The 53,533-nt window shown below is 68.4% G+C and carries 44 protein-coding genes and 6 pseudogenes; 23 read left to right on the top strand and 27 right to left on the bottom strand.

The window, feature by feature from the left end:
• The coding region (locus K377_RS42100) for a hypothetical protein (protein ID WP_220093194.1) at nucleotides 1-315 on the top strand (315 nt) is incomplete at its 5' end.
• Nucleotides 316-812: 497 nt separating this feature from the next.
• On the opposite strand, the gene K377_RS39120 is transcribed toward K377_RS42100, so the two are convergent.
• The 3 genes and pseudogenes from K377_RS39120 to K377_RS39110 form a co-directional block, all read right to left on the bottom strand.
• Nucleotides 813-1,190 carry a DUF6009 family protein gene (locus K377_RS39120; protein ID WP_111668416.1) on the bottom strand — a complete coding sequence of 126 codons (378 nt, stop codon included), beginning with the start codon at nucleotides 1,188-1,190 and terminating at the stop codon, nucleotides 813-815.
• A gap of 151 nt (nucleotides 1,191-1,341) precedes the next feature.
• Nucleotides 1,342-2,852 (bottom strand): annotated as a pseudogene (locus K377_RS39115) (phage/plasmid primase, P4 family).
• 1,704 nt (nucleotides 2,853-4,556) lie between these two features.
• The gene (locus K377_RS39110) at nucleotides 4,557-5,063 is read right to left on the bottom strand and encodes a hypothetical protein (RefSeq protein ID WP_111668415.1); all 507 of its coding nucleotides are present in this window, start codon (nucleotides 5,061-5,063) and stop codon (nucleotides 4,557-4,559) included.
• Nucleotides 5,064-5,432: 369 nt separating this feature from the next.
• Here K377_RS39110 and K377_RS39105 point away from each other — a divergent pair.
• Nucleotides 5,433-5,813 (top strand): annotated as a pseudogene (locus tag K377_RS39105) (IS110 family transposase); the annotation flags it as partial.
• Between the two features lie 82 nt (nucleotides 5,814-5,895).
• Here the strand turns inward: K377_RS39105 and K377_RS39100 are convergent.
• The 3 genes and pseudogenes from K377_RS39100 to K377_RS39090 form a co-directional block, all read right to left on the bottom strand.
• Nucleotides 5,896-6,108: pseudogene (locus tag K377_RS39100) on the bottom strand (transcriptional regulator); the annotation flags it as partial.
• Between the two features lie 8 nt (nucleotides 6,109-6,116).
• Nucleotides 6,117-6,632 carry a Mov34/MPN/PAD-1 family protein gene (locus K377_RS39095; protein ID WP_237551443.1) on the bottom strand — a complete coding sequence of 172 codons (516 nt, stop codon included), beginning with the start codon at nucleotides 6,630-6,632 and terminating at the stop codon, nucleotides 6,117-6,119.
• Nucleotides 6,617-7,237: a ThiF family adenylyltransferase gene (locus tag K377_RS39090; protein ID WP_237551442.1), complete on the bottom strand. Its 621-nt coding sequence runs from the start codon at nucleotides 7,235-7,237 to the stop codon at nucleotides 6,617-6,619. Before K377_RS39090 ends, K377_RS39095 begins: the two co-directional genes overlap by 16 nt.
• 348 nt (nucleotides 7,238-7,585) lie before the next feature.
• Here K377_RS39090 and K377_RS39080 point away from each other — a divergent pair, with 348 nt between their 5' ends.
• Nucleotides 7,586-8,005, top strand: a complete 420-nt coding sequence (locus tag K377_RS39080) for an ankyrin repeat domain-containing protein (protein ID WP_111668412.1) — start codon at nucleotides 7,586-7,588, stop codon at nucleotides 8,003-8,005.
• A gap of 134 nt (nucleotides 8,006-8,139) precedes the next feature.
• Nucleotides 8,140-8,799, top strand: coding sequence for a zinc ribbon domain-containing protein (locus K377_RS39075; protein ID WP_181512758.1), 660 nt, complete (start codon nucleotides 8,140-8,142; stop codon nucleotides 8,797-8,799).
• A 656-nt stretch (nucleotides 8,800-9,455) separates the two neighbouring features.
• Here the strand turns inward: K377_RS39075 and K377_RS39070 are convergent.
• Entirely contained in the window at nucleotides 9,456-10,286 is an 831-nt protein-coding gene (locus K377_RS39070) for a hypothetical protein (RefSeq protein ID WP_309252267.1), read from the bottom strand.
• A 136-nt stretch (nucleotides 10,287-10,422) separates the two neighbouring features.
• Between K377_RS39070 and K377_RS39065 the strand changes: the two genes are divergently transcribed.
• A complete protein-coding gene (locus K377_RS39065) occupies nucleotides 10,423-10,863 on the top strand; it encodes a glutaredoxin domain-containing protein (RefSeq protein ID WP_111668411.1) in 441 nt (146 codons plus the stop codon).
• A gap of 38 nt (nucleotides 10,864-10,901) precedes the next feature.
• A pseudogene (locus K377_RS42590) lies at nucleotides 10,902-11,054 on the top strand (IS5/IS1182 family transposase); the annotation flags it as partial.
• 15 nt (nucleotides 11,055-11,069) lie between these two features.
• Here the strand turns inward: K377_RS42590 and K377_RS39060 are convergent.
• Nucleotides 11,070-11,600, bottom strand: a complete 531-nt coding sequence (locus K377_RS39060) for an SMI1/KNR4 family protein (protein ID WP_111668410.1) — start codon at nucleotides 11,598-11,600, stop codon at nucleotides 11,070-11,072.
• A 752-nt stretch (nucleotides 11,601-12,352) separates the two neighbouring features.
• Here K377_RS39060 and K377_RS39055 point away from each other — a divergent pair.
• Nucleotides 12,353-13,069, top strand: a complete 717-nt coding sequence (locus K377_RS39055) for a hypothetical protein (protein ID WP_111668409.1) — start codon at nucleotides 12,353-12,355, stop codon at nucleotides 13,067-13,069.
• A gap of 312 nt (nucleotides 13,070-13,381) precedes the next feature.
• The gene (locus K377_RS39050; RefSeq protein ID WP_111668408.1) at nucleotides 13,382-13,852 is read left to right on the top strand and encodes a peroxiredoxin; all 471 of its coding nucleotides are present in this window, start codon (nucleotides 13,382-13,384) and stop codon (nucleotides 13,850-13,852) included.
• An 84-nt stretch (nucleotides 13,853-13,936) separates the two neighbouring features.
• Here K377_RS39050 and K377_RS39045 read toward each other — a convergent pair.
• Nucleotides 13,937-14,755, bottom strand: a pseudogene (locus K377_RS39045) (short-chain fatty acyl-CoA regulator family protein); the annotation flags it as partial.
• A gap of 267 nt (nucleotides 14,756-15,022) precedes the next feature.
• On the opposite strand from K377_RS39045, the gene K377_RS39040 reads away from it, so the two are divergent.
• The gene (locus tag K377_RS39040) at nucleotides 15,023-16,129 is read left to right on the top strand and encodes a hypothetical protein (protein ID WP_258395304.1); all 1,107 of its coding nucleotides are present in this window, start codon (nucleotides 15,023-15,025) and stop codon (nucleotides 16,127-16,129) included.
• Between the two features lie 112 nt (nucleotides 16,130-16,241).
• On the opposite strand, the gene K377_RS39035 is transcribed toward K377_RS39040, so the two are convergent.
• Nucleotides 16,242-18,020, bottom strand: a complete 1,779-nt coding sequence (locus K377_RS39035; protein WP_181512757.1) for a cytochrome c biogenesis protein CcdA — start codon at nucleotides 18,018-18,020, stop codon at nucleotides 16,242-16,244.
• 508 nt (nucleotides 18,021-18,528) lie between these two features.
• On the opposite strand from K377_RS39035, the gene K377_RS39030 reads away from it, so the two are divergent.
• The gene (locus K377_RS39030) at nucleotides 18,529-21,048 is read left to right on the top strand and encodes an NACHT domain-containing NTPase (RefSeq protein ID WP_111668405.1); all 2,520 of its coding nucleotides are present in this window, start codon (nucleotides 18,529-18,531) and stop codon (nucleotides 21,046-21,048) included.
• Between the two features lie 85 nt (nucleotides 21,049-21,133).
• Here the strand turns inward: K377_RS39030 and K377_RS42780 are convergent.
• Nucleotides 21,134-21,370: pseudogene (locus tag K377_RS42780) on the bottom strand (SAM-dependent methyltransferase); the annotation flags it as partial.
• Between the two features lie 130 nt (nucleotides 21,371-21,500).
• Between K377_RS42780 and K377_RS41910 the strand changes: the two are divergent.
• Nucleotides 21,501-22,064, top strand: coding sequence for a hypothetical protein (locus K377_RS41910; protein ID WP_161195015.1), 564 nt, complete (start codon nucleotides 21,501-21,503; stop codon nucleotides 22,062-22,064).
• On the opposite strand, the gene K377_RS39015 is transcribed toward K377_RS41910, so the two are convergent.
• On the bottom strand, nucleotides 21,981-22,853 hold the full coding sequence (locus K377_RS39015; protein WP_111668403.1) for a metallophosphoesterase: 873 nt from the start codon (nucleotides 22,851-22,853) through the stop codon (nucleotides 21,981-21,983). The genes K377_RS41910 and K377_RS39015 overlap by 84 nt on opposite strands.
• Nucleotides 22,854-23,385: 532 nt before the next feature.
• On the opposite strand from K377_RS39015, the gene K377_RS39010 reads away from it, so the two are divergent.
• Nucleotides 23,386-24,267, top strand: coding sequence for an NmrA/HSCARG family protein (locus tag K377_RS39010; protein WP_111668402.1), 882 nt, complete (start codon nucleotides 23,386-23,388; stop codon nucleotides 24,265-24,267).
• A 130-nt stretch (nucleotides 24,268-24,397) separates the two neighbouring features.
• On the opposite strand, the gene K377_RS39005 is transcribed toward K377_RS39010, so the two are convergent.
• Nucleotides 24,398-24,604, bottom strand: a complete 207-nt coding sequence (locus K377_RS39005) for a hypothetical protein (RefSeq protein ID WP_111668401.1) — start codon at nucleotides 24,602-24,604, stop codon at nucleotides 24,398-24,400.
• Nucleotides 24,605-24,769: 165 nt separating this feature from the next.
• Here K377_RS39005 and K377_RS39000 point away from each other — a divergent pair, with 165 nt between their 5' ends.
• The gene (locus K377_RS39000) at nucleotides 24,770-25,504 is read left to right on the top strand and encodes a phosphotransferase (protein ID WP_111668400.1); all 735 of its coding nucleotides are present in this window, start codon (nucleotides 24,770-24,772) and stop codon (nucleotides 25,502-25,504) included.
• Between the two features lie 489 nt (nucleotides 25,505-25,993).
• Entirely contained in the window at nucleotides 25,994-26,992 is a 999-nt protein-coding gene (locus K377_RS38995) for an AraC family transcriptional regulator (protein WP_111668399.1), read from the top strand.
• Nucleotides 26,993-27,867: 875 nt separating this feature from the next.
• Here K377_RS38995 and K377_RS38985 read toward each other — a convergent pair.
• Nucleotides 27,868-28,737 carry an alpha/beta fold hydrolase gene (locus K377_RS38985; protein WP_111668397.1) on the bottom strand — a complete coding sequence of 290 codons (870 nt, stop codon included), beginning with the start codon at nucleotides 28,735-28,737 and terminating at the stop codon, nucleotides 27,868-27,870.
• A gap of 103 nt (nucleotides 28,738-28,840) precedes the next feature.
• On the opposite strand from K377_RS38985, the gene K377_RS38980 reads away from it, so the two are divergent.
• Nucleotides 28,841-29,239 carry an NAD(+)--rifampin ADP-ribosyltransferase gene (locus K377_RS38980; RefSeq protein ID WP_111668396.1) on the top strand — a complete coding sequence of 133 codons (399 nt, stop codon included), beginning with the start codon at nucleotides 28,841-28,843 and terminating at the stop codon, nucleotides 29,237-29,239.
• 32 nt (nucleotides 29,240-29,271) lie between these two features.
• Here the strand turns inward: K377_RS38980 and K377_RS38975 are convergent, their stop codons facing one another.
• From K377_RS38975 to K377_RS38960, 4 genes are all read right to left on the bottom strand, one after another.
• Nucleotides 29,272-31,152 carry a S9 family peptidase gene (locus tag K377_RS38975; protein WP_111668395.1) on the bottom strand — a complete coding sequence of 627 codons (1,881 nt, stop codon included), beginning with the start codon at nucleotides 31,150-31,152 and terminating at the stop codon, nucleotides 29,272-29,274.
• A 90-nt stretch (nucleotides 31,153-31,242) separates the two neighbouring features.
• A complete protein-coding gene (locus K377_RS38970; protein WP_111668394.1) occupies nucleotides 31,243-31,983 on the bottom strand; it encodes a DUF3159 domain-containing protein in 741 nt (246 codons plus the stop codon).
• Nucleotides 31,984-32,156: 173 nt separating this feature from the next.
• A complete protein-coding gene (locus K377_RS38965) occupies nucleotides 32,157-32,807 on the bottom strand; it encodes a TetR/AcrR family transcriptional regulator (RefSeq protein WP_202454849.1) in 651 nt (216 codons plus the stop codon).
• A 141-nt stretch (nucleotides 32,808-32,948) separates the two neighbouring features.
• Nucleotides 32,949-33,662: a TetR/AcrR family transcriptional regulator gene (locus tag K377_RS38960; RefSeq protein WP_237551441.1), complete on the bottom strand. Its 714-nt coding sequence runs from the start codon at nucleotides 33,660-33,662 to the stop codon at nucleotides 32,949-32,951.
• Between the two features lie 382 nt (nucleotides 33,663-34,044).
• Between K377_RS38960 and K377_RS38950 the strand changes: the two genes are divergently transcribed.
• Both K377_RS38950 and K377_RS38945 read left to right on the top strand, forming a co-directional pair.
• The gene (locus K377_RS38950; RefSeq protein ID WP_258395303.1) at nucleotides 34,045-35,478 is read left to right on the top strand and encodes a DUF1800 family protein; all 1,434 of its coding nucleotides are present in this window, start codon (nucleotides 34,045-34,047) and stop codon (nucleotides 35,476-35,478) included.
• 14 nt (nucleotides 35,479-35,492) lie between these two features.
• On the top strand, nucleotides 35,493-36,740 hold the full coding sequence (locus K377_RS38945; protein ID WP_111668390.1) for a DUF1501 domain-containing protein: 1,248 nt from the start codon (nucleotides 35,493-35,495) through the stop codon (nucleotides 36,738-36,740).
• A gap of 68 nt (nucleotides 36,741-36,808) precedes the next feature.
• Here K377_RS38945 and K377_RS38940 read toward each other — a convergent pair whose 3' ends face one another.
• Both K377_RS38940 and K377_RS38935 read right to left on the bottom strand, forming a co-directional pair.
• Nucleotides 36,809-37,132: an N-acetyltransferase gene (locus K377_RS38940; RefSeq protein WP_111668389.1), complete on the bottom strand. Its 324-nt coding sequence runs from the start codon at nucleotides 37,130-37,132 to the stop codon at nucleotides 36,809-36,811.
• Between the two features lie 315 nt (nucleotides 37,133-37,447).
• Nucleotides 37,448-37,888 carry a hypothetical protein gene (locus K377_RS38935; RefSeq protein WP_111668388.1) on the bottom strand — a complete coding sequence of 147 codons (441 nt, stop codon included), beginning with the start codon at nucleotides 37,886-37,888 and terminating at the stop codon, nucleotides 37,448-37,450.
• Nucleotides 37,889-38,636: 748 nt separating this feature from the next.
• Here K377_RS38935 and K377_RS38930 point away from each other — a divergent pair.
• Nucleotides 38,637-40,151, top strand: coding sequence for an FMN-binding glutamate synthase family protein (locus tag K377_RS38930; RefSeq protein ID WP_111668387.1), 1,515 nt, complete (start codon nucleotides 38,637-38,639; stop codon nucleotides 40,149-40,151).
• Between the two features lie 182 nt (nucleotides 40,152-40,333).
• Here K377_RS38930 and K377_RS38925 read toward each other — a convergent pair whose 3' ends face one another.
• On the bottom strand, nucleotides 40,334-42,019 hold the full coding sequence (locus K377_RS38925) for an acetolactate synthase large subunit (protein ID WP_111668386.1): 1,686 nt from the start codon (nucleotides 42,017-42,019) through the stop codon (nucleotides 40,334-40,336).
• Nucleotides 42,020-42,962: 943 nt separating this feature from the next.
• Nucleotides 42,963-43,907: an SDR family oxidoreductase gene (locus K377_RS38920; RefSeq protein WP_111668385.1), complete on the bottom strand. Its 945-nt coding sequence runs from the start codon at nucleotides 43,905-43,907 to the stop codon at nucleotides 42,963-42,965.
• Between the two features lie 101 nt (nucleotides 43,908-44,008).
• On the opposite strand from K377_RS38920, the gene K377_RS38915 reads away from it, so the two are divergent.
• Nucleotides 44,009-44,602 (top strand): TetR/AcrR family transcriptional regulator, encoded by a 594-nt coding sequence (locus K377_RS38915; RefSeq protein ID WP_111668421.1) that lies wholly within the window; start codon nucleotides 44,009-44,011, stop codon nucleotides 44,600-44,602.
• Nucleotides 44,603-44,878: 276 nt separating this feature from the next.
• Here the strand turns inward: K377_RS38915 and K377_RS38905 are convergent, their stop codons facing one another.
• Together K377_RS38905 and K377_RS38900 are read right to left on the bottom strand one after the other, a co-directional pair.
• Nucleotides 44,879-45,439, bottom strand: a complete 561-nt coding sequence (locus K377_RS38905) for a nitroreductase family protein (RefSeq protein ID WP_111668420.1) — start codon at nucleotides 45,437-45,439, stop codon at nucleotides 44,879-44,881.
• Between the two features lie 133 nt (nucleotides 45,440-45,572).
• Nucleotides 45,573-46,106, bottom strand: a complete 534-nt coding sequence (locus tag K377_RS38900) for a DinB family protein (protein ID WP_111668384.1) — start codon at nucleotides 46,104-46,106, stop codon at nucleotides 45,573-45,575.
• 368 nt (nucleotides 46,107-46,474) lie between these two features.
• Between K377_RS38900 and K377_RS38895 the strand changes: the two genes are divergently transcribed.
• Together K377_RS38895 and K377_RS42575 are read left to right on the top strand one after the other, a co-directional pair.
• Nucleotides 46,475-47,410, top strand: a complete 936-nt coding sequence (locus K377_RS38895; protein WP_146614828.1) for a hypothetical protein — start codon at nucleotides 46,475-46,477, stop codon at nucleotides 47,408-47,410.
• A gap of 69 nt (nucleotides 47,411-47,479) precedes the next feature.
• A complete protein-coding gene (locus K377_RS42575; protein WP_237551440.1) occupies nucleotides 47,480-48,202 on the top strand; it encodes a hypothetical protein in 723 nt (240 codons plus the stop codon).
• Between the two features lie 51 nt (nucleotides 48,203-48,253).
• Here the strand turns inward: K377_RS42575 and K377_RS38885 are convergent, their stop codons facing one another.
• Together K377_RS38885 and K377_RS38880 are read right to left on the bottom strand one after the other, a co-directional pair.
• Nucleotides 48,254-48,967, bottom strand: a complete 714-nt coding sequence (locus K377_RS38885; RefSeq protein WP_111668418.1) for a hypothetical protein — start codon at nucleotides 48,965-48,967, stop codon at nucleotides 48,254-48,256.
• A gap of 166 nt (nucleotides 48,968-49,133) precedes the next feature.
• On the bottom strand, nucleotides 49,134-49,799 hold the full coding sequence (locus K377_RS38880) for a DUF1772 domain-containing protein (protein WP_111668382.1): 666 nt from the start codon (nucleotides 49,797-49,799) through the stop codon (nucleotides 49,134-49,136).
• 184 nt (nucleotides 49,800-49,983) lie between these two features.
• On the opposite strand from K377_RS38880, the gene K377_RS38875 reads away from it, so the two are divergent.
• Nucleotides 49,984-50,898: a LysR family transcriptional regulator gene (locus tag K377_RS38875; protein ID WP_111668381.1), complete on the top strand. Its 915-nt coding sequence runs from the start codon at nucleotides 49,984-49,986 to the stop codon at nucleotides 50,896-50,898.
• A gap of 127 nt (nucleotides 50,899-51,025) precedes the next feature.
• Here K377_RS38875 and K377_RS38870 read toward each other — a convergent pair whose 3' ends face one another.
• Nucleotides 51,026-51,589, bottom strand: coding sequence for a TetR/AcrR family transcriptional regulator (locus tag K377_RS38870; protein WP_111668380.1), 564 nt, complete (start codon nucleotides 51,587-51,589; stop codon nucleotides 51,026-51,028).
• Between the two features lie 101 nt (nucleotides 51,590-51,690).
• On the opposite strand from K377_RS38870, the gene K377_RS38865 reads away from it, so the two are divergent.
• Complete coding sequence (locus K377_RS38865; RefSeq protein WP_111668379.1) at nucleotides 51,691-52,617, top strand: NmrA/HSCARG family protein; 927 nt, start codon at nucleotides 51,691-51,693, stop codon at nucleotides 52,615-52,617.
• Nucleotides 52,618-53,533: the final 916 nt, after the last annotated feature.

Below are 53,533 nucleotides of genomic sequence, written 5' to 3'. Positions count from 1 at the left end.
CGGGTCGTCAGCGAACTGCCGAGCGCCCGCCAGTCGGTCAGGGAGTCGTCCGGGCGGTGCAGGCGCCTGCTGCCGATGTTCTTCAGCCTCGGCAGCAGGCGGAAGTTGAGCAGCTCGGTGGCGTTTTTGGCGCACTGCCAGCGTGATGACGAGCTGCCCCTCTCCGATCCGGTGAGCTCCCCCTCAGTGCGTATGGGGCAGCCGAGCGATCTGAGCACGCACCAACACGTTCAGGGAATCGCGAACATCCCGAGCGGACTTTTGATGATCGTCGACGGACGATCCGTAGACGCCGTGATCGCACCGGCCACGTGAAGATCATTCCAGGCCGGTTAGGGTGCCTCCGTCGAGCCGGAGGACTGGAGACGGATGATGGAGCAGGACGAAGCCCTGCAACTCGCGGTGGCGTTTCTCGCGCACAGCCAGCGCGATGACGAACTGCCTCTCGCCATCGACTCCGAGCGAGTCCGCGAGAGCAACGGGCTCCAGACAGCAACTGTTGGACTGCTGGCCCGTCCTCGTCGACCTCGACCGCGGAAGCGTGCGGTTCGGAACTTTGGACGAGCGGCATTTGTGGAGGACTCCGAGCGCTTGACGCGGCTGTGGGTTGGCCTGCGACCGCAGTTACGGGCCAGTCCTCTCGTCAGAAAGACGGCAGGGCCGTCTCGGACCTGCCCGCCGGGCTCCCTGCAACCGTGCGGTGCACGGCCGGCCAGCGGTGGTGATGCCAACCTGAAGATCCAGCCCCTTCAGCCCCTCGTCGCACGTTTGCATGCCTCTGAGCTGCAGGTTCTGGAGAGGGGCTGGAGGGCCTACGCGCCCGCGGGCGTTATGGCCCGCCTCTGCGAGCGCTCGGTCTTCTCCCCTATCTGGCCCATGTCGACAGTCTGCGGGTCGACGGCTTCACCAGGTGAGCCGGTGCGGTAGTCGCCGTCAGGCTCGCTGTCCCGGTCGTGCGGGACGAGATAGAAGACCCTGCGGTGGAAGAGGCTGGTGTGGGGGTCTCGCTCGACGGAGGGTGCGAGTTCTGCATAGCCCACCAGGCGGCCAAGGCCGCCGAAGTTGGGCTTGCCCTTGCGGTACGGGGTGCCGTGGACGGCCTGACGCACGGACTCCAGCCCGGCGATGTCTTCGAGCCAAACGATTTTGGATTCCCCGATGACGTCGGTGTCGGCGAGTAGCGAGCTCATGGTGTCCGCTCCCCTTCCTATCGTGTTCCGAGGGCTCATCCGGCGCGGCTGTGGTGGGGCCGCGTCCGGTCTGCCCTCTCTTTGAGTCTAGAGCGCTCCGCGAGTGCTGCGCAGGGTGCCGTCGGCCGCTTGTGGTGGATCTGTACCCGCGTTATTCGTCGTCGAGCAGCCCGAGTCCGGGGTAGTAGCGGGTTCCGTTCGACTTGATCATCTCGTCGGGGGACTTGAGTCCGAGCTCGTTGCGCATCCGGGTGGCGAAGCTTCTCGAGCCGGTCGGGCGGACGCCTTCGTCCTGGCACCAGCGGCCGTAGACCTGGTAGAGGGCGGTCTGCTGCACCTTCGCGCCTTCCTGGCGCAGGCACATGTCGGTGAGGAAACGGCCGACGTGGTCTTCGGTGGCGGCGTAGTTCGTGGTGGCCATGCGGACCCGGGCGGGGCCGGCGAGGTTGTCGCGTTTGCTGCTGGGGTCTCGGGTGGCGAGGAAGCGGCGGGCGCCTTCGATCAGCCAGGCGAGGATGCCGGGGCCTTCCTCGGCAACGAGGATGCGCGCCAGGTTGTCGATCTTTTTGGCGTCCGGGATCTTCCGCTCGAAGGGGATCAGGCGCAGGCGGCGCCAGAAGGCGTGGCCTCCTGTGGCGACTTCGGGGTGGTGGTTACCAAGGAGCCACAGGTGGTGGGTGGGCGCGAAGCTGAAGAAGTCCTGCCGCATGCGGCGGGCCGTCACCTTGTCGCCGCCGGTGAGGAGCTTGACGCGCACCTCGTCGAACTTGTCGGTGGGCTTGAGCTCACTGCACACCACCAGGCGGCGGCCGTAGAGCTCGGTGAGCTCGGTGGAGTGCTCGGTGTAGCCGCCGCGGTCCATGAGGAAGCCGGGCGGGGCGGCGTGGGCGTAGTCGCCCAGGATCTGCACGGTGGTGTCGAGGAGGACGCTTTTGCCGTTGGCGCCGTCGCCGTAGCAGAACGGCAGGATCTGCGCGCCGACGTCGCCGGTGATGGAGTAGCCCAGCAGGACGTGGAGATATTCGATCATCTCCTTGCCGTCGCCGTCGTCGCCGAAGGTGTCGGTGAGGAAGCGGAAGAAGCGGGGGGGGTGGGCATGGCCTGCGGGCTGATGCTGGTGCAGCAGGAGTTGAAGTCACGCAGCGGGTCGGCCGCGCGCGCCTCGCCGGTGCGCAGGTCGATGATCCCGTCCGGGGTGCACAGCGTGTAAGGGTCGCCGTCCAGTTCCTCAGCGTCGAGGGACAGGGCTGGGGCAGCTTTGGCCTGGTGCAGCATTGCCTTCAGCCCGGCGGTGGAAGACGAGTAGCGCCGGTGGCGGGTGACGTCCTGCTGGGAGAAGTGACCGGCAGGGTCGTGGGTGGGCATCTGGTCGGCCATGTCGCCGGCGGCCCAGGTCGCGGCGGCCTCTCCCCCGCGCAGCTTCCACCAGGGGGAATCCCAGGTGTACCAGCCGTTCCCTTCAACGTAGCGGAATCGTCCTGAGTAGAGGGACGCGAAGAGTTCTACGTCTGCGCGGTCTTCGTCGCGAATAGTCCGGAGGTTCTTGGCGTGCTGGACGGGGCGGGTGGCCTGTGCTGCCTGAACGAGACGGTCGAGAGTCTGGGCGTGCGAGAGGCGGCCGGCAGCGACGGGACCGCCGACCGTGAAGGCAGCCCGGTTCAGCTTCTCGGTGAAGGCCGTTCCTTACGGTGTTGCGGCACAGGCCTGGCTTCAGGGGGCGATGCAAGTCCAGCCCAAAACCTCGCCCCGCTCCTCAGGCCGTCTTTCCCTAGCCCATGCCGGAGCAGAGGATGACTTGCTGATGGGAGCGGCCAGCTCGCTTCCGGGCGGAGCCGACTCCCAGGGCAGGAGGGAGCGAGCCCCGGCGTTGAGCAGACATGCACTTCTGTTGTAGTGGCTAGCCCTGAGGCTCGGCGTCTACCCATCGGTGCCGTGAAGCGGGTTCAGTTCTAGTGCCCATCTGGATTACGGCAGCGTGAGCTTGGGCTTGGTGTGGTGGTGAAGCACCGTTGTGCCGCAGCTGACCTCTAGCGGATCGCAGCATGGGGGCGGAAGAGTCGGCAGTTGGAGCAGTGTGAAGGAGAGACTGCGGGAGTCGACCGTTCTTGTCTTGCTCAGCACCCCACAGGACCCTGTTGTGCGGTGCTAGAGGTTGTTCGTGCCCTATGACAGGCAATGTTGGTTCGTCTTGAACCTACAACTGCCTGGGGCGGTTGTCGGCTCACAGACCGTCGTCTGTCGCCGTCGAGGGACGGGGGAACCTAGAGGTTGCTACAGACGCGACTGTGTACGACTATGTGACGTTCTGAAGTTCGATCCAGTACCCATGGCGGAGGCACTGCGTGGCTCGACCGCGGACCCCGAGAGCGCACAACAGTGGGCAGGGGAAGAGTGGTGTGGGGGCGCGGATTGGTCTCTGCATCTTGGTCGGAATCTGTGTGGCTCTGTTCTGCTTCGGCGCCTACATGTTGCCGTACGCAGCTGGTTGGGCGGGCACTCCAGGTGAGATCAGGGCAACGTACTGCGAGGAGTCCGGTTCGTCGGACGGGCAGCAATGGGAGTGCTCCGGGACGTTCCGCTCAGCCGATGGGCAGGTGACGGAGGCTGGTGCCAGTACATCTGTGGGTGGCGACCGGCGGGGTGAGTACATTGCTGTGCGCCGGACAGCCTTCGGCGGATATCAGGATCAGAGCGTCTTCGCTCTGATCGAGGCGGTAGCCGCGCTCCTGATGGGCGCGGTTCCCCTCGTGGGCGCGCTACCGGTACGGAGGGCGCGCGCGGTCCGTGCGAAGCGGTCTGCGAAACCTTCGGTGAAAAAGCCGACAAGGCCAGTTGGGCGCGCTCGTTCGGGCGCGCGGCGGGGGTAGACGCTGGCCAGAGGCCTCGTACGCCTTGCCAGTGCGGGATGCACGGCCGGTCATTGCCCCGAGTGCAACTTGAAAGGGATCGGTCGCCCCAGTGGGGTACGTTCACGTTCAGCAGCACCTGCGGCCGTCATCGACAGTGAAACACTGATCTCCGGCGGTCCCGTGTGGCCCGCGGCTCGGGCAGATCCCAGCGCACGACGAGCGTGGCGCCGCCCAGGTCGAGAGACTTGACGCTCCACCTTGACGGCGCCGTCCTCGACGCGGACGCAGTAGTACGCGTCCGCGATACCTGAGCAGCCGCAGGGCATGTACGGCGGGCAGCCCGACCAGGGTGTACTCGAAGGCGCCGTGGTGGGGCCTCAGCGGGTACCAGGGGCGCGACGGCAGAGGGTGATGAGGCTTCGTGAAATCTCCAGGCCCGCTCGCCGTTCCCCAGTTTGTTCACCGAGCAATCGTGGACCAGGGGCGGCCGGCTCAGGGCAGTCAGGCCCCTGCAGCGTCATGAGCTCTCGGTCAGCGCCTCGCCGTGCCAGGCGTAGACGCGCACAGGGTCGAGGTGGAGCTCATTGGGGCCGATGCAGTCGGCAGCCCAGGTGGCCACACGAGAGCCGCAGAAGCGGGCCAAGTTGGGGCCGTGCGCGCCGGTGGGGCCGCAGCACCCGAGCCAGTTGTCCGCGAGCGTGAAGGGTTCGAGGCGCGGCAGGACATCGTCCGGGTGGACAACGACGCTGTCACGCCATCCGACAGATACCGTGGCCCATGTGCCGGTTCGCAGCAGTTCGCGGCCGGTGCTGCGGGCAGGGCGGCAGGGTGCAGCGGCCGGGACGTACGGGGCACCCCAGGGGTCCGGGTCGATGGCATAGTGCCCGTGGGGGACGGTGGAGCGAGCCTGGCCAGTCTTCTTGTCCCGACCGTGATCTGGGTCATCGACGTTCGGAACGGCCGGCAGCGCCACCAGGTCACCGGTGAGCGCGGTCCCGCACTTCGCGCAGAAGAGGATGGTCACATGTCGGCTTCTACCGTGCGGCGGGCCGGACCGTCACGCGGAAATCGGCTGGCTGACGGGAGCGACTACGGGTCGCCACGGCCCGCCCGCATCCCTCGCACACCAGGTTGGGGCCTGCCAGGCTGTCCCCCCCCATTACCGTTTTCGTAGTTCCGCAACGGGACGACCGGCCTTCGGAGTTGGCATGACTACCTCCCCTTGTCAAGTGCATGGCCCGGGGGGGGTGTCACCAGCTCCGAAGGCACTGACAGACCGCTGATTAGGGGCATGACCACCGGCCTTTCCCCAGGCCGGGAGGCTCTTTGTAATGTGGATGTGGCGATCAGCGCCGTGGCGAGGCCGGGTGAACAGCACCAAAGGAAGCACGACGTGATCGACATCAGCGGCATCAACGTCTTCCTCGGCCTGGACGTCGGCAAGGGCGAACACCACGCCACCGCCGTCACCCCCGCCGGGAAGGCGGCCTTCGACCGGAGGCTGCCCAACAGCGAACCCAAACTCCGCGAGGTCTTCGCGAAACTCCAGGCCAAGCACGGGACCGTGCTCGTCATCGTCGACCAGCCGGCCTCGATCGGGGCCCTGCCGCTGGCCGTCGCCCGCGCCGTCGGCTGCCAGGTCGCCTATCTGCCCGGACTGACGATGCGGCGGATCGCCGATCTCTATCCGGGCGAGGCCAAGACCGATGCCCGCGACGCGTTCGTCATCGCGGACGCGGCCCGGTCGATGCCTCACACCCTGCGCTCGGTCGAATCCCCGAGCTGGCGGGCCACCGCCTCGTGGCCCTTCATCCCTGGGCGCCGAACTTGCCGAACCCCAGATTCCGCTCGGGCGCTTACGCCCCCTCCCCCGCCTCGGGGGCGGCGTCCGCCGCGCCCGCCGCGTAGATGTCCTTGATTTTGACCTCGGTGACGCCGCGGCCTTCGGGGAAGACACGCCGCCAGTCGCCGATGACGTGGAGTTCGTCGGTGCCCATGGCACGGATCACGGTGGGGCCCTCTTCGTGGGCCTTGAGGTTTTTCATCCAGAGGTTGGCGAAGGCCTGGTTTGTGGCGCTCAGCGGGGGCGACCGGTTGCCTCATTCTCCGGATGAGGTTTGAGGATCTCCAGTGCTGCGGGGGCGATACCGCCGTCGTGTGCTGCCCAGGCGGCGCCGGTCCACTGCCCGTCGCGCTTGGCGAGGATCAATGCGACGACGCTGGTGAAGCCCAGCTCGAGGTCGCTGAAGAGCTGTTGGTAGGTGGTGGCGTCCCTGGCACTCGGGGCCGCACGGCCGGTGGGATGTGTGTGCCATTCGCCGATCCAGACACTGCTATCGGCGGCGAAGGCCTGGTCGGCGAGCATCTGTGCGTGCGCCCGGTCGCGCAGGAAGTAGGTCGGGGTGCGCACCGCTGCGGGGCCGGGGGTGCCGGCGTGGTGGATGGTGGCGACGTCCGCGCTGTGGTGCCCGAGCAGGATGCCGCCGGTTTCGGTGGTGTGGTCGGCCGTGCGTAGTTCGGTGGCGATGGTGTGGGCGGCCGCTGGGGTGAGGCGGACGGTGGTGACGGGTTGTGGGTTCATGGTGTCTCGCATGTGGGGCAGCCGTTTCGGGGCGGGCTGGCGGGGAGCCAGCGCACTTCGGTGGTGCGGGCGAGGTCGAAGGGCGGGGCCCAGTCGGGTTGGCGGCGCAGCGAGATGAGGGCGTGCTCGCCGGGCAGGCGCTGGTCGGGGTGCCCGGCGCGTTCGAGGATGCTCGCCACGGCGGTCTTGGCCGCGAGGTGGGCGACGAGGTGAAGGTCGGGGCCGACGGCGGTCATGGGGCGGTGTGGGGTTCCGGTGCCGTAGCCGGCGTCCAGGGCGGGTTCGGGGTCGATGCCGCCGGATTCGATGAGGTGCTGGCGGCGGCAGGTGAGGCAGCCGTGGCCGGGTCGTGGGCGCAGCCGCATGATTTCACCGAGTGCTCCGTCGTTGAGGACGCAGGCGAGTACGGCGGTTAGGCCCGCGCGGCGGGCCAGGTGGCCGGTAACGCGGCGGGCGGCGACGCCGTCGGCCGTGCACACGGCGAGGTCGGTGTTGGTCAGGTGTGCCCGGATGCGGTCGGCGTCGGTGATGACGTCCAGCGCCAGCGGCGTGGTGGCGGTGTCGGGGCGCAGCGCGGCGAGTTCCTCGGCCAGGGCGTCGACCGCGCTGCCGCGCATGCCACGCGTCGCATTCGATTCTGGACGCTGAAGCACCCCGTACTCTCGCCGCAGCCGGGCCTACCTGCGCAGACTCGGAATCAGACCGACCATCCCGTCCCTGTGGACCGCGTCCGCAGCCGTCACAAGCTTGGTTCCCGAGGACGCCGGCCGCCGCACTGTGACAAGACCGACTACAAAGAACGGCACGCAGTCGAGTGCGGAATCAATCGCCTCAGGCGCCACCGGGCCGTTGCCACGAGGTACGACCAACTCGCCGTCCCCTACGAGACGAGGGTGCTGGTCGCGGTGATCAACGAATGGATATGAGTGGCTCCACGATGTCCCTGATCGCTAGCCTCATGAGCTGTGAAACAGCGCCACCGGAAGAAGCTCTCCCGCCGCCTCTTCGAGGCAGTCCTGGCAGGTGACGCCAGGGCCACGAAAGCAGTGTTGCGCAGCGGAGCATGTCCAGAGCGAAGGAACCACGACGGCACGACCCCCCTATACCTGGCGTCGGTGCAGGGAGAGGCCGAAATAGCCCGCCTGCTCATGGAAGTCGGCGCGTCCCCCGACGCGGAGAGCGCCGGGCCGGGGTCGGAGGGCACGCCGCTTTGTGCGGCCGCATGCTGGGGGCACACCGAAACGGTCCGGCAACTGTTGGTACACGGCGCCGACCTCCGCGAGGACCACGGCACGGGCAGGACGCCACTGGAATGGGCGGAAGGCGGATCCCGCCCTCTCGCCGCCGAAGTCCTCCGGGCGGCAGGAGCACGAGCTACACCATGACTCAGCTTCGGCCGACCGGCCCGACTGCGGAACGCTATTGTCGGCCATGGCCGTCCTCCTCAACTATGCACTGACATAGGTGGCTTGACCCGGTGGGGCGGGTAGCAATGGACTGAGTCGGGGGGATGGGGATCATGAGCGAGATCTACTTCACGAGCAACCACCGTGATCTGTGCGTGGAGCACGGCACCGGTGCGGGATTCCAGTTCGAGTTCTCGTGCGGACGCTGCTCCGACACGTGGCGCTCCCCCTTCGAGGCATTCCGCGCAGGGCAGGTCGCGGGATGGGTCTCCAAGGGGGTGAACGCCGCATGGTCGGTCATCGGCGGGACCGCCACCCGCGGCGTCTCCGACGCCGCCGATGGCCTGGCGGGTCACAGTTACGGCAGCCAGAAGGACGCGGCCTTCTCTCGGGCGATCGCCAACGCCGAAGGCCACTTCAACCGCTGCCCACGTTGCACGAGTTACGTCTGCGACCGCTGCTGGAATCCCGGACAGGGCCTGTGCTTGCACTGCTCTCCCGACACCGCGGCCGAGGCACAGGCCGCACAGCAACGCGGCCTGAACGACATGGCCAGCCAGCGCGCCTACGACGCCGGCCAACGGCAGGGAGAGGGCTACGACGGCGACAGATCCAGGCAGTTGGTATGCCCTCAGTGCAGCGCCGAAACCCGCGGCGGAGCCTTCTGCATGGACTGCGGCCACCGCCTCGCTCAAGCCGCCCAATGCGGCAGTTGCCGCCAAGAGCTCCCCGCCGGCGCAGCCTTCTGCCCCTCTTGCGGAAACCGCAACTGACATCCAGGCACGATCGGTCCAACGTAAAACCAGGGTCCACCGCCCAGCGCATTCCAGATGATCTTCCACAGCGCCCGGCAGAAGCGCCCTCGTACCGGGTTCGTTCCCCGATCACACAGGAGGCGAAAGCCGTTCGGCTTCCTACGTCGCGTTCGACTGTTCGCTCAGGCAGCCTCGCCTTCTCGCGAAGCTCCCTGCTCGCGACTGCATTGGACGGCAGAGGGAGCGCGGCCCATCGTCGGACAGGCGAAGCTGCGGGTCAGACCCGAGGAATCCCCGAGCCGCGTGGCCAACGGCTGCTACAGGGCTGAAGTTCACACCTCCAACCGAGATCTGAGTCTGACAAAACGAAGTGCCAGCTCATCGCTCGCCTTGCAGGAACCGGGTTGTCGGCCCGATCTCATGGACAGCCGGCATCACGGCATGCCCGCACTGTGCCGCCGGCTGCCCACCGCGGACGGGCTACGTCATCAACTCGATGTGCGGGTGCTCGGGCTCTGCCGGGCAGACGAACAGGTGCTGCCGGTAACCGCTGCCTATCTGGACCCCGGTCGCGTTATAGCCGCGGTGGCCCGGGTACGGCCCAGCACCTGGGTGGGGATGCGGAGACCAACTGTTCCCGGCGTCGTCGCCTTCCTCGAACGTGGCGACGGTCATCAAACCTCCATACGGGTCCCGCATTCGGAGCACGACCGCGGGCTGGGGTCCGTGGAGTTCCAAGCAGGCCAGCCGCCGACCTTCCAGCCAGGTGCGTTGGACAGGACACAGTCGTAGTACGTGTCCGGGTCCATGCCTTCCTCTTCTGCCTGCAGCACGCTCCACTGATTGAGCTGCTCCCGCAGGTCTTCGCTCAGCTCCAAATGGTCGGGGTACTCGGTGATCTGCTCCGGTTCGAGCACGCACGGCTCCGGTAGATAGCCGTCGAACTGCACTGCGGAAGGCTCGGGAGGCGTGTCGAGGATGTCGGTGACGGCGGCTGCCGAACGCCAGAAGAGCAGAGTCCTGGGCATGATCGGATGATCGAAGGGGCACCACAGAATCTGCAACAGATCCTTGCCCTCCGGCGGGCTCAGATCGGGCACATCCCGTACGTACAGTTGCGCCACAGGCAGCATCGCTACGGGGCCGTCGTACGACTGGACTGCCAGCCTCACCGGATACGTCCGAGGGGGCCGGATCCGCTGGAGAGCCTCCCGTTCCTGCGGAGTCAGGTCCCGGCCGTGCGAGGCAGCGAAGATCCGTCGTTCCAGCCGCAGATCCGCCGGGGACATGGCCGGGGTGATGCCGTCCACCACATGCGGTTCCTCGCAGTACGGCCACGGTTCCTCGGCAGGCCACAGCAGCGGCCCGCCGATCGAGCTGTCGTGCCACGTCGGCGCCCCAGGGCGGGGGTGCAGGCGAGTCGCCGTGCGGGCCAACGGGGCCAATTGGGGAAAGACCGCGACAACGTCGATCGGCCGTGGCGGAGTGACAGGAGTGACCTTCATGGCCGCAATCTTGCCAATCGCCTCTGACAACGGCCCTCACGCCCGCCCCACGAAATGCAGCACCCCGCGCACGGCACTTCCCAGAGACAGGCTCTAGTTCGGTGACCATTCGAACTCATCGGTATCCTTCGCCCTCATGACGCGCGCTTGGATTGTGCCGATGCTGATGGTGCTCTGCGGTTCAGTCCTTGCGGCTGGGCTCAGCGCCACCGGGATCTCCGGCAAAGCCGTCGCGGCCTTTTTGTCGGTCTTTGTCGTGCTCGCAGGCGTGAACTCACCTCTGCTCTTCCCGAGGTCGATCGGTGCACTGGAGGCCCAACGCCGCAGCGTGATCGATGGGCGGCCGGTCGTCTACTGGCGCCCCGGCTGCAAGTACTGCATACGACTGCGCATCAGGCTGGGCCGCAGCGCCTCCCGGGCACACTGGGTCAACATCTGGCAGGACCCGGCCGGAGCCGCAGCGGTCAGGGCAGCCAACAACGGCAACGAAACCGTGCCGACCGTCATCGTGGCGGACCAACCGCACACCAATCCCGATCCTGCATGGGTGCGCGACCGCCTCTCCAGTTCCGCGTGACGCAGCTGGCCTGCCGTGGCATCGAGCCCTACAGCCGCCTGGGCCAGGAGCGCTGGGTGGTCGAGCGCACGATGTCCTGACTGAACGGGTGCCGATGCCTGCATCGCCGTTACGAACGCAACGCCGAGCACTTCCTCGCCTTCGTCGGCATTGCCAGCGCGCTGATCTGTTACCGCAGACTCACCAAATGAGGCAGGCCAACAGTTTCAAAGCTGGCGCGAGCCCGCAGCCCACAGAACAGAATCCTTCATAGCCTCGACCCGGCCGTCGGCGCTCAGTACCCGGCACAGGAACTCCGTCATGCCGCAGTCAAAACGCGTCCAAGCGTCGTCGCCGTGACTGAAGAGCACCACCGGCCAGTCCTCGGGGGCGCCATGGGTGAGCCAGCAGTACAAATCGGCGCTGCTGCTTGCTCCCCAGGTCACCAGGTCTTCGGCTGCTGCATCGATGCCGGTGGGTTCGGTATCCACCCACGCCGCTCGCGAGTCTGCGGTAATGAACCCCATGCCGCCCAGTGGGGCACTGGGCTCGTCACAGGTCTCAGGAGTCACGGTCGAAGGAACCAGCACGCTGAGATCCAGACCCGCCAGACCATCTCCGTAGCACGCAAGGAACCCCTTGAAGTCCGAAGGGAACACAAGCTCCCAGGCCCTTTGGACCTCATCCCATTCGACCACCACGCCCGCTCGCCGGCGGCGGCAACAGGCCGACCAGACCAGCGAGGCCACCTCGGTCACTCACGCCCGCTGCTCCGTTCGCCACGCCTGCCAGGCTAACCTGCATTAATACCCTGACATCAACCGCCAACGACACCTTGTCCCGGCCAAATGAGATGACTTCTCAATGTTCCAGGGCCCACCGATGAGCACATAGGGCTCGCCTGCCTCAAGTGATCGCGCACGGGTGAGCGCCGCGCATTTCGGGGAATGATGACGCGACCGCCGCGCGCGGTGACGGCCGGATTCGCCCTCCTCACATCCACGTGACACGGCGAGACCGCCCCACCGTACTCACCCCCAACTCCATTGCGGTTGGCCGACACCCTCCACCACGCACGCGACCTGGAACGCCAAAGCGCCAGAATCCGCGCCGCCCGCTCCGTCTTCTGGGGAAGCCGCCACACACGCACACCTAAAACCACAGGACGCCCATCAGCCGGGCGTACTCCGGCGTCAATTCGACGGGGTGCGCCATCGTCGCAACCGTCGGCGGGAGAGTGCCCGCGCGGATTTGATGCCTGCCGCCAACTCGTCTGCCAAGGAACACAGTTGCTGGTCGGCGAGTTCTGGCTCTTTGTCCAAGACCGTTGCCCGTCCCTGAATGATGTCGGCGGATAAGCGGCCGAATACTGATGTCCCGAGTTTGGCCAGGACGCGGTCTGCTTCGGCGGCGAACGTGTCGTGGCGGCCGAACCTCTGATCTGTGTCGGCGATGAGGAGTAGCCCTGTACCTGTCTGCTTAAGGGGCAGAGGCAGGAAGCGCCGCATACGTGGGCTCGGTCGAGTCGTACGCCATTGCCCTGGCCGAGTTTCGTCGCGTCGTGCGCCTTGACTCACGAGCACCTGCGATAGGCCCCGTCTACGGCTCGCCAGGGCGCGTGACTATTCTCTGCGGCGTGACGGGATCCATAGCGCCCCTTGCTCAGTGCAGAACCTCACTCGGGCATCCGCCGCGCCATTTCTCCTGGTTCGACAGGTTCAGCTACCTGCGCATCCCTAGGTCCGGCTGGGCGTGGCTCGGGGACCCGCTCGGGCAAATCTTGGAGGTGCAAGACCTGCTGCTGACCGAGGGACGCCTGGTCTGGGGCGCAGTCGTCCAGGCGAACAACGAACTGTTCGAACGGGGTTGGCGTGACCGGCCAGCTGCCGTGATCTACAGCCCGGACACCGCGGTGTTCGACGACAACCCCGAACTGCTTCTCACAATCGCGCGCAAGTTGTACCGGTTGAAGGAGACCTGGCAGGCGGACCCGGAACTGCACGCATTCTCGCGCATGCTCACCAGCGAGGTGGACCGCCAGATGCGGATGCAGGTTCCGCGACAGCTGACCGGCAGCGCCGACGTGTACTGCACTGACATCATCGTCGCCCGCAGGCATCTCCCAGGCCGGGTGTTGAACGAGCCGCTGGTCCCTTTGCTGATAGCTCCGGAGCACACGGCGATGACGATGATGCTGCCGAGCCGATTCTGGTCAGCATCGGCCTAGCAGATGAGACCGGACGACGAGCCGTTCGCCATCCGCACGGCGACAAAGCTGTGCGCTTGAGTTGGCGTCGAGTGCCACTGGGAGCGCTCGGTCACACCTGTGAGCGCCCGGGATCTCCAGGAGAGCGCAGCTCGACCGGGCGGCGGGGCAGCATGCAAATTCCCCGGACGCCGGCTCCGCACTGAGCAGGCCCTCGGACATGCGGAGAGAGCAGGCCATGCTTCGACACTAGAGTCGGATGCGTCTGGAGCCGTTCGCGATATCCGTGCGTAGGATCACGAGGGTCCTGCCACCCGTTCTTGGGGAGTCCTCGTGTCCACCGCCAGCCGCACCGACATCGGTTCCGTCGTCGAGGACTTCACACTGCCCGACGAGACGGGGACACCGGTCTCACTGTCAGAACTGCTCACCGACGGGCCGGTGGTGCTGTTCTTCTATCCGGCGGCTCTGACAGCGGGCTGCACTGCGGAGGCATGCCACTTCCGGGATCTCGCGGGCGAGTTCGCGGCGGTCGGTGCCCGCCCGGTCGGTGTCTCCTCGGATGAGGTCGACAAGCAGCGGCAGTTCACCGAACGGCACTCCCTCGGTTTCCCCCTGCTCTCCGATCCGCAGGGGGAGGTGCGGGGCCAGTTCGGGGTGGCCCGCGGTTTCTCGGTCCTGCCGACCAAGCGCGTCACGTTCGTCATCGGGACCGACCGCCGGGTCATGGCGGTGGTCCGCAGCGAGCTGCGAATGAGCGCCCACGCCGACCGAGCCCTCGCGGCGCTTCGCGCTCAAGACTGACACGGTCTCAGTGTCGCCTTCGCATCGCCCGGTATCCGAACCGCGGTCCCGGACAAGGGGTGAGGCGGGGCCGGATGGTGCGGCCTATGCGTCCCCCGCTGCCAAGGTATACGGCACAAACGAGCTGGAGTTCTGGTCGATCCGCACGGGGCGGCCCAGCGGAGGTGCCGCCCGTTGGGGGCATTCGAGGCGTTCGCAGACGCGGCAGCCCATGCCGATCGGTGTCGCGGCGGCGGTGCGGCCGAGGTCGAGGCCGTCGGAGTAGACGACTCGGTGGGCGTGCCGGAGTTCGCAGCCGAGGCCGATGGCGAAGGTCTTGCCGGGTTCGCCCCAGCCGCCCCGGTGCCGGGTGACGGCGCGGGCAGTCCACAAGTAGCGCTGTCCGTCGGGCATTTCGGCAAGCCGGACATGGATGCGCCCGGGGGCCGCGAACGACTCGTACACGTTCCACAGGGGGCAGGTGCCGCCCGCGCGGGAAAAGTGGAAGCCGGTGGCCGACTGGCGTTCGAACACATTGCCCGCACGGTCGACGCGGACGAAGGAGAACGGAACTCCGCGCAGGCGGGGGCGTTGCAGGGTGCTGAGACGATGGCAGACCGTTTCGTAGCCGAGGCCGTAGCGGTCGGTGAGGCGCTCGATGTCGTAGCGGACCGACTCGGCAGCGGCGTGGAAGTCGCGGTACGGGAGGATCAGCGCCGCGGCGAAGTAGTTGGCTACGCCGATCCGGGCGAGGGAGTGCGCCGGAGTGCCGGGGGCGAAGTCCTCGGCGGCCTGCTCGTCGAGTTCGTCGGCGTGCTCCAGGAGGGCGAGCTGGGTGGCCATGCGGAAGGCGCGCTGGCCGGGACGCAGTCTTGAGGAGAGGTGCAGGGTGCGAGTGGGAGCGTCGTAGTGGTGCAGGCTCTCGCTGATCACACGACGGTGACACTGCCAGCGTCCACCCCGCCCACGGTTCCTTGGCATGTGCGGCTCCAGCAGAGCCCACTCTTCATCCGAAAGATCGCCCCGCGCATGCCCCACGGAACGAGTTCCTAGCGGCAGTGTCATCCGACCCATCGGACACGACCTAGTCGTGGCGGCCGGTTACCGGATCGAAATGATCAAGAGTTCGGAAGGTCTTCTTCCACGACGCTGAGCTGCGAGGATGGCGTGATGGTGAGGCTGAGAAGGCACGTGCTCACAGTCGCCTCGGCGGTCACCTCCCTGGCGTTGACTGCGTGCGCGCAGAGCGATCCCGGGGGCGGCAGCGTCGACCGCGAGACGGCGTACAAGCGTGTCCTCAACGACCCGCACCCGAATCCTGACGCCGTCATCAAGGCGGCCGGTGCGCCGGTCGGCGTGGCGCGGGCGGGCGACGGCTCCCTGCTGCTGTCGTACAACGTGCGCTACTTCGGGAACGACGAGGGCCCGGCGGCCGCCGCCTGGCGGATCGTTTCGCCGGCCGGCCGCACGGTCGCGCAGCAGGCGTGGCACGCGAGCCTGGAGCGGCTGCCGGACCAGTACAACGGCGTGCGCGACGGCTTCGTGCGCTGGACCCGCAGCGGCCGGGGCAAGGAGAGCGTGTACGCGCTCGACGTGCGCGGCAAGCGGCACAAGGTCACCACGTCGGACCGCGCGCGGGGCACCCGCCCCGGAGACATCGTCCTCCACGAAGGGATGCCGGCTCGCTTCTACCGCCCCGCCAACCGCATCATGGCGGCCCCGGCCGGCGCACCGGATTACGTAGACTTCGCACTGGACGAGCGCGGCTCGGTCTGGTTCGTGGACCAGTCGCAGAAGCCCAACCGCGTCGTCCAGCAACGCGACGGCCGCACCCTCACCTCCACACCGATGCCGAAGCCGTACACCTATGGCGGCGCCGTTACCGCTGCGGGCGGCACGGCGGCGTTGTTCTTGCTCCACGGCGGCCCCAACGGCACGACCCGAGGTCTGGCGGTGACCGCGGACGACGGCGCGCACTGGCGCAGTCTCACCGGAGGCGGCGTCCCCTGGCAGGACCTCAAGCCCGATGTGGCGCTTCTGGAACTGCGGGCACTGCCGGACGGGCGGCTGCTCGTCGGCGAGAAGGGGGGCCGCCTCTGGGTCGGCGACGACCGCTCGAACCGGGTCTTCCACGAGCTCAAGACCCCGGTTCCCTTCACCTCGGTCACGGTCCAGGGCAAGACGCTGTACGGCATCGCGGACGCGACGAAGCCGACCTACGACCTGGTGAAGGGCGAGGGGCTGTACGCCTCGGACGACGACGGGCGCACGTGGCGGCGGCAGGGGAAGCGCGGCTGACTTGTCGGTGGGCTCCGGCTACCGCCGCCTCAGCCCACGGTACGAACGCCACCCGTCCGACTACCTGGTCTGTTCGGCCTCGCAGCCGCCCTGCGCTGCTACAGACGACTACTCACCCGAAGGTGAGGACGTACGCCTGGATGCCGGGAGCGAGACGGACCTCCAGGCGATCCTCGTGGGCTTCTTTGTCGTCGATGAGGCGGTGCATGGTGGGCGTTCCGTGGACATCGAGTTGCTTGACCGTCTTGCCGTTGCGCACGACGGTGACCTTTCCCTGGCCGGAGAGGACAAGGTTGACGTTCTTGGCCTTGTAGGTCATGGCCAGACGGGCGTTTTGGCCTGCAGTGAAGGAGTCATATCCGGCGGTCCAGTTCCCTCCGAGGGAGAGCCGGTTGACAGGGATGTCGGAGGCGAGGCGGTAGTTCTTCGGCTTGTCGTCGAGTAGGGGGTCGCCCACGTATCCGGTGATGTTGTGGTTGTTGAGGTAGGTCTCGGGTGTGCGGTCGGCGGTCAGTTGCGCGTCCGACTGGGCGGTCCTGGCCGGCAGCTTCACGGCAGGGTTCGCGTCGCGCAGGAGCTCGCGGATGAGGTCTTCGGTCTGTGCGTATTGGCCTTCGCCGAACTTGAAGTAGCGCACGGTGCCGTGTGAGTCGATGAGGTACTTGGCGGGCCAGAACCGGTTGCGGTAGTTGTTCCAGGTGGTCAGCTTGTTGTCCAGGGCGACGGGGTAGGTCACACCGAGCTTTTTGGCTTGGCTCTGGACATTGCCCGTGTCTTTCTCGAAGCCGAATTCCGGGGAGTGCACGCCGATGATCTCCAGACCGGCGCCCTTGTAGGCGCGGTTCCACTCCTTGATGTGCGGCAGGCTGCGCTGGCAGTTGATGCACGAGTAGGTCCAGAAGTCGATCAAGACGACCTTGCCGTGTTGCTGCTTCAGGTCGACCGGGGCGCCGCCGGGGGTGTTGAGCCACTTGGAGATGCCCTGGATGGGCGGTGCCTGTCCGCAGGAGCGCAGCTGATCGGCTCCGTCCTCGCAGCGCGAGAGTTCCTTGTTCGAGTCGTCGTAAAGGCCGGACAACTGCTGGCGTGCGGCCCTGCTGTCCTCGATCTTCTTCTGGGCGGCGGAGGTGTAGTCGGGCAGGGCGCGTTGGATGGCGTCGGTGACGTTGAGGGCGAGGCCGAGCGCGAGGACGATCATGAGGCCGCCCGCGACGATACGCAGTTTCCTGGCTCGCCTGCGAAAGGCTCCGATGCGCTCCGAGACGCGGCGTCCGGCAAGCGCGAACGCCAGCAGGGGCAGGGCTGTGCCGATGGCGAAGGACACAGTCAGAGCGACGATGTCGAGGCTGAGGCGGCCTTGTGCGCCGGCGACGGTGATCGCAGCGAGCACGGGGCCGGCGCAGGGCACGTACAGCAGGCCGAGGCCGAGCCCGAGGGCGAAGGCACCGCCCTCCTTGTTGACCTGGCGCTGCGGGATGCGTGCGAAGGGCTTTTCCAGGATCCGCTCGACGGGCGGGAAGATCAGGCCGAGACCGATGAGGACGAGCAGGCCGAGACCGATGTAGCGCAGGATGTCGTCGGGTAGGCCGAGGGCGGTCACGATGGTGACGCCGAGCAGGGTGAAGAAGCTGAAGCTGATCACGAGGCCGGCGACGACCGCGTAGGGGCGCCGGTTCCTGGGCTGCTTGGCCGCGGGCGGATCGTCGAGCAAAACAGCGGTGCCGGCTTCGGAGGAACCTGCGGCCGTGGAGGTGGGGGCTGCGGCTGGCTGCGGCGGCCCTTCCGGGGCGGGCCCTCCGGCGAGAAACACCACGGGCAGGACCGGCAGGATGCATGGCGAAACGGCTGTGATCAGTCCTCCGAGGAGCCCGATCAAAATCAGAATAATCACGGGAGGCCGTCCCTGTGTCCGCGGCATCCGGCGGGTCCGGCTGCTTGTGTGTGATCCGGAGCCCCGACGAGAGCGGATTGGTGAGCCCCACTCTTTTCATCGCATCTGCATGGAGAAAAGGGACTACAGGCTCGCACATGCCAGACCTGCACTCTCTCGGTCAGGCCCGTCACTGGATCCCGGAACTGCTCTTCGTGGACTGTCGCGGCGGAATCAGCGGCTTCTGCGAACTGGTGCTCGCCCTGACCTGATCAGGGCTGGAGCCATCGAGCGATATCCGTGTCCGCTCTCGTGCCGGGGGCTGGAGGGCGGCACCGTGCGGTCCCGGTGACACCCGGCCGCGAGCAGATCACCGCGAGCCTGCGTTGTCGTCGTGACGCTCCTCGGGCGCCCTGATCCTCAAACCTCGATGCGAGAAATGGACGTTCGCTTCCACTCGTCCGAAATTTGGGGAAGGTGACTCCCAACACGATTTCTCGACACCGCAGTTGCGGAAGGGGACAGGCAGATGGACCCCACCCTCATCGTCAGCAAGCTCGCCCAGAGCGCCGTCACCGCACTCATCAAGCGGCTCTTCGTACGGGACGGGCCAGGGGCCGGACTCGTCGAGCGGTCCGCCGTGCCCGTGCGGCGCCTCGTCCGGTGGCAGGGCGAGCCACTGGCTCTGAAGGAGCATGAACTGCACCGATTAGCTTCCGAGTTGGTGCACCGGGCCGTCGATGGCGACGGTGAGCGACCGATTCCCCCGGATGAGGACCTGGCCGTCACCGACGCCCTCGCCCGGACCCTCGGCGTCCTGGGTGACATCGAGATGAGCGACGTACAGGCCGTCGGGCTGCGGGCCCAGGGGTTTGCCCAGGAGCTGAAGGCGCGGGCGCCCGACGCGGACCGGGAGCTGTCCGCGGACGCGGCCCTCCTCCACGCCCTCCTCGTGGACGTCGCCGCGGTCCACATCCTGGAGTTCTTCACGCAACGCTCCACGTTCGCGGCGAGCGCGCTTGTCGCCCAAGGTCAGGTACTGGCCGAACTGACACGGAAATATAGTCTGTTGGCCGACCGGATTCCCGCCCCCGGGGACGCTGACGCCGCGTTCGAAGCGCGGTACCTGCGCGATGTCGCGCTGCTCCACAACCACCTGACGATCTTCGGGATCGATCTGCCGCAGTCCCCGGACTCGTGGCCGCTGGACGCCGCGTATCTCGGGCTGAAGTGCGAGGTGGGCGGGGTGGGCGACGACGCTCCCGTCCCGGCCGAGCTGGCCCTCGCCGGCCGGTCCCGGGTCCTGGTCCGCGGCGTCGCCGGGGCGGGCAAGACCACGTTCGTGCAATGGCTGGCCGTGTGTGCCGCCAAGGGCGAATTCCCCGAGCGGCTGTCCGCGCTGGCCTCCCGCGTGCCGTTCGTGCTGCCCATGCGGCGTTTCGCCCGGGACGGCTTCCCCTCCCCCGGCGACTTCCTGTCCGCCGTCGGCTACCCGGGCGCCGACGCCCAGCCGCCGGGCTGGGTGGACCGGGTGCTGTCCGGCGGCCGGGCCCTGCTCCTCGTGGACGGGATCGACGAGGCGCCCGAGACCGAGCGGGAGCAGCTGCGGCGCAGACTGCGCGCGTGGACGGAGCTCTACCCCGGCAACGTATGGCTGGTCACCACCCGGCCGTCCGCCGTCCGCGACGACTGGCTGGCCGGCGAGGGCTTCGGCGAACTGCTGCTGTCCCCGATGAGCCGCGACGAGATCACCCAGTTCGTGCGGCGCTGGCACGAGGCCGCCCGCCGCCAGCCGTCCGCCGACACCGCCCGTCTCGACCGCTACGAGCAGAGCCTGCTCGGCGCCGTCCGCATCACCCGCGAACTCGGCAGGCTCGCCACCAATCCGCTGATGTGCGGGCTGCTGTGCGCCCTGCACCGCGACCGGCGCGGCTATCTGCCCAGCGGCCGCAAAGAGTTGTACGACGCCGCCCTGACGATGCTGCTCGAACGCCGCGACCGGGAACGGGACATGATCGTGCCCACCGACGGCATCGCCCTGACCCGCCAGCCCAAGATCCAGCTGCTGCAGAAGCTGGCCCACTGGATGCTGATCAACAACCGGTCCGAGATGGACCGCGAGGTCGCGATCGACATCCTCGCCCAATACCTGCCCGCCGTACCGGAGGCCGCCCGGCAGGGCGACGCCGAGCGGATCTACCGTCATCTGCTCGACCGCACCGGCCTGCTGCGCGAGCCCACGCACGGCACCGTCGACTTCGTCCACCGCACCTTCCAGGACTACCTCGCAGCCGACGCGATCGTGCAGCGGCACGACTTCGGGCTGCTCCTCGACCACGCCCACCTCGTCAACTGGGAGGATGTCGTCCGGATGGCCATGGCGCTGGCCCGCCCGGACGAGTGCGCCGACCTGCTGCTGCGGATGGTCGGCCACCAGGAAGACGTCTCCGCCGCGAAGAAGGCCCGGCATCTCAAGCTCCTCGCGGCCGCCTGCCTGGAGCACGTCACCGAGATCGACCCCGTGGTCCGCGCCCGGGTGCAGAACGTCACGCAGCACATCGTGCACCCCAAGTCCCCGGCAAGCGCCCGCTCCCTGGGCTGGATCGGGCCCATCGTCCTGGAGATGCTGCCGCAGCCCGCCACCGTGGGCGACGACGACGCCCTGCTCCTCGCGATCACCGCGACCTCGGTCGCCGACGACATGGCCATCGACTTCCTGACCGGTCTGCGCGACCGCGGGCGCCTCGACATCCGGGAGCAGCTCGCGGGCGCCTGGCGGCACTACGACACCGAGCGGTACGCCCAGGAGATCATCGCCCACCTGGACCGGACCGGCCTCTACGTCCCGCTGTCGGACCTCGGGGAGGCGCGCGCCCTCGCGCGGATCGGCGGTCCCTCGTGGCTGCGGATCACCGGTCCGCTGGTCCCGAGGGAGCTGGCCCAGGTGCTGCCGGCCCAGTCGGTCGGCCGGCTCCGGCTCGGTTACGACGGTGCCGCCGACGAGGCGGAGTGGCGGGCGTACTTCCCCAACGTGGAGGGGACCGGGTGACGGGCGGCCGCCGCCCTGTGACGGGCAGGCGGCCCACGCCTCCACAGAAGCCGATCTCCTCGGACCCGGCGGGCGGCGGCGGGCCCGGGCGCCAGAACGGGGCCCGGGCGAGGCCCTGGTCGACCGGCTCGAAGCCGGTGAAGAAGCACTCGACCTCGGCGCGGGTCCGCAGGTTCAAGGGGGCCGTCGCCTTGCGGTAGACGGCCTGGGCCGCACTGCTCCAGTCCCGCCCGGTGTTCTGCGCGCCCGGTCGCTGCACCGTTCCCGGATGAGCATGAAGAGCTGGGAACGGCTGATCCACCAGTAACTGCGCGAGCGGCATCCGGAGGCGGAGACAAAAGTGCCTCACTACATGACGTTGGTCCGGGTGTGGCGGGAGTGGTTCGGCCCAGGCGGGGCCCGCCAGCGCTATGACCGCTCGGCGGTGGACGTCACCACAGGGTGGGGGGCAGGTGGACATCAACCGACCCGGCCAGGGGGTCGCCGTGGACACCACGCCGCTGCCGGTGAAGGTCCTCGACGACGTATTCGCCGAGCCGATCACCGTGGACCTCACCCTGGCGCTGGACGCCCACAGTCACTCGCCGGTCGCGTACCGACTCACCCCGGTATCGGACGCGTCGATCGAGGTGGCCATGCTGCTGCGGGACATCTTGCTGCCGTTGCCCATACGAGAGGACTGGGGCCAGAGGCTGGTGCGCCAGGCCCTCCAGGAGCCGGCGTGCGTCGCCACGCGTCGCCGCCTTCTCCCACCGGACGGCCAACTCGGCGGCTTCTCCGTGGAGTTTCGCCACGCGACGGCGGGCCGCCGCCTCGCGCCCCTGAAGTTCATCCAGCAACGACACCATCGCGACCACCACCATCTCGCCACGGTAGAAGTACGGAAGCGTCACCACACCCCGATCAGCGCCTTCCCGCTTCAGCCCGAAGGATCAATCCCCTTGCGAAGGGCCGAGCCTTTCGATGACCTCGCGCATCTCCGCCTCGTCGGCCTCGTACACCGTCTTGCCCATTAGTGGATCCCGGGCGTGCAGCGTATGGATCATCGGACCGTAAGGCGCCCCCAGATGAACCAGAGAAGCCGAAGGACCGTGGACCGCGCGCTCGGTACCCGGCCGGGCTGTCAGATCGATACGGCTGACGACGCCCGGGGTGACCGAGACCGTCGCTTGCTCCAGACGCGCCAGAATCTGCAAGTGGAAGTGCCCGCACAACACGAGCTGGACGTCACTGCCGCGAATCGTCTCAGCCAGCTCCGAAGCATCCTGCAGACCCAACGCCTGCTGGACCTCGACGTCCAGAGCGACCGGCGGATGGTGGAACGCAAGAACGGACCCCAACGGCGCCTGGCTGAGGAGCAGTTCACGCAGCCAATCGAGCTGGCCACGGCCCAGGCGGCCATAGCCCTTACCCGGGACGAGCGTGTCCAGCGTGATCATCCGCCAGCCGCCGACGAAGCTGACCGCGGCCCGTTCACCTGCCGCCCCCTCATGAACGGATTCGGGGTGCCGGTGGCCACTGCCGAGTACGTCACTGAATGCGCTACGGTCGTCGTGGTTTCCGGTCGTGTAGAAGACCTCGGCTCCTCGCCGGACGGCGTAGCCAGACAGAAACTCGTGTGCCCGCGTATACGCCTCGCGTGAACCGTCATCCGCAACATCACCGGTCACCACGAGCGCGTCGAGGTCGTCCAGGTACTGGAGCTCGTCCAGAAGAAGGCGTAGTGCCGCAGCGCCGTTGGCCCCGTCCTCGTCCGGGCCGCCCACTCGGTCAAGATGCGTGTCAGAGAGATGCAAGATCCGCATCGTCTGAAAGTAGCTTCCGCCGTCCCGCCGAGCCAGGGCCTTTCTCCCCAGCTACTGCCGCCGCCCAGCAAACCAGGGCAATGCCGGCCTCAAAGCTTGATCGGGATCGTCACTTCAGAGGATCTACTCCCACCGCGTTGGCGGAGTAGTCATTTCTCTCGCGTCGGGTTGCCTGTGTGGGGAAAGCGGCGATCCGCAGGCGCCCGGGCTCGGACGGCTCAGTCGCCCCAGCGGCGGCCTCAGCCCCCAGCCCCTGGACAGGCGCACACGCGGCCCTCATCGCCTCCGAGCGGTGGGGGACGCTCCGTCACGCCGCGAGCTGCGGGTTTGTGGTGCAGGGCCGCTGGAGGACGACGCCTCCTCGCCTCCGTCCTCGCGCAGGAAATGCCGACCGTCTGGACCACGCTGAACACCCTGTGGGTGAAGTGGGTCACACCCGCTGGACCTCAAGTGCGGTTGAGCAAGCAGGCTTCGGTCATCAGGGTGATCGCTTCGCGGTCGCCCGGGGCCTGCGCTTCTGAAGGAGTCTGTGATGACTGACAACCGTGTCGTAGTAGTCACCGGTGCGACCGGAAGGCAGGGCGGTGCCACCGCCCGCGCCCTGTTGTCCCGCGGCTGGACGGTGCATGCGCTGGTACGTGATCCCGAGAAGGCCGAGGCGCTGGCACTGCAGGAGGCCGGGGCGGTGCTGGTGCGCGGAGATCTCGACGACGCGGCCTCGCTGGATGCGGCGCTGGCGGGAGCGCACGGCGTCTTCAGCGTCCAGACCTTCGCAGGACCCGACGGCTTCGCCGGCGAGGCACGGCAGGGCAAGGCGGTCGCGGACGCGGCGGCGCGGGCAGGCGTCGAGCACTTCATCTACAGCTCCGTGGACGGCGCCGACCGGCCCGGTGAGGTACGGCACTTCGCGAGCAAGGGCGAGGTTGAGCGGCACATCGAGGCGCTCGGGCTCCCCGCCACAGTCCTGCGGCCCTCGTTCTTCATCACCAACTTCGAAGGGCTCGGACCGCAGTGGGCCAACGGTGAGCTCGTGCTCACACTGGCGCTGGCGCCGCAGACCCGGCTGCAGATGATCACTCCCGGAGACATCGGGGTCATCGCCGCGGCCGCTTTCGACGCGCCTGCCGACTATCTGGGGCGCACCATCGAGATTGCCGGGGACGAGGTGACCGGCCCTCAGATGGCCGAGATCTTCGCTCGCGCCGCTGGTCGGCCGGTGCGTTTCGACGCCCAGCCGGTCGAACAAGTACGGGCGCACAGTGCGGAGATGGGAGCCATGTTCGACTGGTTCAACACGGTCGGCTTCCGCGCCGACCTGCCCAAGCTGCGCGAGCGCCACCCCGGGCTGACGACCCTGGACGCGTGGGTGAGCAAGCGGTGGACGGTCCCGGCCGAGCCGGTCCCAGCCGTGTGACACCACGCCGAACTGCTGATGGCTGCGTCCCCAGAGCCACAGTCCCGCAGGGCATGTGGACGAGGCGCCGGAGGTGATGGGCCGTCCCCCCTCGCTCCCCCGCCGGGCGGCGGGGTGACCGCAGGGTCCCCTACCCCGCGCCGATGCGGACCTCGCGCCCGGGGAGGAGGTCGTCCGCTTCGTCCGCACTGCCCATCAGGTGGAAGCATTGCTGCCCGACCGTCAGCACACCGCCGAGACAGGGCTGCTCGGATCCGTCACCGCGATGGCGCAGGCCCCGGACCGCGACGATGCTGGTGGGGCCGAACCCTCTGATCCGGCTGCGGACACGGGGCATCGTGACGGTCTCCCTGATGCTTGCGTGAGTCCAAGCACCAGGAGCGATTGCGGGTGAAAACAGGGCTGGTGGTATGGCTGGTGGTATGGCTGGTGGTCCGCGTGCCGCATCCGAAAGTGTGCTCCGTGCCAGCCGAAACTTGCCGCGCTCTGGCAGTCTGGGCGGATGACTGAGGTCCCGCTGTCGGGAGGGTTCATCAACCGGGTCGTCCGCGTCGGTGACACGGTGCGGCGACCTCCGTCAGGTCGGGCCGACTTCGTCGCGGCGTTGCTGCATCTGTTCGAGGCGCGCGGCTGGAGTGGGTCGCCTCGTCACCTCGGTCTGGACGGCCAAGGTCGGGAGGTGCTCGGCTATCTGCCAGGCCACGTCGCCTGGCAAGCGGAGCAGCCGCCAGATGTGTACGCGGACGAGAGCTTGGCCGAGGTAGCCCGACTGGTGCGGCAGTTCCACGACCTGACCGCGGGGACAGTGCTGGCCGGTACAGCGGAGGTGGTGTGCCACAACGATCTGGCGCCCAGGAACACCGTCTACCGGCCGACACCAGTCGGCATCCGGCCGGTGGGGTTCATCGACTGGGATCTGGCCGCCCCCGGTGATCGGATCCACGATGTCGCCCACGTCTGCTGGCAGTACCTGCGCCCCGGTCCCGATGCCGCCCCTGCCGACGTCGGCAGGAGGATGCGGCTGATCGCCGACGCCTACGGGCTCGCCGACCGCGACGAGTTGGTGGCGTCGGTGCTGTGGTGGCAGGACCGGTGCTGGCGTGGAATCACAGACGCGGCGGATCAAGGAGAGGCCGCCATGGTCCGCCTGCGCGAGGCCGGAGTGGTGGGCGAGGTCCGAGCTGCGTATCGGTGGACTGTCCAGCACCGGGCCGCCCTGGAACATACTCTGAGCTGAGGCGATACACGCGGGCCTCCGCTAAGGGAACCCAAGAACCTGACAGGGAACACCACCGCAGGCCGGGTTGTACCAGCCGCCACCTCCACCACGAGGTCGGTGGACACCGCCGGATACGGCTCTCCTGTATCGATCACAGCACTTCGCCGGTCCTCGTCTGCGTACCGCCGCTCGGAGAGCGGTGGCCACCATGCCTGAGGTTGTGCCCCCCCCCAAAGGTCCACCTCACGCCAGGCATCCTCCGACCGTGCCGGTCATGGGAGAAACGACAAAGTCGAAGGACGGCGGCCGGAGTCGCTTCAGTCGGCGTCACAGCTCAGGCAGCCGATCCCCTCCGCCGTCACCAGAGGCAGCGGTTCCGTCTCCGCGTGAGTGAAATCCGGAAGCCTCTTGGTCATCTCATCGTTTCTGCGCCACTCTTAGCCATATGGCGCCGTTGAACGGCGCAGTGGCGGACGCGTTCCCGGGGACGATTGAAAGAGGGTGCGCATGGCGGACATGGCGTCCGGCTCCACCACCACGCTCCACAGCCGGGACGTGGACGCCGCACGCACCCAGCTCACCGACTTCTACGGCTTCCCCGTCGTCCCGGACCCGGAGCTGTCGGACATCGGCAACTTCAGCATGACCATGCGTTGCGTTCGCCTGGGTCCCGTCGCCTTCAACACTCTCGCCTTCGGCGCGGCAACAGCCCTGCACGGCCCCGCGCCACTCCCGCGGATCTACCCGTTCTTCGCCGCAATGACCGGAACCATGACCTCCACCCGAAGAGGGACGGACACCCACAGCACCGCCGGGGACGGCCGACTGGCCAGCGCCGTGTCCGCACACCCCCAGACGATCACTTCGGGTCCTGGCAATGAGTACTTCACGGCGTCCTTCGCAAGGGCCGCCGTGACAGCGGAGCTGGAGGAGGAGCTCGGCCACGGCATCACCGAGCTTGCCTTCCCCACCTCGTTCGCCGCCGTCTCCGGACAGGCCCGCACCTTCAAGGCCCTCCTGGACCTGCTCACTTCGGAAATCGTCCGGCCCACCGGCCTACTGGACCGGCCCTCGGCGGCCTACCGGCTCGGCGCAACCCTGCTCACCACCATGCTGCACACCACACCCCACCAGTACGCCGAGAAGCTGGCCACCCCGGGCCGCACCGGCCCGGCCCCCGTACGCACCGTCACCGAGGCCATCCACGCCGACCCCGCACACCCCTTCACCGCGAGGGAACTCGCACGGATCTCCGGCATCCCGCTGCGCACGCTCCAAACCGCCTTCCGCGATCACCACGGCATCCCCATGACCGTCTATCTCCGCAACGTGCGCCTAGCGGGCGCCCACCGCGACCTCCGGGCCGAGCGGGCACCGGGCACGACCGTCGCCTCCGTCGCAGCGCGCTGGGGCTTCACCCACCTCTCCCGCTTCGCCCTCTACTACCGGGACCGCTATGGGGTCCTGCCCTCAGAGCAGCACAGCCCGAGTCGGCCACCACAATGAACGACATCGCTCCTGCTGGCCGCGCTTGGCAGGGCTAGTTGGGCACCATCCGGATCGTGGGAACTTCGCCATGGATCGTGCCGGACGACCTCTCGGAGCGGATCAAGCCGCTGTTGCCGAAAAGGGAGCAGCGGTTCGTGCATCCCGGACGGCGGTCGACCCCGGCCACCAGGGTGCCGTGCGGGATCCTGTATGTCCTGCACGCCGACATCCAGTGGGAACACCGACCGCAAGAAGTCGACCCCAGTGCATTGCCTCCCGCAGGCCCGAGCAGGCGGAGCATCCGTGCCGGCGCGGGGCCGACGCCGCGATGCCGACCAACTGCGCAGTGGTCTCAAAGCGTCTCCGCCGGTACGGGGCCGACGTACGGCTGCTGGACCAGGACTGCCACCAGTCGTTGGGGCGCGCCCGTCCTGGACGTCGTCGCCCGCCACCTCCGTCGGGGGTTCCGAGCAACTGATACGCCTGAGGCTGGTTCTGCGATGGGCACCCATCGTCCCGCACCTCAGGCCACACGCTGCCCGGGCCGCCGAGTAGGCCCGTACCGGGGGGTGCCTGCCCGGCCCACCTGGCGGCCGAGGACCGCCAGAGGTACTTCGCAGTTGCACTCGGGCGCGAACGTTGGACACCGGGCCATCGTCTCTACCGGCGCGCTGCTGCGTGAGCTGCGAGCAGCTGTCGTCCAGCCCACGACCGGCTATTTCGGGTTTGGCAACGCGGACGTCACCCGCGCCCGCTTCACCACGGACGCCGAGTTCACCCGCGTCCAACTCGCCGGGACGGCGACGTTCTCGCAGACGTCCGGGCCGGTCCGTGGGGCGTGCCGGGTCGGGAACGCCCCACGGGGCTCTCGGCCACAGTCGAGAGCCCGCGGATCATCCACGCCCGTCAAGGACCTCCCGCAGCCGGAGCGCGAACTCGTCCGGCTTCCCGGGATATCCGAACTCCCCGTCGAGGAAACCACCGTGGTGGCTGGGGAACACGGTCACCCGCTGCCCGAGCAGCTCGGCGGTCGCGACGGACGTGCGTCCGGTCTGGACATCCACGGACTCCTCGCCCATCGCGATCACCACACGGGTGGGGGCCGCGGCCAGCGCCTCGGCATCCGGCCGGTAGTCACTGACCGCCCATGACCGGTCGGACAGCAGCGGGTCGTCCCGCGACCCGTCGTCGTCTGCGGGCATCCCGAACGCGGCGGGATCCGCCTCCGGCTGTGCGAAGTACGTGTCGGTGAACTCTCCCTGCCACGAGGTCATGGCCACGAAGGCGGCCATCCCGGCCCCCCAGCCGCGCTTCTCGTACGCCTCCCGCACAGCGGCCCGCGCCCGCACGGCCGCCGGGCCGTCCGGGGTGAGCGTGATGAGCGGTGGCTCGTGCGCAACAAGGATGGTCACGTCCTCGGGGTACGCCGCCACGACCGCCAGAGCGGTGACCGCACCGCCACTGCTGGCGAACATCTCCACCGGCCCCGCCCCCAGCGCCTCGATGACGGCGTGCACGTCGTCGGCCTGGACCTGCGGCGTGTGGTCGGACCGCCCGTCCTTGCGTGTGCTGCGGCCGAGCCCCCGCGGGTCGTAAGTGACGACCGTCCGCTCGGGAAATCGCGCCGCGAGCGCCCCGAAGCCGGAAGCGTCCATCGGCTGCCCGATCATGAACAACGGCCGCCGTCCGTCCGCGGACGGCAGCGGCCCGCGGATGTCGTGCACCAGGTCGGCATCGGCGGTCTCAAGCGTTCTAGTCTCCATACCGGTACAGACCGGCCGCGCACCGAACACTCATCGGCGCGGCGGTGGCCCGCCGCCTTTCGGCTCCAGGACGGCGCCAGGTCCTGACGTGACCACTGCGCCGATGAACGAGATGCTGGTCGAGGGGTCGTTCTTCCGCGGCAGGAAAGCCGCATTGCTGGTCGGAGACCATCTCATCACCGGTTTCCGTTCCAATTACCGGCCCGACGTCGTGGTGAATCACATCTCCTCCACCGCCATGCGCGACTGCGCGGGGCTCGCCGCCGGAGACGGGACTTCGCGCGTCTACGCCGTCGAACCGGTCGGTGCATTCGAGAACGACCCGCACGTCACCGGAAAAAAGTCCCCCAGAAATCCGACCCGCTCCTATCGCAGCCGGGAAGTGCTCCGGACCGTCGGCGAGGTGACCGGCTGGACGCGGCAGACACCCGTAGACCTCCGGATGTGGCGCGATCGGCCGACGACGGTGCGCGCGGACGGCCGCGCCGAGGTCATCATCTGAGGGCCCGCCCCCGCGACGGGGACCGGCCGTCCTCATCGGCGTCCGCCGAGGTGCTCGGCGAAGAAGCGGTCGATGTCGCGGTACAGGTCGCAGTTGTTCCTCGGGGTCACGAAACTGTGTCCCTCGTCGTCCATGACCCGGTAGTCGACGTCGGCTCCGTGCGAGCGCGCCGCTTCGACGAGGCGGTCCGACTGGTCCCGCACGACACGCGGGTCGTTGGCGCCCTGGGCCACCATCAGCGGGGTGCGGATCCGGTTCGCACGGGTGAGCGGGGAACGGGCCCGCATGTCCGCCTCCTGCTCGGGGTCGTCGGGGTCGCCGACGAAGCGGAACCAGTTGTGGGCCAGCGACGGCCGGGTGAAATCGGGCAGACTGCGCAGGAAGCCGGGCAGGTCGGAGACACCGACGAGGTCGACGGCGGCCGCGAACAGGTCCGGTGTGAAAGTGACACCGACCAGTGCGGCGTATCCGCCATAGGAGGCGCCGAGGACACCGACGCGCGCCGGGTCCGCGTATCCCTCGCGTACGGCCCAGTCGACTGCGTCGACCAGATCGTCGTGCATCCTGCCGGCGAACTCACCGACCGCGGCCTGTGTGAAGGCCTTGCCGTAGCCGGTCGAGCCACGGAAGTTGACCTGGAGCACGGCGTAGCCGCGGTTGGCCAGTAGTTGGACCACCGGGTGGTAGCCCCAGCTGTCGCGGGCCCAGGGCCCGCCGTGCACAAGCAACACCATGGGCAGGCGCACCGGTTCCACGCCGACCGGAAGTGTGAGGTACGAGGGAAGGGTGAGCCCGTCCCGGGAGGTGAGGGTGACGGGGCGCATCGGGGCGAGTGCGTCGGGCGCGAGGTGGGGGTAGGGCCTGAAGAGGAGGCGGCTCAGGCCCGTGCGGTGGTCGTAGAGGTAGGTACGTCCCGGGTCGCGGTCGTGGGTGAAGGCGGCGACCCAGAGCTGTCCGCTCTCGTCGCTCGACAGCGTGCTCAGATCGCCGTCGCTCAGGGCGTTCAGGCGTTTCAGGACGTCGGCGAAGTGCGGGTCGACGGCGTTGATGTTCTGCCGGTCGCCGAGGTAGCGGGCGCCGATCAGCTCGCCGGTGCGCCGGTCGAGGACGAGCGGCGGGGGCAGCGTGGGAAACACCTGCGCGCGGGTGTCGAGGTCGAGTCGGGGGTGACGGTCGGCCTGCGTCTGTGTTCCGCTGGTCAGATCGAGGCGAGCGACGCCGGTGAGGTCACCGCCCAGGTGCGAGCCGATCCACACGCCGGTGCCGTCCGGGGTCACTTGAACCGGGTAGATGCCGTAGGGCAGTTCGCTGGTGTCGAACTCCTTGATCGTCCTGGTGGGGCCGTGCTCCGTGTCCCATCCGGTGAGCAGCCGCGTGCCGCTCTCGGTGCGGACGAGCGCGTAGAGCTCGCCGGTGCCGCTGCGGATCCAGTCGTCGATCCGGCCGTCGTTTCGGGCGAGGGGGGTCAACTGAGCTGTCGCGATGTCGAGTTCGTACAGGTCGAACTCGGCGGGGTCGCGGCTGTTGAGCCGGAGGATCGCCCGGCCGGGGCCCGCTGGCTCGTAGCCGGCGGCACGGACCCCGGGCGGGAAGGGCGTCAGGTCGACCGCCGGGGCTTCGGGGTCGTCCAGGTCGACGCGGTAGAGGTGCCAGTTCTCGTCGCCCTCGCCGTCCTGCTCGTAGAGCAGCCACCGGGGGTCGTCGGTCCAGTGGTACGTGTGCACGCCGCGGTGGGCGTCGGCGGTCACGGGACGGGCGTCCGGCGGCCCGTCGAGGTTCTCGGTCCAGACGTTGAGGTGGTCTTTCCACGGGGCGAGGTAGGCGATCCTGGTGCCGTCCGGGGAGATCGTCGCCCGGGTGCGCTCGGGCGGCCGGAAGAACTCCTCGACTGCGATGAGGGGCGGCAGCGGCATGGTGTGTCCTTCGGGACCGGTGTTCTTCAGAAGGGTGGGGAGACGCGCGTTTCGCAGAGCCGACAGGTGCCAGGAAGCAGGGGGGCGCGGTCAGGCGCGGGGCGCGGGGCGGTGCGTCCGGGCGCCGCGGGTCCGGAACCGCAGGGTGCGCTCGTCGTGCGCGGCCGGAGACGGGGCAGCCGGTGTCTCGGCCTGCTCCAGCGCGGCGAGGCGCTTGCCCGAGCGACGGGCCGCCCAGACGACGACAAGAAGGGCCAGGGCGAGCAGCGGGTACCCCATCGCGATCTTGGCCACGGCCAGCCAGCCGGTGGAGTCCGCGTCGTACAGCCACTGCTGCACGACGAAGCGGGCGGCGAAGACGGCGGTCAGCGCGAGGGTGGCGATGTCGTAGTAGCGCACCGAGGGCTTGTCACGCAGCCAGCGGGAACCGGCGCTGTTCAATGCGCCCCAGACGAGCCCCGCCAGCGGTCGGCGTACCACTACGGACAGGAGGAAAATTCCGCCGAGCACGAGGTTCGACCAGATGCCGAGCAGGAAATAGCCCTTCGCGGAGCCGGTCTTCCAGGCGACGAAGGAGGCGACCGCGACGCCGAACAGGCCGGAGATCGCGGGCTGGAGCGGTTCCTTACGGATCAGCCGGAGCACAGTGATGCCCACGGCGACGGCGAACGCGACGATGATCGCGGCGGTCAGGCCAGCGGAGGCGTTGGCGACCACGAACGCGACGACGGGCAGGGTGGTGTAGACGAGTCCTGTGGCGCCGCCCATCTGTTCGAGGGCGGTGGGCTTGGCCTTCTTCTCGGACGTTTCGGTCGTGGTGTCAGTAGCCATGGTCGTTGACTCCGTTCATTCGTCGACGGCTTCGCTCTGTCCACTGGGCGTGTGACGGACCTGGTCGGCAAGGGGGTGACCGTGTGCCGGTGCTTCTGGGCCTGTCCCCGAACCGGCGCCACATGCACCGGGTCGGCTGATTGGCATCAAGTGCCAGACAGCGGGGCGGCGCCTCACATGGTCGGATCCGCTCCGCCGCGGACCGGATCGCCGACGGCTCCGCCGGTGGCCCGGCGGATCGCGCCGGCAAAGCGGTCCGCCAGTGCGCGCGGGTCCCCGAACTCCCGCTGCGCGGTGCCCGCGAGGACGGCGCCGCCCACGTGCTCCTCCAGGATCCGGACCACACCGGCGGCAGCGGCGGCGTGCAGACGGATCTCCAGGTCCGCGGCCGGGCGCTCCAGCCGGGCAGCGATGATCGTGCGCAGCTCGCCCTCGATCCGGTCGCAGGCGGTCAACCACACGGTGCGCAGCGCGGGTTCGGTCTCGGCGAGGGAGATCATGCGCAGGGCGAGCATCTCGTCCGCCCGCTCCTCGGGACGCGACCGCCGTGCGTAGTGCTCGATCTCGGCCGCGAGGTGGTCGGCGAGCGCGGCCTCGGCAGGCCAGTTGCGCACGACCGACATGAACCATTCGACGCCGTAGGTTACGACCGGCTCCGCGCAGCTCTCCTTCGTGCGGAAGTGGCGCCAGACGGTGCGTACGGAGATGCCGACGTCGTTCGCGATCCGCTTCCCGCTCGTGGCCTCCACGCCGCGCTCCCAGAAGAGCCGGCAGGCCGCCCGGGAGACGTTCATCCGCAGCATCAGGCGGCGGTACTCGCTCATGCTGCCCCTCGTCCGTCTCGGTGTCGCCATGGCGTGTCACCTCCTCGGTGAGTGCCCGCATCCCATCGTCACTAAACGACATACTGTCACTAAGTGACGATCGCGACAACGTCAGCTTCCCGGATCCGGCGAAAAGGACGGTCAGACGGGTCGGGCGGTGACCGGGTCGCCCACGGCGCCCCCGGTGGCCCGACGCATGGCGCGGGCGACGCGCTCGGCGGCGTCGGCGAACCCCCGGGGATCGGCTCCCCCGAGCAGCGCCGCGCCAATGTCCTCGCTGACGACCCGCAGCGCGGACGTGGCGGCCGCAGCGTGCAGCCGGACATCGAGGTCGTCCGGCGTGAGTCCGAGCCGGTCCGCGACGATCCGGCCCATCTCGCGCTCCACCTGGTCGCACGCCATCAGCCAAGCCGTGCGCAGCGCGGGTTCCTTGTCGGCGAGCAGGATCATCTTCATCGCGAGGTCGCTGTCCGCCCGCGTGAAGGCGCTGGCCTTCCGGGAGTACACGGCCATTCGCTCGGTGAACTGCTCCTCGAGGGAGAGATGCAGCGGCCAGTCGCGCAGGGTGGCCATCTCCCACTCCAGGCCCTGCGCCACGATGGGCTCCGCGCAGCTCTCCTTGCTGCGGAAATGGCGCCAGATGGTACGCGTGGACAGCCCCACCGCCTCGGCGATCTGGTCGCCGCTGGTCGCGTCGACCCCCTGCTCCCAGAAGAGCCGCGCGGCCTCACGGGAGATCTCGAGGCGGACCCGGTGGCGCCGTTGTTCGCTCATCCCGGCGCCACGCCCCTCCTCGGCCCGCGCCGCACCGGCGGCATTCGTTCCCTTCGCCTTCGGGGACGCCGACTCGACCATTACCGCTCCTGCCTACGCATTTCCGTTCGGTACCATGCTGTCATTAAGTGACGCACGCGTGTGGAGCCGCGAGGGGGCCGCTCGCCCTGGGCATCGACCGCTTCCGCCTCGGCTTCCACTTCCCCGTCGCCCTCGTGCTCGATGACCGTGGCGGCCTCGTCCGGGCCGGTCACCTCGGCCAGGACGGGCCCCACGTGGCCGATGCACGCCAGGCGCTCCGTTTGTCGAAACCTGCGACTACGAACACCAAACGGGCGCAGCACGGTGCCTCAGTGTCTGAGCGGCGTCCTTTCCCACCGTTTTCACACGGACCTCGGACCCGGAAGGAATCAAGCACTGCAAGCCTGGCGACATGGGAGACACTCTCAGTACGCGGGCTCGAGTGACACGGCTGCTGCAGCGGACCGGGTTCGACGCACGACCGGACACCGTTGACGCCGCCGAGAAAGCCGGTTTCGAGGCGACACTCGACCGCGTACTGGCACACGGGACGGACGGCGGCGCGGACGCGACTCCCGCGCCTGATATCGGGCCGCTGCCTCCGCGCAACAGCGAAGCCCAGAAACGGCAGCAGGGCAGCGAAACCCAGGGGGTCGGCAAGCGGCAGTCGCAGGCGAGCACACAGACTGAAACGGAGCCCGAGCCCGATGCCTCCACGGGCACCGACATCGGCCAGGACGGGAAATCGGCCGACGACCCCGTGAAGAAGCACTATCGCGCCGTACTCAAGCAGCAGCGCGAGGAGCTGACGCACTGGTGGCTTGACCGGATGGTCGCGGCGGAGCGGCCCTGGACGGAGAAGCGCACGCTGCTGTGGCACAACCACTGGGCCACATCCATCCAGAAGGTGAAGTCCGCGGACGCGATGCTCCGGCAGAACGAGGTCCTCCGGCGTCTGGGAGCCGGGGATTTCCGCATCCTGGCCCGGGCCATGGTCGTCGATCCGGCGCTCATGGTCTGGCTCGACGCCGACGGGAGCACAGCCGAGGCTCCGAACGAGAACCTGGGCCGCGAGCTGATGGAGCTCTTCGTCCTGGGTGTGGGCAACTACACCGAGAGCGACGTGCGGCAGGCCGCCGCCGCGCTGACCGGCTGGACGGTGAACCGGCGGCGGCACCCGTGGACGGCGGCATTCAAAGCGCGGCGTCACGACCAGGGACGGCAGACCGTGGTGGGCGAGAGCGCCGACTTCACCGCTCGGACGCTCATCGACCATCTGGTGAGCCTGCCCGACTCGCATGCCCATGTCGCCGGGCGCATGTGGAAAGCTCTGGTCAGTAATGAGAACGCGCCGTCACGAACCGCGCTGGAACGCGTCACCGCGTCATACGGGAAGCAGCGTGACACGACGGCGATGTTTCGGTCTCTGTTCACGGACGACGCCTTCGCCGACGCCGACAACGTGCTCGTGAAGCAGCCCGTGGAGTACGTAGTGGGCAGCTTGCGCGCCCTCGGCGTCCGCCCGGCCAAGCTGCCTGCGAAGGCGCGCAGACAACTCCTGACGCGCACGTTGGCAGGCCTCGGACAAGTGCCTTTCGCGCCGCAGAGCGTGGGAGGCTGGCCGGCCGGTGCGGCGTGGCTGACCACCGCCTCCGCGCAGGTACGCATCACCTTCGCCCAGGCCCTCGTGCAGCACGCCGACCTCAGCGCCGTCGAGAAGGCTTCCGCGAAGGACCGGCCCGAGCTGCTGGCCCGTACATTCGGCGTCGCCGAGTGGGGCCGCGCCAGCCGCGACGCGCTCAACGCCGTCGCGAGCGATCCCCGCCGGATCACCGCGGTCGCACTGACCGCGCCGGAACACCTCGTCCTGAGCTGAAGGAGAGAGCCCACGTGGACACCTTGACCCGACGGAAATTCCTCCTGACGAGCGGCGTGGCCGGTGGAGTCGCTCTTGCTGCGGGAGCGACGGCCTGGGGGATCGACGACCTGCTGGCCACGGGTACCTCCGACGCCGCCGGCGCGGATGCCTCCATCTTGGTACTGGTCACGCTCTACGGAGGCAACGACGGGCTGAACACCGTGATTCCGGCCGCCGATGGGCACTATCAGGACCTTCGTGGTGACCTCGCCTACAGCGAGGACGAAGTCCTCTCCCTCGGAGACGGACTCGGCCTCAACCCCTCGATGAAAGGGCTGAAACGGCTCTGGCACGACAAACGTCTCGCTGTGGTGCGCGGAGTGTCTTACCCCAAGCCCGATCACAGCCATTTCCGATCAATGGCCATCTGGCAGACGGCATCACCCAAGGGGCCGGTTCCGTCCGGCTGGCTGGGCCGCTGGCTGGACCACGAGGCAGGCGGTGACCCGCTCAAGGGTGTCTCCGTCGGAGCCACGCTGCCACCGCTGATGGCCGGTGAGACCACGGCCGGCGCAGCGGTGCGTCTGGGGCGCACCGCGCTGCCCGATGCCTGGCAGCGAACCTGCACACAACTGGCGGACGTCGACAGGGACGCTCACCCGCTGGTGCTCAGGGCGGGATCCTCGCTGGCCGACCTCACCAAGGTCGCCTCGGCATTCGGCGGAGACGCCGAGCAGCAGCGGCAGGATCCGGGTGAGCCGCGCGACGAGGACGAGGGCAACGACGGCTCCTCCGCCGGCGGCCAAGGCGGCCTCGGGGCACAGCTCGACGTCGTGGCGCGGGCGATCGAAGCGGGGGTCTCCACGCGCGCATACAGCGTCAGCCTCGGCGGTTTCGACACCCACGCCAACGAGAAGGCCACCCAGACACGACTGCTGGGCGAACTCGACAGCGCCCTCTCCGCGTTCAGTGAACGGGTGAGCAAGACGAAGGCGGGCCGGCGCGTCGTGGTCACCGTCTACTCGGAGTTCGGCCGCAGGCCCAGGGCAAACGCCAATCAGGGCACCGACCACGGGACAGCGGGACCGCTCTTCGTCCTCGGAGAGCCCGTCAAAGGCGGCTTCTACGGCGAACAGCCCAGCCTGACCGACCTCACCGACGACGACCTGCGCACAACGACGGACTTTCGAGACGTCTACGCGACCTTGCTGGGCGGCGTGCTCAACAGCGACCCGGCCAGGGTCCTCGACGGCCACGACACCACCCTCGACTTCCTGTGAACCCGCGAGGCAACACAACCCGCCCCACGGCGAATCAATTACGCGCAGGTGTTGATCGCCAGGAGTGCTCAGCCCTCTCGAACAAGCTGGTGCGTGCAGGTCAGCCCTGCTTCGGTGTGCGGGAGGCCCATCCGATGGGCCAGGTCACGCGTGGTCCGCCGGTGAAGGCGACTGTGCCAGGCGACGTCCGGATAGCAAGCGCGCAGATGCGTCACGGCACGCGTGCCCAGGCCGCTGTCGAGCAAGGGGGTGGCGACATCTACTTCGGTGATCACGCCGCTGGCGCAGGTCTCGCACAACTCGTACGTGACATGGCCGACGATGCGCCGCTCGTAGACCAGCAGCAGAGCCTCAGCCTCTTCGGCCGGGGCGGGCGCGTGGAGGATATCCACGTCGCGGTAGGCCCATACGCGCCTGTGCAGCTTGCCCCGTCGCCGTTGCCTACGAGCGTGCCTGGATACAGCGCTCCTGGACGGAAAGCCCACGAGCGAGCTCGGCAGAGCAGCAAGTTTTTCAAGCATCTAATGGGGTTACCCGCGCGAACCTGCCCGAATCAGGAGCATCGTCGTCCCTTGGCGAGCGAGCGGGGTGGTGACGTGAGTGCAAGAGGTGCGCAGGGAGCGAGGTCGCAGCGGCAGGACCGCGAGCAGCAGCACTGCCCAGCCGGCTCACGCTCCAGCGCTCATCCTCCGTGAAGCGTCTCGCGCTCAACCGTGATTCGCAGGTGGGTTCTCAGGCGTGGAATCGTCGCAGATCGGCTGCGAGTTGAGGTGTGGGCTGATGCCCCACCATTCGGGCCGGGCCTCGCGCAGGAGCTGCACGGCCTGCGGCAGAACGAGTTCGCTGTCCGTCGCGGTGCGCATCGTGTCGTAGGCGGCGCGCAGGCGAGGGCGAGCGCACGATCCGATGGCGTCGTCGAGTTCCTGAGTGGTGTGGGTGGCCAGGAGCCGCCCGAGGTGGACGCAGGCGCGCAGGCGCGCTGCTCGGGCTTCTTGGCGGTGGCGGCGGTCGATGGCCTGTCGTGTGCGGGAGCGTTTCTCCATGGCTGGTTCGGTGCGCAGCTGGTCCAGGGCGTCGGTGTAGTGCGGGCCGTGGACAGGGTGCGGAAGCGGGCCGGGGGCCGTCGCCGTCTCGTCTGTGGTGCTCATATCAGTCCAACGCTCCTGACCGTTAAGGGATGCGATCTGCACCACGGCGCCGCGAGGAGCCGACTGTCCCAAACTAAGCTGAACCGCCGGTCTTCGGCTGGAGACCGCCCAGAGCCGCCGTGGTTGGACCCGGCGCTCGCGCCGCACCCGCGAGGCGCGCACTGTCTCGCGCACGGGGCGAAGCCGGGGCAGCGCGCGCCGTCCGTGGGTGGTCGGGCGGCGTCAGTTCCCCTTGCTTTCCCCATGCCCTTCTCCACTGACGCCGCCCGACCATCTGACGATGAGCGGCCGATCCTCATCGCCGCGCCACATCCTCAGGTGAACTACGAGTGCCCCGTCACGTGCAGATGGTGGCTACACGATGGGGTGAACTGTCCTACGTGGCCGCACGCACGTGCGATGTCAGTCGCTCCTCGCCTGCCGACAGCGTCTGCGGAATGAGGCGGCTCCTCGTCTCGGCGCCTACCAGGAAAGCGCGGTGCCAGTCCTTGAGGTCTTTACCAAGCGGGCCTCACACGATCCGGGTGCACCTTGCTGACGTCGGAGGAGGGGGCGTCGACTGTGTCGGGGGCTCATCGCTGCGGCGTTCAGCCTTCAAGAGGGTCTTTGGCCTCAGCCCCTGCGACCTGCGCCCACATCCACGACCGCGCGCAAGAGGAGAGCCTTCGCCGCCCTCCCGTGGCATTTCGCTGGCGTGGGGTAGCCGGTCGTGGTGAGGTTCGGCCAGTCGAGGAGAGGAACGTCTTTCATGCGTGCTCGGAACATAGGTGCGTCAGCCGCCACGGCGTTGGCGCTGGTGGCTGCCCGCGACCTCGTGCAGAAGAAGCACGCGCTGCTGAGGAACTTCCCCGTGCTGGGGCACGCCAGGTACTTGCTGGAGAAGATCGGCCCCGAGCTGCGGCAGTACGTCGTGACGTCCAACGACGAGGAACGGCCCTTCAGTCGTGACCAGCGCAGCTGGATCTACGCGTCGGCGAAGGAGGAGAACAACTACTTCGGGTTCGGCACCGACGACGACGTCGAGCATGAGCAGGGTCACGCGTACGTGAAGCAACGCACGTTCGCCGGTCGGCTGCCCGATCTGCGCGACGCGCAAGCGCCGTTGCCCTCGGCAAAGGTGCTCGGCGGACCACGAGGCCGCGCGAAGGCGTTCCGTCCGGCGAGTGTCGTCAACATCTCGGCGATGAGCTTCGGCTCGCTGTCCGGCGCGGCCGTCACGGCGCTCAACAAGGGCGCGGCGCTGGCCGGGACGATGCACAACACCGGCGAGGGCGGCCTGTCGCCCTACCACCTCAATGGTGGGGATCTCGTCCTCCAGATCGGTACGTCGTACTTCGGCTGCCGCAACGAGGACGGGACGTTCAACCTCGACAAGCTCAAGTCCGTGGTCGCGAGCGGGCCCGTGAGGGCGATCGAGATCAAGCTCTCGCAGGGTGCGAAGCCGGGGCTCGGCGGCATGCTGCCGGGTGCGAAGGTGACCGACGAGATCGCCGGGATCCGCGACATCCCCGCGGGCGAGGACTGCGCGTCGCCGTCGCGGCACACCGCGTTCCACGACGTGGACTCGATGCTCGACTTCGTGGAACTGCTCGCCACGGAGACCGGATTGCCCGTCGGGATCAAGAGCGCCATCGGGGAAATGGACTTCTGGGAGGAACTCGCCACCCTGATGGAGCGAGGTGACCGAGGGGTCGACTTCGTAACCGTCGACGGAGGCGAGGGCGGCACCGGGGCTGCGCCCCTGATCTTCGCCGACTCGGTGTCCCTGCCGTTCCGCATGGGTTTCTCCCGCGTCTACGGCGTGTTCGCCGAGCGCGGGCTGACCGACGACATCACCTTCATCGGCTCCGGCAAGCTCGGCCTGCCCGAGAACGCCGTCGTCGCGTTCGCCCTCGGTGTCGACATGGTCAACGTGGGCCGTGAGGCGATGCTGTCCATCGGCTGCATCCAGGCGCAGAAGTGTCACACCGACGCATGCCCCACCGGCATCGCCACCCAGAACCCGTGGCTGACGCGCGGTATCGATGCGCCCTCGAAGGCCATCCGTGCAGCGGGCTACCTGCGCACCCTGCGAAGGGAGTTGCTGAGGGTCTCGGGCGCCGTCGGCGTCGCCCATCCCTCGCTCATTACCCCCACCGACATCGACATCCTCAACGGCGACTACGACGCCCGCACCCTGGCGAGCGTCTATGGCTACAGGGACGGCTGGGGCTCGCTCGGCCCCAAGCTCGCCGACGAGATCACCGAGCTGCTCACCGCCTGAGCACGTCCTTGCCCCCTCGTCGGGCCTGCGGAGTTATGACTGCGGCCTGATCAGCACGCGACGTCACGAGTTCGCGCAGTCCTGTCCTCCTCGGTCCTCGGGACAGGACGCCGCGCGCGAGGCGTGACAGCGGCCCGGGCTGCGCGGCCCGCACGGAGGCCGGGCCGCGCCGCGCGGGCGGGTCAGAGCGCCGAGTCGAGGTGCCCGAGGTGCTCGATGAGGTTCATGTTCTCGGCGTAGTCCACCGGGCAGTTGATGATTGACACGCCCGGGTCCGCCAGTGCCTCGCGGAGAGTCGGCAGCAAGTCCCCGGCGGACTCGATGTGGTAGCCCTTCGCGCCGAAGCTGCGGGCGTACTGGACGATGTCCGGGTTGCCGAAGTCGGTGTTGGAGTTCTCCCCGACCTCCAGGTCCATCTTCCACTTGATGAGCCCGTAGCCGTTGTCCTCCCAGATCAGCACGGTCAGCGGGATGTTCTCGCGAACCGCCGTCTCGATCTCCTGGGAGTGCATGAGGAACGAGCCGTCGCCGACCGCCGCCAGCACCTTCGTCTGCGGCCTGGCGAGCTGGACCGCGAGCGCGCCGGGCAGCGAGAAGCCCATGGTGGACAAGCCGTTCGAGATGAGGCAGGTGTTCGGCGCGTACGTCGGGTAGAGCCGGGCCATCCACATCTTCAGCGCGCCGGTGTCGACCAGCACGATGTCGTCGCGACCGAGCGCGGCGCGGGTGTCGGCGATGACACGCTGCGGGGCGAGCGGGTAGCGCTCGTCCGCGGCGCCGTGCTCGAGTTCCTTGGCCAGCCGCGCGCGGGTGGCCTTGGTGTCCTCGTCGTCGATGGTCCAGCGCAGGCCGTCGAGTTCGGTGGCGAGGGCGTCGAGGGAGGCGGAGATGTCACCGATGATGCCGACGTCGACCGAGTAGCTGTCGTCCACCTCCGCCGGGAACCGGTGGAGGTGGATGATCTTCTTGTCACCGTCCGGGTTTATTCGCGACGGGTCGAACTCCTGCAGCTCGTAGCCGACGGCGATGATGACGTCGGCCTCCTCGAACCCGAAGTTGGTGTAGTCGCGCCGCATGAAGCCGAACGTGCCGGTCGAGCACGGGTGGTCGTCGGGCAGGACGCCCTTGCCGTGGAAGGTGGTCGCCGTCGACACGTCGAGCGCGGTGGCGAACGCTGCCAGCGACTCCTCGGCGCCGCCGCGCGCCGCGCCGTGTCCGGCGAGGATCACCGGCCGGCGGGCCGCGCGCAGCAGCTCAGCCGCACGCTCGATCTGCTTCGGGGACGGCGCCTCGGGCTGCACGACGTTCCTGCGCAGCGGGCGCAGGTCCGAGCCGTCCGCCGCCTCGTCGACGTCCTCGGGCACGGCGAGGTAGACGGCGCCGGGCCGCTCGGACTCCGCGGTCTTGAACGCGCGCCGCACCATCTCCGGGATGGCCTGGGTGGCCGGGACGTCCGCCGACCACTTCGTGACCGGGGCGAACATGCTCACCAGGTCCACGAACTGGTGGGACTCCTTGTAGTTGCGCTCCTTGCCGACCTGGGCGCTGATCGCGACGACGGGCGTGCTGTTCGTCATGGCGTCGGCTACGCCCAGCATCAGGTTGATCGCGCCGGGCCCCAGCGTCGCGGACATCACACCCGCCGAGCCGGTGAGCCGGCCGTGCATCTCCGCCATGAAGGACGCGGCCTGCTCGTGCCGGACGAGGATGTAGCGGATCTTCTCCGAACGGGCGAGGGCGTTGGTGAAACGGATGTTCTCCTCGCCGGGCACGCCGAACACCACCTCGACGCCCTCGTTCTCCAGGCAGCGCACCAGGAGTTCGGCCGCTCCGTCGGGGGTCTGCTTACCGTGCTCGGCATCGCTCACGCTGATCGTGTCCTCTCCCGGGTTTCGGCCGCGCCGATGGGCGGACCGGTCAGTCGTCTACCCCGGCCCATCGCTCGGACGCCTGCGGACCGGGTCTTACGAGTCAGACCCTCGGATTCTTGATCGCCGCCCAGCGTTCCTCGTCGTCAGAGACCGCAGCCAGGGTCTGGCGGGTGCTGGACGCCCTTCCGGAGCATCGGTGCTGCTCTGGCCACCGGGACCGCCCACCGATACGACTTCAGGGTGTTGGAGGACCGTCTATTCCTCGGGCCCGTGCCGGGCACCACGCGCACCGCCGTGCGGGCCTGCCGGATCGGCCGGCGGTTGGTGTGGGCCGAGAGGCCCTACATGCCTCACGTGCGCCCGTCGCGGTCAGACCCCACGGCCTCAAGATCCGCCGGACACGACCTAACGGCCAAAGACTGCGCTCAGCTGTCTATCTCTGGCGTTCAATGACACCTGGGAGTGAGGGAGCGTGGCCCCGGGCGGGGTATCGGCGATTCCCCAAACTGGCCTCCCCCGCCGTGCCCTCCCCCACCCGCTGCCCGTCTTGGCGGGATCGGTGAGAGAACCTGCGCTCGGGCTCGCAGGTTCACATCCGCTTGCGGGGGCGACGCGTGGAGCACACCGATCCTCGGGTTCTGGTCCGACTGCCCAAGTTCGTGCTGGCCAGGAAGACGTGGCTCACTATGGACGGCGCCCGCACGCAGTCATCCATCGCCCGTCGGGGCGGCAAGAGGATCTCCTACTCGTGATCCGGAGCTGACTACCGGGGCGCTAAGATCTGCGCGCTCTTCAGCGGGATCAGCCGCGCTGCCTGCATGAACGCGCCGATCTAGTCACTGGGGCGTCCGGTGGCGACCTGCGGCGAGCACCGGACCGCAACCGGCCTGCTTCGGTCAACCGACCGGGTCTTCCCGTCCGGGCGGGGCAGGGCGGGGGCTCATGCGGTCGGGAAGGAAACCTTCGCGAGTTCCTCCGAGACGGTCCAGATGCGTCGGGCCTCGTCTGTGCTGCGCAGGCGGCTGTAGAGCTTCTGCTCGGCCGGCGGTCCGCCGAGGTGGCCCGGGCCGCTCGGTCCGTAGAAGCCGCCACCCCGTGCGTCGGGGGAGGCTGCCGCGTACAGCGCGGGGAGCTGCGCGGTCTCGACGGTTCCCAGGAGGATGCCGCGGGCGGACAGAGTGCGGATGACCTTGACGCCGAGGGTGTCTTTGGCGCGGCCGATCTCGGGACGGGCGGCGAGCAGGCTGGTCGGGGCGACGCCGGGGTGGGAGAGGTTGCTGGTGATGCCCCAGCCGCCGGAGCGGCTGCGGCGGTCGAGTTCGAGGCCGAAGAGGCCGAGTGCAATCTTCGACTGGCTGTAGGCGGCGCTGCCCTTGTAGGAGTTCTCCCAGTTCAGATCGTGCCAGTTGATGGCGTTGCTGTTCGCGGAGACGCTGATCTGGGAAGTCACCCGAGCGCGTCCGGCGCGCAGCAGCGGCAGCAGGTGGGCGGTGAGGGCGACGTGGCCGAGGTGGTTGGTGCCGAACTGCAGCTCGAACCCGTCAGCGGTGGTCTGCCTATCGGGCGGTGTCATTACCCCTGCGTTGTTGACCAGGAAGTGGATCGGCCTGTCCTCGGCGAGGAGGGTTCTTCCCAGGGCTGCCACGGAGTCGAGGGAAGACAGGTCCAGCGGGTGCAGGGCGACGTTCGCGTCGGGGACGGCTTGCTGGATCCTCTCGATCGCGGCTCGGCCCTTGGCAGGGTTGCGGACCGGCAGGAGGACTTCGGCGCCGGCGGCGGCGAGTCGGGTGGCGATGCCGAGCCCGATGCCGTCGCTGGCGCCGGTGACGACGGCGCGCCTGCCGGAGAGGTCGGGAAGGGGGAAGCCGGAGGATGAGCGGGGCATGAGGGCTCCTGGGGTGCCGGGGCTTTTCACACCTCAATGTATGCGGCGATCACAATGTATGCAACGATTACTATGTGATCACCGCCGGATATCATGACGCCATGACACGGCGCGCCTACCACCACGGAGACCTGAAGGCGGCCCTGCTGGAGCGGGCCGAGCGCACGCTGCGCGAACGGGGGGTGGAAGCACTGTCGCTGCGGGAGCTGGCGCGCGAGTCGGGTGTGAGCCCGGGGGCGCCGAGCCGGCACTTCCGCACCAAGCAGGTGCTGCTGGACGCCCTGGCGCTGGACGGCTTCGAGCGCCTGGTCGAGGCCATCGCGGTCGCCCAGGGCGCGGCCGGGCCGTCGTTCGGCGAGCGTCTGGAGGGCATGGCGCGCTCCTACGTGGGCTTCTGCACCGCCAACGCCGCCCTGGTGGAGCTGATGTTCTCTGCCAAGCACAGCCCCGAGGCGTCCCCCGCGCTGGCGGACGCCGCGCGGCGGTGGGCCGAGCAGGGCCTGGAGCTGGTGCGCGCCGGACAGGAGCGCGGCGAGGTCCGCGCCGATCCGCTGGACAGTGTCGCGCTGACGGTCTTCGCGCCCCTGCAGGGATACGTCGCCCTCGCGACAGGCGGAGTCCCTCTGCCCGCCGGCGACGACCGCGGACTCGGCGACGTCATCGCCGCCATCATCCGCGCCTGCCGCCCCGACTGAAACCCACACCCGCCCATCCGGCGCCATGCCGCTGACAGGGATGCACCAGCCCACGATGGTGGACAGCGTGTGGCCAGATCCGAGCTGACCAGGTGCTCGGCCAGGTCGCGGAGCGTCCACTCTCCGCAGTGTTCGACGGGTACGGACAGATCACCGTCGAGGCATTTACGGAACGCGTCGAGTTCGTTATTCAGGTGCTGCCGCAGAGATTCCGAGTCCATGACCGATGAACGTGACACGGCCCACTGACATGGCGGCCCGGCCCCGACCGGTCGCCTATTCCGCTGGTGACCAGGGAGCGGAGCACAAGTCAGCGACGCTACGCCGGTCGCGGACCTCTGAAGGCCTGTCAGCCGCCCTGCCCACCGCGACCATGGAGACGATCACCCAACCCGGGTTCGGGTCCAGCTCCTTGGTGAGCCTTTCCAGGTCGAAGGCCCGGAATTGGTGCGCGTCGAGTCCCATGGCCCGGGCCTGAACAGTCATGTGGGCGATGGCTTGGCCGAGGTCGTAGTCCGCGAACTCGGAGTAGATCAGCTGTGTGTCATCGACGTATCGGCGCGTCAGTGTGACGACGAGCAGGCCCGCATCCGTCGCCCAGGGAGCCGAGCTCGGCGCAAGGCAGGGGAGCACGCGGTCATGCTCCGGCTCACCGGGCCTGCCGATGAAGAAGCCCCACGGCTGGGAGTTCCCTGCCGATGGTGCCCACCGCGCGGCTTCCAGCAGCAGCCCGAGGGCATGGTCGTCGACCACCGCCGACGGGTCGAACCGATAGGGGCTGAAGCGCCTGGCAAGCAGTGGGTGTATGCCGTTGTACGGCTCCTGAGGAGAATGCACGTGCTGCTGCAACCGGCGACCGCATGTGCCTATTCCGACCGGTGAAAACGCTGACACCATCCTCGCCAGACGATCTGCTAGAACGACGATCAACTGAAGGCTGTCCCGCGATGCATCAGTAGTCCCGGACGCCTCACTCGCCGGTCACGCCGTCGATGAGCTCACGCGCGACATCGAGGTGACCGACATGGCGGGCGTACTCCTGAAGCAGGTGGAAGAGGATTCGCCCCAACGATGGTGCTTGGTCGGGCGTCTTGAAGCGGCCTCCGATGCATGCCTTGTCACTCAGCACGGCAGATTGTGTGCGGGCGTTCGCGATGGTCACCTCTGCTTGGTAGGCAGCGATGACCTGTGCGGCGGAGGTGTCGGCGGCGACCGTCCACTCCGCGGCGTCTCCACCGGGCGGATAAGCGACGAGATCCTCGGCACCGAATCCCCATCGCAGCCAACGTCGTTCGACCCAGCCGAGATGCTGGACCAGCCCGAGCGGCGACCAACCGAGCGGTTCGACGGGCGTTCGGAGCTGGTCATCGGAGAGATCGGCGAGCTTTCGCATCAGGGCGTTTCGGTACCACTCCAGGTAGCCGAGGAGCAGTTCATGGGCGTCGGAGACGTCGACGGCCGGGCCGTCAAGGAGCGCGGGGACCTGATCCTGAGGCTGCTGCATCCCGTGAACGTAGTGCGGACAGTGGCCTCGTGAGCGCGGCGGGATGGGCGTGGCTCTCTTCCGGGGGCGGCCCCGATGGGTTTGAGCTGGGAGATCGTGGCTGTGCGTGATGGCGGCCTGGTCGGTGTCTTCCGTGTAGGTGGCGGAGGCGACGCTGGTGGGGTCGTTGATCGGTGAGTTGGAGGCGCGGGAGGCGGCGGCCCGGGCCCGGGTGCGGTCGCCACCGCCCTCGACGAGTGACGGACCCGCCGGGGCCGCACCGTGCCGGGGCCCGAGCGGGGCGGGCCGCCCACCGACTAGCATCGCCGAGTTCGTACCACCCACCGGCCCGGGCATCACGGCACGGCGTACCAGGGAGCTGACACGGCATGGGAACGAAGAGCGCAGCAGCGTGGGCGGTAGCGGTGCTGATGCTCGGCGCAGCCGTCGGCGGCTGCGCCGAGGTATCGGACAAGGGACCGTCCGGCAGCAGCGCGAAGAACATGAAGTCCCACCGCGAACCCGAGGACAAGCCTGATTCACGGGTCGTCGAGGACGACGACGACCACACCGTCCTCGAACTGTCCGACGGCCGGCAGGTGTCCCTCCGCTTCACTCGCCGCGGCCTGGAGGCACAGCATCGCGACACCTCTGACGACGCCTGGTCCGCCCGGAAGACGGTCTATGGGACCGGCACCAAACCGTGCCACGGCATCAGGGCAAAGGCGTACCGGGGCACCGTGTGGCTGGTGGCCGGCTTCGGCGCGTACTGCAGGGACGGCGAAGAACCGCAAGAGGTGATCGCGGCCGTCGCCACCGGGGACCTCTCCGTCTGGACCACCGACCCGACCAAGAACTACGTCCCCTGGCCGAAGGCCCGCATCCGCGACGGTGGCGCCCGAGTGGACTTCGTCGATCGCAACTTCCTGCGAACCACCACGCTGACCTGGCACAAAGGCTCCGGATTTGCCGCGGTAGCCATGAAGTACAAGCCCATCCACCCCTGGTTCGTGGGCCGGTGGCGAGCCACGGACGGCAGCCAGCAGCTGACCGTCCACCAGGTCGAGCCGGGCAGATGGGCACGCGTGGTCATCGAGTCCCGCACCGGCCCGCGATGCAAGGGCAGCGCCGTTGTCTCCGGCGACGACCCGCACAACCTTTCCATCATGGGCAACTTCAAGCTCGATCAGGGCCACGGGACCGTCAACTGCCTGCCGAAGGGGACCGAGTACGACTTCGACGTGAAGTCCTCGGACGGCCCGCTGCGCCTACGCAGCATCGGCGAGCACCCGAAGACCGTCCTTACCTATGAGCGGGCTGGCTGACGTACAACCGCGCATGAGGGGCGGCGGCGTGGCCGGGTCTCTACCGTGTGGGTCGCGGAGGCAACGCTGATGGGGCCGTTGATCGGGGAGTTGAAGGCGCGGAAGGCGGCGGCCCGGGCCCGGGTGGTGGCGCTCGAAGCGGAGCTCGCCGGGCTGACGGCCCGTCTGGATGACGAGCGGGAGGCATGGTCGCGGCTGCGGATCGCCCGGGAGGCGGTGGCCGAGGTGATCATGGATACGGGCGGGTCCGGAGCGACCCTACCGGGCGCCGGCGGCGCGGAGCCGGAGAACCCGGTGCACCCCGGGGTGCGGGTGGTCGGGGCGATCACAGTGCCGCACTGGCGCCAGGGGCTGTCGACTGTGGTGCTGCCGGATGTCCACCGGGACATATTCGAGGTCGTTACCGACGCCGCAAATCCGATGCAGGCCAAGCAGAGCGGGGTGCACAATGAGTTCGTGCTGCCTCCCCGACTGCTGTGGCGTGACCCCCGGCCCATCCCCCGGTTCAATCTGCAGGAACCGGTGACCCAGATTGTCCGCGATCCCGGCTTCTATGAGGCGAGCGATGCAGACAACTGCACAAGGTTCGGGTACTTCTGCCAGGCCCATGACCGCCCCTACCGGCACGAGGGGTGTGGGGGTGGGCCGCATCTCATCGCTCTGGACTGCCAAGAGCACGGGCCCGAGAACGTGTGGCCGCAACCACTGATGTTGATGTTCCCAGAAGGGTTCGACCCCCTGCTGAGCGATGCGCAACTGGCCTGGCTACGGGCGGAGGACGACGCTGTCTAGGCATGATCCGAAAGAGTCGGCCTAGCCTTGACCAGCAGATTGGCAGCCTCCCTACCTGATCACGGCGGCCGTTCGAAACGAGCTGTACTCCGTCGAGGACCGCTGTTTGGGGCGTCGGCGGCCGAGAGCGAGGGCGAGTTCACCGACCGGCGCAAGCGTGTGACCGCCGTCGCCCGCACACGACCACGCAACCTCGCGATCATGCTCCACGGCGTGGGCGCCGAGGTCATGTCTTGGACACACCGGCCAGACCTGCCGGGTCCGTTCGAGCAGGCTCTCCTGGATCAGGGTCGCCAGGCTGGTCAATGCCATGACTGGGTCGTCGCACATGTTCGGCAGGATGGGGCCGCCCCAGTTGAGCTGTACGCCGTCGGCAAGACGGACACCAGCCCCCACCGGGAACCAGTCCTCCAGGATCTCGATCTCCGGTTCCCCTTCGATCCCACGCGTGGGCAGGTCACGCGCTACGACGCGCAGTGCGGCACGCAACGTCTCCAGACGCTCAGGAGCGAGTTCGAAGCCGGGATCGAAGCCCACGTCGTTCAGAATCCGCCGGGCCAGGACGGTCATCTCCGCCCGCGACACATCGGCCGGGTTCCGCTCGACGGCCTCCAGGACGGCGTCGGTGTGACGAAACCAGTCGAGCAGTTCACACGCGAGAGCGACGACGTCCTGTGGGTCAAGGCTGTCCTCGCGCACGCCTAGATAGACCCTTCGCATCAACTGCTCAACATCCGCTTCGTACCCGGCCGCGTCGTCTCTCACCGGCTCAGTATCCCGGCCCAGCACAGCCCCCCGCCGCACGATTTTCCAGCAGGGCATCTACCCCTCTCACCAGCGAAACGATGACCCCACAACGTCATCGCAACCTCCACGTCCAAAGTCCCGCGCCCTTCCAAGCCGCAGGACCTGCTGGCTGAACGGCTGCGGCCTACCGGCGCGGGGCACTGGTCCAACGAGCCTGTGGTTGCGGCGGCGTCGGCATGTGTTGCGTTGTACGGCTTCCCGTGCCCCGCGCAGGGCCGAGGTGCGTGCTGCTGTCGTGGCGCTCTGCGACGAGCGGTTGTCGGGCCGGGAGGGCGTGGGCTGCGGGCTGCTGTGTCCGGTGTGCGCCGAAGACCACCAGCGACCACAGCATGCAGCCGAACGCTGCGGTGTGGAGCAGGGCGCGGACGATGTTCCAGGCAGTCCAGGTGCTCTCGAAGTTTGCGCGTACGGCTGCTGGGTCCTTGATGTGGTCGGGACTGCCGGCCGTGGCGAGTTGGTCGTTGAGGGGGACGTTGAGGCCGCTGGTGACCAGAAAGGCGAGCAGATAGAGCACCAGCGCGGCGATCAGCCATGGCAGCGCGGCGCGTCCGTGGCCGCGCCAGGCCAGGAAGACGCCAAGGCCGAGCAGAGGGATCGCGGCCAGGAAAGGGAGCATGAAGACCGGATTGAGGATCGCCTTGTTGATGTTCTGCATCGCCTCGACGAAGGTTCGGTCGGAGGAGCGCGCCAGGCCCGGCATGACGGAGTAGGCGAAGGCCGCGAACAGCCCGGCCATCAGGCCGGTGATGAGGGTGGCCACTATCAGGTTGGCCTGCTGAAGGTTCTTCATGTGTGTTGCCTTTCATTCCAGATGCCGGTGGCGGGCGGTGCAGTGGTGGTAGTCGGTGGAAGCGCGTGGATTCGTGTCTCCAGCCTCGGACGGCGCCGACCGCTGACCAACTCCCTATCCACGCAAGTTCGTTAAGCTGTGTGTTCACGACTGTGTCGGGACATCGTCGCGAGGAGGGCGTGGCATGGAGCGTCGCGACATCGAGATCTTCCTGGCCGTCGCCGAGGAACTGCACTTCGGGCGGGCCGCCGAGCGACTGCGCGTCTCCACTGCCCGGGTCAGCCAGACCATCAAGCGACTGGAGCGTCGCCTTGGCGTGCTGTTGTTCGAACGGACCAGCCGCCGGGTCGCCCTCACCCCGGTGGGGCAGCGCCTGTACGACGACATCCGTCTCGGCTACGACCAGATCGTCGAAGGCGTGCGACGCGCCGAGACTGCCGGCCGCTCCGTCGCAGGTGTGCTGCGCGCGGGGTTCATCGGAGCGCCTGGGGGCCCGTTCATCCTCGCCGTGACCCAGATGATGCGGCACCGGCACCCTGACGTCGAGGTCCGCATCCGCGAGGTGCAGTTCAGCGAGGTCCACAAGCCGCTGTACAGCGGCGAGATCGACATTCTGCTGTGCTCCCGGCCCATTGAGGAACCCGACCTGACGGTCGGCCCGGTTCTCATTCGCGAGTCGCACGCGCTCGCCGTCTCATCTCGCCACCCCTTCGCCCGCCGCACGTCCGTCCACCTCGACGACCTCGCCCGCGACACGGTGCTGCGTTCCCCTCGCTCCATCCCCGCCTACTGGGACGAGCACCACATACCGACGCGCACTCCCACGGGCCGTCCGATCGAACGCGGCGAGAGCACCGAGACCATTCAGGAACTCATCGCGCTCGTCGGAGCGGGCCGGGGTATCTATCCCGTCCCGGCCCACGCAGCCGCCTACTACGCCCGCCCTGACGTGGCCTACGTCCCGATCATTGATGCGCCGCCCTACGAGTGGGGCTTCGTCTGGCGCCCTGCGGCGGAAACCGCCCGGCTCAGGGCGTTTCACCAGGCCGCACTCACCCACGCCCACCGCCGGCCCGACGACGGCTGGGGCGTCACCTGACCCCGTCGAGTCGTCCTCCTCGTCCGCGACGAACCGCTCCGGGCGAGGCAGCAGCCCTCACTGACCCGAGCCGCCGGACACCCTCAACAACGTCCGCAGGCCGCGGAGTTGTCCGGCGGCCCGGAGCTCAGCTCTGTCCAGGGCTGAGTCCCTCCACCGCGAGGTGGAAGAGGCGGTCGGCCTGGAATCCGGGGTCCTCGTGATGTTCGGTGGCCAGTGCGATGCCCACGGAGAGGGTCAGCAGGTCGTGAAAGGTGACGTGCGATGCAACCGCCTTGTCGTCGATGGCCCGTTGGAGCAGAGGTGTTCCGGCCGCTTCGATTCTGCTGCCGCAGCCGTTTGAGGAGGGGCTCTCGGTGGGGGGCTCGTAGCTGAGGACATGGGCGAATCCGCGGGCCGAGACGGCGTAGAGGACGAGGTCGTGAAGCCACTCCAGCAGTGCGGTTCTGCTGTCCTCGGTCACGCGCAGCCGGTCTGCGCGCTCGCACAGGGCCGCGATGCGTTCCTGGAAGACGGCTTCGAGCAGGGCCTGGCGAGTGGGGAAATGACGACGCACGGTCGCCGAGCCGACCCCTGCGATGCGCGCGATCTTCTCCTGCGACGCGTCGACGCCGTGGGCGGCGACCTCGGCCTCGGCAACGGCGAGGATGCGCTGGTAGTTGCGACGGGCGTCCGAACGCTGACCGGTCATGATCTCCTCATTGCTAAACGGCGGGCCCCGCCATATTGTACTGGCACGCAAAGCGGCGGGCCCCGCCGTTTCGCCTCCCCGAAGCGTGAGGAGCAGCCATCATGCCCAGCAGCAGCGGCCCCGTTCTGGTCACCGGCGCCACAGGTCAGCAAGGCGGGGCCACGGCTCGTGCACTCCTGGCCGCCCACGTGCCCGTGCGTGCGCTCGTACGCGATCCGCGGTCGAAGCCCGCCCAGGCGATCGAGGCGCTGGGCGCCGAGCTGGTGCGGGCGGACCTTTCCGACCGGGACTCCCTCGGCCCGGCGGTCGAGGGAGTCCGCGCGGTGTTCTCGGTGCAGATGCCGCCCATGACCGAGGCCGGCGTGGACTTCGCGGATGAACTCACCCAGGCCGTCAACCTGGTGGACGCGGCGAAGGCCGCAGGGGTTCGACAGTTCGTACAGTCCTCGACCAGTGGAGTCGGTGAACACACCCGGGCCCCCGGCTGGTCCGAGGGCCGCTGGGCGGCCATGGCGGACTATTTCCACACCAAGCAGGCCATCATGGAGGCGGTGCGTGGTGCAGGGTTCGCCCGCTGGACGGTGATCAAGCCCGCCTTCTTCATGGAGAACCTGCCCCTGCTGGCTCCCAAGGGGCCCCGCGGCGGTTTGCTGACAGTACTGAAACCGGACACTGCGCTGGCGCTGGTGGCCGTACAGGACATCGGCACGGCCGCGGCGCACGCTCTGCTGGACCCCCACCGGTTCCACCAGGTGGAACTCGAACTGGCCGGTGACCTGCGCACGATGGAACAGATCGCACAGACCCTGTCCGCAGCCTGGGGCGTGCCCGTGACCGCGCCCTCCATGAACCTGGAGGAGGCCCTCGCCGCCGGGATGCCGACGTGGGGAGCCGGACACGAGTGGAACAACGTGGTCCTGCAGCCCGCCCGACCCGAGTTCGCCCAGGAATTGGGCATCCCGGTCACCACCTTTACCGAATGGGCGAACGAGCAGGCAGCACCCGTCCACATCTCAAGGACGCCATAGAGGGCTATGGGTGGGGCGTTCGGATGTGCTCGGCATGGCAGCGATGCTGGCGGCATCCCCGCTCTCCTCGTGCCACGAGGCACCGCAGGGCCACGACGACCACGACCACGACCACCTCTGAGTGTTCTTCATTCATGCGGTCACTTGCTCAGCGCGGGCTCGGACGGTCTGATGGGGAGCCGGACCCGACCGGCTTACGGTGATGGGTCGGGGCTGGATCGTGCACCAGGGCCGTGCGGCCCTCTCACCGCCACAGACGGGCACACGGACGGCCTCCCGCACGCCGGATTCGCCGTCACCGCCGCCTGGCAGTTCCTACCCTTGGACGACGGTGGCGAGCAGTTGCGCGCGGCGGGAGCGCGGTGGATCTGTTCCGTGCACGGCGGGTGCTGTACCTGGCCGCGCCCGGTGCGGCTTGTGGTGGGCCGTGCGATCGGCGCCTAGAAACGGACGCCACATCGCTCCTGCACGCCGATGGACCAGGCGCCGATCGGCCTCCTGCAAGGCGACCGGGCCCGGCTCGACCTTGGCGCGAGCGGGCGGGAGGCCGCTTACACCAAGGGAGTGGCGACCGGCACCAGAGTTGTCGGCGTGGCGCTTCGGTCACGGCTGTAATGCCCGCGTCAAAGATCGCCACACCTGTCGTCTGACGGATCCGGCTGGGGGTGCGAGGGCAGTCGCGTCGAGGCCGTGGTCCGGCCGGCGTGGCCAGGCACTTGGACGGCTTCTGATGCTCTTGGATGGCGTGACGGAGCCAGACGGCTGATCAGGGCGAGCGTGTCTGCGCTGATGGCGACCCTGCGCGAGGCTTGGAGGATCGGCTTAGACGTCATCTCAATTGGTTGGGTCGGTAGGCTGTCGGTCGTGGCAGGGATCGTTGAGCGGCTGGTGCCGGACGAGTTGTGGGAGTTGTTCC

The sequence above is a fragment of the Streptomyces sp. PsTaAH-137 genome, from assembly GCF_003259365.1.
Lineage (GTDB): Bacteria > Actinomycetota > Actinomycetes > Streptomycetales > Streptomycetaceae > Streptomyces.
The sequence above is the reverse complement of the archived record's forward strand: the minus strand, read 5'-3'. Positions and strand labels throughout refer to the sequence as shown.

Coding starts and splice junctions, on each gene's coding strand:
- K377_RS38985 (WP_111668397.1), bottom strand. CDS start 28,737: ATGGAGACTAGAACGCTTGAGACCGCCGATGCCGACCTGGTGCACGAC.
- K377_RS39070 (WP_309252267.1), bottom strand. CDS start 10,286: ATGAAGGTCACTCCTGTCACTCCGCCACGGCCGATCGACGTTGTCGCG.
- K377_RS38935 (WP_111668388.1), bottom strand. CDS start 37,888: ATGAGCACCACAGACGAGACGGCGACGGCCCCCGGCCCGCTTCCGCAC.
- K377_RS39010 (WP_111668402.1), top strand. CDS start 23,386: ATGACTGACAACCGTGTCGTAGTAGTCACCGGTGCGACCGGAAGGCAG.
- K377_RS39075 (WP_181512758.1), top strand. CDS start 8,140: ATGAGCGAGATCTACTTCACGAGCAACCACCGTGATCTGTGCGTGGAG.
- K377_RS38865 (WP_111668379.1), top strand. CDS start 51,691: ATGCCCAGCAGCAGCGGCCCCGTTCTGGTCACCGGCGCCACAGGTCAG.
- K377_RS39090 (WP_237551442.1), bottom strand. CDS start 7,237: ATGCGCGGCAGCGCGGTCGACGCCCTGGCCGAGGAACTCGCCGCGCTG.
- K377_RS39005 (WP_111668401.1), bottom strand. CDS start 24,604: ATGCCCCGTGTCCGCAGCCGGATCAGAGGGTTCGGCCCCACCAGCATC.
- K377_RS42575 (WP_237551440.1), top strand. CDS start 47,480: ATGGGGCCGTTGATCGGGGAGTTGAAGGCGCGGAAGGCGGCGGCCCGG.
- K377_RS39015 (WP_111668403.1), bottom strand. CDS start 22,853: ATGCGGATCTTGCATCTCTCTGACACGCATCTTGACCGAGTGGGCGGC.
- K377_RS39000 (WP_111668400.1), top strand. CDS start 24,770: ATGACTGAGGTCCCGCTGTCGGGAGGGTTCATCAACCGGGTCGTCCGC.
- K377_RS38960 (WP_237551441.1), bottom strand. CDS start 33,662: ATGGTCGAGTCGGCGTCCCCGAAGGCGAAGGGAACGAATGCCGCCGGT.
- K377_RS38875 (WP_111668381.1), top strand. CDS start 49,984: ATGGAGCGTCGCGACATCGAGATCTTCCTGGCCGTCGCCGAGGAACTG.
- K377_RS38980 (WP_111668396.1), top strand. CDS start 28,841: ATGAACGAGATGCTGGTCGAGGGGTCGTTCTTCCGCGGCAGGAAAGCC.
- K377_RS38915 (WP_111668421.1), top strand. CDS start 44,009: ATGACACGGCGCGCCTACCACCACGGAGACCTGAAGGCGGCCCTGCTG.
- K377_RS39065 (WP_111668411.1), top strand. CDS start 10,423: ATGACGCGCGCTTGGATTGTGCCGATGCTGATGGTGCTCTGCGGTTCA.
- K377_RS38880 (WP_111668382.1), bottom strand. CDS start 49,799: ATGAAGAACCTTCAGCAGGCCAACCTGATAGTGGCCACCCTCATCACC.
- K377_RS38920 (WP_111668385.1), bottom strand. CDS start 43,907: ATGCCCCGCTCATCCTCCGGCTTCCCCCTTCCCGACCTCTCCGGCAGG.
- K377_RS39120 (WP_111668416.1), bottom strand. CDS start 1,190: ATGAGCTCGCTACTCGCCGACACCGACGTCATCGGGGAATCCAAAATC.
- K377_RS38995 (WP_111668399.1), top strand. CDS start 25,994: ATGGCGGACATGGCGTCCGGCTCCACCACCACGCTCCACAGCCGGGAC.
- K377_RS38975 (WP_111668395.1), bottom strand. CDS start 31,152: ATGCCGCTGCCGCCCCTCATCGCAGTCGAGGAGTTCTTCCGGCCGCCC.
- K377_RS38895 (WP_146614828.1), top strand. CDS start 46,475: ATGGGAACGAAGAGCGCAGCAGCGTGGGCGGTAGCGGTGCTGATGCTC.
- K377_RS39030 (WP_111668405.1), top strand. CDS start 18,529: ATGGACCCCACCCTCATCGTCAGCAAGCTCGCCCAGAGCGCCGTCACC.
- K377_RS38970 (WP_111668394.1), bottom strand. CDS start 31,983: ATGGCTACTGACACCACGACCGAAACGTCCGAGAAGAAGGCCAAGCCC.
- K377_RS38930 (WP_111668387.1), top strand. CDS start 38,637: ATGCGTGCTCGGAACATAGGTGCGTCAGCCGCCACGGCGTTGGCGCTG.
- K377_RS38965 (WP_202454849.1), bottom strand. CDS start 32,807: ATGAGCGAGTACCGCCGCCTGATGCTGCGGATGAACGTCTCCCGGGCG.
- K377_RS39095 (WP_237551443.1), bottom strand. CDS start 6,632: ATGCGAGACACCATGAACCCACAACCCGTCACCACCGTCCGCCTCACC.
- K377_RS38900 (WP_111668384.1), bottom strand. CDS start 46,106: ATGCAGCAGCCTCAGGATCAGGTCCCCGCGCTCCTTGACGGCCCGGCC.
- K377_RS38870 (WP_111668380.1), bottom strand. CDS start 51,589: ATGACCGGTCAGCGTTCGGACGCCCGTCGCAACTACCAGCGCATCCTC.